This window comes from Lysobacter panacisoli, assembly GCF_009765165.1.
Lineage (GTDB): Bacteria > Pseudomonadota > Gammaproteobacteria > Xanthomonadales > Xanthomonadaceae > Lysobacter_J > Lysobacter_J panacisoli.
In genome coordinates, this window is sequence record NZ_VLNU01000001.1 from 1889648 (window position 1) to 1944972 (window position 55325).

At 67.9% G+C, this 55325-nt stretch carries 54 protein-coding genes, 1 tRNA gene, 1 pseudogene and 1 riboswitch (2 of these 57 running past the window's edge); of the genes and pseudogenes, 28 read left to right on the forward strand and 28 right to left on the reverse strand.

Annotated features, from left to right (window positions below; translation table 11 throughout):
• Positions 1-769, reverse strand: the 5' portion of a protein-coding gene (gene kduI / locus FOF45_RS08910) for a 5-dehydro-4-deoxy-D-glucuronate isomerase (RefSeq protein WP_158984056.1). The gene continues 77 nt to the left of window position 1, outside the view; 769 of the gene's 846 nt are visible here — the first part of the coding sequence; the start codon lies at positions 767-769; its stop codon lies beyond the left edge, outside the window.
• A gap of 249 nt (positions 770-1018) precedes the next feature.
• Between kduI and FOF45_RS08915 the strand changes: the two genes are divergently transcribed.
• The 10 genes from FOF45_RS08915 to FOF45_RS08960 all read left to right on the forward strand — a co-directional run bounded on the left by FOF45_RS08915 (position 1019) and on the right by FOF45_RS08960 (position 15008).
• Positions 1019-2176: a serine hydrolase domain-containing protein gene (locus tag FOF45_RS08915; RefSeq protein ID WP_158984058.1), complete on the forward strand. Its 1158-nt coding sequence runs from the start codon at positions 1019-1021 to the stop codon at positions 2174-2176.
• 242 nt (positions 2177-2418) lie between these two features.
• Positions 2419-4047 carry a TldD/PmbA family protein gene (locus FOF45_RS08920; protein WP_199244461.1) on the forward strand — a complete coding sequence of 543 codons (1629 nt, stop codon included), beginning with the start codon at positions 2419-2421 and terminating at the stop codon, positions 4045-4047.
• 21 nt (positions 4048-4068) lie between these two features.
• Positions 4069-5403, forward strand: coding sequence for a TldD/PmbA family protein (locus tag FOF45_RS08925; protein WP_158984060.1), 1335 nt, complete (start codon positions 4069-4071; stop codon positions 5401-5403).
• A gap of 3 nt (positions 5404-5406) precedes the next feature.
• A complete protein-coding gene (locus FOF45_RS08930) occupies positions 5407-7032 on the forward strand; it encodes a TldD/PmbA family protein (protein WP_199244462.1) in 1626 nt (541 codons plus the stop codon).
• The gene (locus tag FOF45_RS08935) at positions 7029-7739 is read left to right on the forward strand and encodes a DUF4159 domain-containing protein (protein WP_158984062.1); all 711 of its coding nucleotides are present in this window, start codon (positions 7029-7031) and stop codon (positions 7737-7739) included. Before FOF45_RS08930 ends, FOF45_RS08935 begins: the two co-directional genes overlap by 4 nt.
• 155 nt (positions 7740-7894) lie before the next feature.
• Positions 7895-8890, forward strand: a complete 996-nt coding sequence (locus FOF45_RS08940; protein ID WP_158984064.1) for an AAA family ATPase — start codon at positions 7895-7897, stop codon at positions 8888-8890.
• Positions 8891-8900: 10 nt separating this feature from the next.
• Positions 8901-9815, forward strand: coding sequence for a DUF58 domain-containing protein (locus FOF45_RS08945; protein ID WP_233264105.1), 915 nt, complete (start codon positions 8901-8903; stop codon positions 9813-9815).
• Positions 9812-10975 carry a BatA domain-containing protein gene (locus FOF45_RS08950; RefSeq protein WP_158984066.1) on the forward strand — a complete coding sequence of 388 codons (1164 nt, stop codon included), beginning with the start codon at positions 9812-9814 and terminating at the stop codon, positions 10973-10975. Before FOF45_RS08945 ends, FOF45_RS08950 begins: the two co-directional genes overlap by 4 nt.
• Positions 10972-13143, forward strand: a complete 2172-nt coding sequence (locus FOF45_RS08955) for a hypothetical protein (protein WP_199244463.1) — start codon at positions 10972-10974, stop codon at positions 13141-13143. Before FOF45_RS08950 ends, FOF45_RS08955 begins: the two co-directional genes overlap by 4 nt.
• Positions 13140-15008 carry a carboxypeptidase regulatory-like domain-containing protein gene (locus FOF45_RS08960; RefSeq protein ID WP_158984068.1) on the forward strand — a complete coding sequence of 623 codons (1869 nt, stop codon included), beginning with the start codon at positions 13140-13142 and terminating at the stop codon, positions 15006-15008. Before FOF45_RS08955 ends, FOF45_RS08960 begins: the two co-directional genes overlap by 4 nt.
• A gap of 531 nt (positions 15009-15539) precedes the next feature.
• On the opposite strand, the gene btuB is transcribed toward FOF45_RS08960, so the two are convergent.
• The 3 genes from btuB to FOF45_RS08975 all read right to left on the reverse strand — a co-directional run bounded on the left by btuB (position 15540) and on the right by FOF45_RS08975 (position 18674).
• Positions 15540-17411 (reverse strand): TonB-dependent vitamin B12 receptor, encoded by a 1872-nt coding sequence (gene btuB, locus FOF45_RS08965; RefSeq protein ID WP_158984070.1) that lies wholly within the window; start codon positions 17409-17411, stop codon positions 15540-15542.
• 133 nt (positions 17412-17544) lie between these two features.
• Positions 17545-17759, reverse strand: a riboswitch (cobalamin riboswitch).
• Positions 17760-17811: 52 nt separating this feature from the next.
• A complete protein-coding gene (locus FOF45_RS08970; protein ID WP_158984072.1) occupies positions 17812-18192 on the reverse strand; it encodes a TfoX/Sxy family protein in 381 nt (126 codons plus the stop codon).
• On the reverse strand, positions 18189-18674 hold the full coding sequence (locus FOF45_RS08975) for a GAF domain-containing protein (protein WP_158984074.1): 486 nt from the start codon (positions 18672-18674) through the stop codon (positions 18189-18191). Before FOF45_RS08975 ends, FOF45_RS08970 begins: the two co-directional genes overlap by 4 nt.
• A gap of 66 nt (positions 18675-18740) precedes the next feature.
• Between FOF45_RS08975 and bioD the strand changes: the two genes are divergently transcribed.
• The 3 genes from bioD (at position 18741) to FOF45_RS08990 (ending at position 23927) form a co-directional block, all read left to right on the forward strand.
• The gene (gene bioD, locus FOF45_RS08980) at positions 18741-19409 is read left to right on the forward strand and encodes a dethiobiotin synthase (protein WP_158984076.1); all 669 of its coding nucleotides are present in this window, start codon (positions 18741-18743) and stop codon (positions 19407-19409) included.
• A gap of 123 nt (positions 19410-19532) precedes the next feature.
• On the forward strand, positions 19533-20744 hold the full coding sequence (locus tag FOF45_RS08985) for an efflux RND transporter periplasmic adaptor subunit (protein ID WP_158984078.1): 1212 nt from the start codon (positions 19533-19535) through the stop codon (positions 20742-20744).
• 9 nt (positions 20745-20753) lie between these two features.
• Positions 20754-23927 (forward strand): multidrug efflux RND transporter permease subunit, encoded by a 3174-nt coding sequence (locus FOF45_RS08990; protein ID WP_158984079.1) that lies wholly within the window; start codon positions 20754-20756, stop codon positions 23925-23927.
• 76 nt (positions 23928-24003) lie between these two features.
• Here the strand turns inward: FOF45_RS08990 and FOF45_RS08995 are convergent, their stop codons facing one another.
• The 4 genes from FOF45_RS08995 to FOF45_RS09010 form a co-directional block, all read right to left on the reverse strand.
• Positions 24004-24345 carry a J domain-containing protein gene (locus FOF45_RS08995; RefSeq protein WP_158984080.1) on the reverse strand — a complete coding sequence of 114 codons (342 nt, stop codon included), beginning with the start codon at positions 24343-24345 and terminating at the stop codon, positions 24004-24006.
• On the reverse strand, positions 24342-25049 hold the full coding sequence (locus tag FOF45_RS09000) for a hypothetical protein (RefSeq protein WP_158984082.1): 708 nt from the start codon (positions 25047-25049) through the stop codon (positions 24342-24344). The genes FOF45_RS08995 and FOF45_RS09000 overlap by 4 nt, the downstream gene beginning before the upstream one ends.
• Positions 25046-25912 carry a DUF2167 domain-containing protein gene (locus tag FOF45_RS09005; protein WP_158984084.1) on the reverse strand — a complete coding sequence of 289 codons (867 nt, stop codon included), beginning with the start codon at positions 25910-25912 and terminating at the stop codon, positions 25046-25048. The genes FOF45_RS09000 and FOF45_RS09005 overlap by 4 nt, the downstream gene beginning before the upstream one ends.
• 328 nt (positions 25913-26240) lie before the next feature.
• Positions 26241-26642, reverse strand: a complete 402-nt coding sequence (locus FOF45_RS09010) for a phasin family protein (RefSeq protein WP_158984086.1) — start codon at positions 26640-26642, stop codon at positions 26241-26243.
• 153 nt (positions 26643-26795) lie between these two features.
• On the opposite strand from FOF45_RS09010, the gene FOF45_RS09015 reads away from it, so the two are divergent.
• Entirely contained in the window at positions 26796-29126 is a 2331-nt protein-coding gene (locus FOF45_RS09015; protein WP_158984088.1) for a patatin-like phospholipase family protein, read from the forward strand.
• Positions 29127-29150: 24 nt separating this feature from the next.
• Here the strand turns inward: FOF45_RS09015 and queD are convergent, their stop codons facing one another.
• Positions 29151-29504 (reverse strand): 6-carboxytetrahydropterin synthase QueD, encoded by a 354-nt coding sequence (gene queD / locus FOF45_RS09020; RefSeq protein ID WP_158984090.1) that lies wholly within the window; start codon positions 29502-29504, stop codon positions 29151-29153.
• Positions 29505-29593: 89 nt separating this feature from the next.
• On the opposite strand from queD, the gene FOF45_RS09025 reads away from it, so the two are divergent.
• Together FOF45_RS09025 and FOF45_RS09030 are read left to right on the forward strand one after the other, a co-directional pair.
• On the forward strand, positions 29594-30547 hold the full coding sequence (locus FOF45_RS09025; RefSeq protein WP_158984092.1) for a S41 family peptidase: 954 nt from the start codon (positions 29594-29596) through the stop codon (positions 30545-30547).
• 193 nt (positions 30548-30740) lie between these two features.
• The gene (locus FOF45_RS09030; RefSeq protein WP_233264214.1) at positions 30741-31022 is read left to right on the forward strand and encodes a BON domain-containing protein; all 282 of its coding nucleotides are present in this window, start codon (positions 30741-30743) and stop codon (positions 31020-31022) included.
• A 106-nt stretch (positions 31023-31128) separates the two neighbouring features.
• On the opposite strand, the gene FOF45_RS09035 is transcribed toward FOF45_RS09030, so the two are convergent.
• Positions 31129-31320 carry a hypothetical protein gene (locus tag FOF45_RS09035; RefSeq protein WP_158984096.1) on the reverse strand — a complete coding sequence of 64 codons (192 nt, stop codon included), beginning with the start codon at positions 31318-31320 and terminating at the stop codon, positions 31129-31131.
• 178 nt (positions 31321-31498) lie between these two features.
• Here FOF45_RS09035 and FOF45_RS09040 point away from each other — a divergent pair, with 178 nt between their 5' ends.
• A complete protein-coding gene (locus FOF45_RS09040; protein ID WP_158984098.1) occupies positions 31499-31900 on the forward strand; it encodes a low affinity iron permease family protein in 402 nt (133 codons plus the stop codon).
• 3 nt (positions 31901-31903) lie between these two features.
• Here FOF45_RS09040 and FOF45_RS09045 read toward each other — a convergent pair whose 3' ends face one another.
• The 7 genes from FOF45_RS09045 to FOF45_RS09075 form a co-directional block, all read right to left on the reverse strand.
• Complete coding sequence (locus tag FOF45_RS09045; RefSeq protein WP_233264106.1) at positions 31904-33115, reverse strand: BamA/TamA family outer membrane protein; 1212 nt, start codon at positions 33113-33115, stop codon at positions 31904-31906.
• 7 nt (positions 33116-33122) lie between these two features.
• Positions 33123-33944, reverse strand: coding sequence for a transporter (locus FOF45_RS09050; RefSeq protein WP_158984100.1), 822 nt, complete (start codon positions 33942-33944; stop codon positions 33123-33125).
• Positions 33945-33963: 19 nt separating this feature from the next.
• Positions 33964-34914, reverse strand: a complete 951-nt coding sequence (locus FOF45_RS09055) for a SphA family protein (RefSeq protein WP_158984102.1) — start codon at positions 34912-34914, stop codon at positions 33964-33966.
• A gap of 53 nt (positions 34915-34967) precedes the next feature.
• Positions 34968-37568 (reverse strand): hypothetical protein, encoded by a 2601-nt coding sequence (locus tag FOF45_RS09060; protein WP_158984104.1) that lies wholly within the window; start codon positions 37566-37568, stop codon positions 34968-34970.
• A 30-nt stretch (positions 37569-37598) separates the two neighbouring features.
• Positions 37599-38153, reverse strand: coding sequence for a hypothetical protein (locus tag FOF45_RS18280; RefSeq protein ID WP_233264107.1), 555 nt, complete (start codon positions 38151-38153; stop codon positions 37599-37601).
• Positions 38150-38833: a DUF2092 domain-containing protein gene (locus tag FOF45_RS09070; RefSeq protein WP_158984106.1), complete on the reverse strand. Its 684-nt coding sequence runs from the start codon at positions 38831-38833 to the stop codon at positions 38150-38152. Before FOF45_RS09070 ends, FOF45_RS18280 begins: the two co-directional genes overlap by 4 nt.
• A 608-nt stretch (positions 38834-39441) precedes the next feature.
• A tRNA-Met gene (locus FOF45_RS09075) sits at positions 39442-39518 on the reverse strand.
• A 119-nt stretch (positions 39519-39637) separates the two neighbouring features.
• Here FOF45_RS09075 and FOF45_RS09080 point away from each other — a divergent pair.
• From FOF45_RS09080 to bfr, 3 genes are all read left to right on the forward strand, one after another.
• Complete coding sequence (locus FOF45_RS09080) at positions 39638-40213, forward strand: RNA pyrophosphohydrolase (protein WP_158984108.1); 576 nt, start codon at positions 39638-39640, stop codon at positions 40211-40213.
• A gap of 88 nt (positions 40214-40301) precedes the next feature.
• Positions 40302-40505: a (2Fe-2S)-binding protein gene (locus tag FOF45_RS09085; protein ID WP_158984110.1), complete on the forward strand. Its 204-nt coding sequence runs from the start codon at positions 40302-40304 to the stop codon at positions 40503-40505.
• Between the two features lie 113 nt (positions 40506-40618).
• Positions 40619-41089: a bacterioferritin gene (gene bfr / locus FOF45_RS09090; protein ID WP_158984112.1), complete on the forward strand. Its 471-nt coding sequence runs from the start codon at positions 40619-40621 to the stop codon at positions 41087-41089.
• Positions 41090-41149: 60 nt separating this feature from the next.
• Here bfr and FOF45_RS09095 read toward each other — a convergent pair whose 3' ends face one another.
• The gene (locus tag FOF45_RS09095) at positions 41150-41728 is read right to left on the reverse strand and encodes a DUF4126 domain-containing protein (RefSeq protein WP_158984114.1); all 579 of its coding nucleotides are present in this window, start codon (positions 41726-41728) and stop codon (positions 41150-41152) included.
• Between the two features lie 80 nt (positions 41729-41808).
• Between FOF45_RS09095 and FOF45_RS09100 the strand changes: the two genes are divergently transcribed.
• The 6 genes and pseudogenes from FOF45_RS09100 to FOF45_RS09125 all read left to right on the forward strand — a co-directional run bounded on the left by FOF45_RS09100 (position 41809) and on the right by FOF45_RS09125 (position 46357).
• Positions 41809-42540 carry a DUF6776 family protein gene (locus tag FOF45_RS09100; RefSeq protein WP_158984116.1) on the forward strand — a complete coding sequence of 244 codons (732 nt, stop codon included), beginning with the start codon at positions 41809-41811 and terminating at the stop codon, positions 42538-42540.
• 67 nt (positions 42541-42607) lie between these two features.
• Positions 42608-42964: pseudogene (locus FOF45_RS09105) on the forward strand (bactofilin family protein); the annotation flags it as partial.
• Between the two features lie 112 nt (positions 42965-43076).
• The gene (locus tag FOF45_RS09110; protein WP_233264108.1) at positions 43077-43853 is read left to right on the forward strand and encodes a DUF6776 family protein; all 777 of its coding nucleotides are present in this window, start codon (positions 43077-43079) and stop codon (positions 43851-43853) included.
• A gap of 72 nt (positions 43854-43925) precedes the next feature.
• Entirely contained in the window at positions 43926-44303 is a 378-nt protein-coding gene (gene erpA, locus FOF45_RS09115; protein WP_158984120.1) for an iron-sulfur cluster insertion protein ErpA, read from the forward strand.
• Positions 44300-45247, forward strand: a complete 948-nt coding sequence (nudC, locus tag FOF45_RS09120; RefSeq protein WP_158984122.1) for an NAD(+) diphosphatase — start codon at positions 44300-44302, stop codon at positions 45245-45247. Before erpA ends, nudC begins: the two co-directional genes overlap by 4 nt.
• 168 nt (positions 45248-45415) lie before the next feature.
• Positions 45416-46357 (forward strand): hypothetical protein, encoded by a 942-nt coding sequence (locus FOF45_RS09125; RefSeq protein ID WP_158984124.1) that lies wholly within the window; start codon positions 45416-45418, stop codon positions 46355-46357.
• Here FOF45_RS09125 and FOF45_RS09130 read toward each other — a convergent pair whose 3' ends face one another.
• The 3 genes from FOF45_RS09130 to FOF45_RS09140 form a co-directional block, all read right to left on the reverse strand.
• Positions 46358-46810, reverse strand: coding sequence for a DUF2752 domain-containing protein (locus FOF45_RS09130; protein WP_233264109.1), 453 nt, complete (start codon positions 46808-46810; stop codon positions 46358-46360).
• The gene (locus tag FOF45_RS09135; protein ID WP_158984126.1) at positions 46807-47157 is read right to left on the reverse strand and encodes a CD225/dispanin family protein; all 351 of its coding nucleotides are present in this window, start codon (positions 47155-47157) and stop codon (positions 46807-46809) included. Before FOF45_RS09135 ends, FOF45_RS09130 begins: the two co-directional genes overlap by 4 nt.
• Before the next feature lie 76 nt (positions 47158-47233).
• A complete protein-coding gene (locus tag FOF45_RS09140; RefSeq protein ID WP_158984128.1) occupies positions 47234-49138 on the reverse strand; it encodes an MFS transporter in 1905 nt (634 codons plus the stop codon).
• 304 nt (positions 49139-49442) lie between these two features.
• Between FOF45_RS09140 and FOF45_RS09145 the strand changes: the two genes are divergently transcribed.
• Entirely contained in the window at positions 49443-50228 is a 786-nt protein-coding gene (locus tag FOF45_RS09145) for a TSUP family transporter (RefSeq protein WP_199244464.1), read from the forward strand.
• Between the two features lie 16 nt (positions 50229-50244).
• On the opposite strand, the gene FOF45_RS09150 is transcribed toward FOF45_RS09145, so the two are convergent.
• From FOF45_RS09150 to FOF45_RS09165, 4 genes are all read right to left on the reverse strand, one after another.
• Positions 50245-50427, reverse strand: a complete 183-nt coding sequence (locus FOF45_RS09150) for a hypothetical protein (RefSeq protein ID WP_158984130.1) — start codon at positions 50425-50427, stop codon at positions 50245-50247.
• 308 nt (positions 50428-50735) lie between these two features.
• Positions 50736-50972, reverse strand: coding sequence for an XAC0095 family protein (locus tag FOF45_RS09155; RefSeq protein WP_233264110.1), 237 nt, complete (start codon positions 50970-50972; stop codon positions 50736-50738).
• 269 nt (positions 50973-51241) lie between these two features.
• Positions 51242-51835, reverse strand: coding sequence for a hypothetical protein (locus FOF45_RS09160; protein ID WP_233264111.1), 594 nt, complete (start codon positions 51833-51835; stop codon positions 51242-51244).
• 140 nt (positions 51836-51975) lie between these two features.
• Complete coding sequence (locus tag FOF45_RS09165; protein ID WP_158984134.1) at positions 51976-52347, reverse strand: VOC family protein; 372 nt, start codon at positions 52345-52347, stop codon at positions 51976-51978.
• 217 nt (positions 52348-52564) lie between these two features.
• Between FOF45_RS09165 and FOF45_RS09170 the strand changes: the two genes are divergently transcribed.
• Positions 52565-53059 carry an SMI1/KNR4 family protein gene (locus FOF45_RS09170; RefSeq protein WP_158984136.1) on the forward strand — a complete coding sequence of 165 codons (495 nt, stop codon included), beginning with the start codon at positions 52565-52567 and terminating at the stop codon, positions 53057-53059.
• A 30-nt stretch (positions 53060-53089) separates the two neighbouring features.
• Here the strand turns inward: FOF45_RS09170 and FOF45_RS09175 are convergent, their stop codons facing one another.
• The 3 genes from FOF45_RS09175 to FOF45_RS09185 form a co-directional block, all read right to left on the reverse strand.
• Positions 53090-54202 carry an NAD(P)-dependent alcohol dehydrogenase gene (locus FOF45_RS09175; RefSeq protein ID WP_199244465.1) on the reverse strand — a complete coding sequence of 371 codons (1113 nt, stop codon included), beginning with the start codon at positions 54200-54202 and terminating at the stop codon, positions 53090-53092.
• 80 nt (positions 54203-54282) lie between these two features.
• The gene (locus tag FOF45_RS09180; RefSeq protein ID WP_158984138.1) at positions 54283-54702 is read right to left on the reverse strand and encodes a hypothetical protein; all 420 of its coding nucleotides are present in this window, start codon (positions 54700-54702) and stop codon (positions 54283-54285) included.
• Between the two features lie 12 nt (positions 54703-54714).
• Positions 54715-55325, reverse strand: the 3' portion of a protein-coding gene (locus FOF45_RS09185) for a hypothetical protein (protein WP_158984140.1). 49 nt of this gene lie beyond the right edge of the window; 611 of the gene's 660 nt are visible here — the last part of the coding sequence; its start codon lies off the right edge, out of view; the stop codon is at positions 54715-54717.

Here is a 55325-nt window from a genome sequence, read left to right on the forward strand (position 1 = left end):
AGTAGTTCTTCGTGCCCGAGCCCATGTGGATCGACCACGGCGGCGACACCACCGCCTCGTCGTTGGCGATCACGAGATGGCGCATGTCGGCCGGATCGCCCATGAAATGCATGACGCGCTGGTCGCCCAGGTCGAAGTAGAAATAGACCTCGGAGCGGCGGTCGTGCAGGTGCGGCGGCATGGTGTTCCACACGCTGCCGGGCTTGAGGATGGTCAGGCCGAGCAGCAGCTGGCAGGACTTCACCGTGGCCGGGACGATGTACTGGTAGATCGTGCGTTCGTTCGACGTCTCCAGCGCGCCGCGCTCGAGCGGAACCGCCTGCGCGATGGAGATGTGCTTGGCTTCGAAGCGCGCGTGCGCCGGGGTCGAGGCGAGGTAGAACTTCGCCGGGTTGGCGGCGTCGTTCGAGGCGAACTCGACCTGCTCGCTGCCCATCGGCACGTACAGGCCGTCCTTCGGCGCCAGCGTGAACGCGGTGCCGTCCACCGTGACCGTGCCCGTGCCGCCGCCGACATTGACGATGCCCAGCTCGCGGCGCTGCAGGAACGGCTGGCCGGCGGCCGAGGCCGGCTCGGTCTGCTTCGGCAGCGACACCGGCGCGGTGGTCGGGGCGGCGCCGCCGATCACGAAGCGCTCGTTGTGGGAGTAGTTCAGGACCACTTGGCCCGGCGCGAACAGGCCGTCGATGAGGTAGCGCTCGCGCAGCTGGTCGTTGCTGGCGCCGGCCATCATGTCCGGGTGGGTGGCGTGGTAGGTCTTGCGGAACATCGGGCCTCCGGAGTGGTTCTTGCCGGCGCGCGCGGGCTGCGCGGCGGGCGATGGCGGGATGATAACGGGGTTTTGGTAACCGGTGTCAAAAGCGCGGGCCGGGGTCCGGATTGGCCCTCCCGCCACCCCCGGGACAGGCCAAACGGCAGGGGGAACCGACCCGGCGGCGTTGTAGTCTCGCCGGGCCGCTCGTGCCGGCCGCCTTTCCGGGAGGAGGGTCGCAACGCACGACACCGCCGGGGAGATCCGATGAAGAAGGCAAGCCTGCAGTGCCTGCTGTCCACGCTCGTCGCGCTCGTTCCGCTGTGGGCGGGCGCACACGACATCCCCGCCACCGACGCGATCGACGCGAAGGTCCGCGGCGTCATGCAGCGCACCGGCGCGCAGGGACTGGCGATCGCGGTGATCGAGCGCGGCCGGCCGACCTACGTGCAGGCCTACGGTGTGCGTAACGGCAAGGGCGATCCGCTGGCCACGGACACCGTGATGTACGCCGCGTCGCTGACCAAACCGCTGTTCGCCTACACCGTGGTGCGGCTGGCCGAGCAGGGCCGGCTCGACCTCGACACCTCCATCGCCTCGTATCTGCCGCGACCGCTGCCCGAGTACACCGGTGAGGACATCGCCGACCGCTACGCCGACTGGACTGCCCTGGATGAGCGCTGGCGCAGGCTCACCCCGCGCATCTTCCTGACCCACTCGCCGGGCTTCGCCAATTTCGGCTTCCTCGAACCCGACGAGAAGCTGCACTTCCACTTCGATCCCGGCGCGCGCTACGCGTATTCGGGCGATGGCCTCAACACGCTCCAGTTCGTGATGGAGGCCGGCCTGGGCATCGACCTGCGCACGGAAACCGACCGCGTGTTCGCGCAGCTCGGAATGCCGCGTACCAGCATGATCTGGCGCGCGGACTTCGCCACGAACCTCGCCGACGGCTGGGACGCGAACGGCCGCATCGAGCCGCACGACGAGCGGTCCAAGGTGCGCGCGGCCGGCTCGATGGACACCACCATCGCCGACTTCGCGAAGTTCGCCGCCGCGTTCGTGCGCGGCGACGGCCTCTCGCGCAAGGCGCATGCGCAGATGCTGCGCGCGAACCTGCCGATCACCACGCGCTCGCAGTTCCCGTCGCTGCAACCCGAGCTGCCGCCGCAGGAGCGCCGGCGCGACCTCGCCGCGGGCCTGGGCGTGGTGGTGTTCGACGGCCCGCAGGGCGCGGGCTTCTTCAAGGGCGGCCACAACGACACCACCGGCAACACCTGGGTGTGCGTGCAGCGCAGGCAGCGGTGCCTGGTGGTCCTGTCCAACGACGTGCGCGCCGAACGCGGCTTCGCGGAACTGGTCGAGTACGTCCTCGGCGATACCGGCGTGCCGTACGACTGGGAATACGGCCCGGCGAAGGACTGAGCGACGCGACGCCCGGCGCCGTATCGGCCCGATTCGGCACAGTACGCCTGCGACGGTTTCCCGTCCCCGCACGACGCAGTCCACAGTTTTCATGCGTCGGCCGGTGCGTCGGGCGGACGTCTAGCCCGAACGTCACTTGACGCCACACGATCCCCCTGCCCACAGTCCGAACGCTTTGTCTCGTTCGCTTGCCTGCCGCGTCGCCGCGACGTCGTGCGGGCCCATCCGGGGGTAATACAACAGTGGATAGACGCTCCTTCCTGACGATGTCCGGCATCGGCGTGGCCGGCCTCATGCTGCCGTTCGGCCGCTCGATCGCCGCCGACGCCCTGATCACCACCATCGACGTGGGCAAGAAAAAGGCCCTCGCCGATGCCGCGCTCGCCGCCGCCACTTCGGCCGGTGCGAGCTACTGCGACGTGCGCATCGGCCGCTACCTGCGCCAGTTCGTGATCACGCGCGAGGACAAGGTCCAGAACGTGGTCAACACCGAATCCACCGGCGTCGGCGTGCGCGTGCTCGTCCACGGCGCGTGGGGCTTCAGCGCGACCAACGAGCTGAGCACGCAGGGCGTGGTCAAGGCCGCGCAGCAGGCCGCCGCCATCGCCCGCGCCAATGCCAAGACGCAGACCGCGCCGGTGCAGCTGGCCAAGGCGCCGGGCGTGGGCGAGGTCAGCTGGAAGACGCCGATCCGCAAGAATTCGATGGAAGTGCCGCTCAAGGACAAGGTCGACCTGCTGCTGGGCGTGAACGCCGCGGCGATCAACGCCGGCGCCAGCTTCGTCAACTCGATGCTGTTCCTGGTCAACGAGCAGAAGTACTTCGCCTCGACCGACGGCAGCTACATCGACCAGGACGTCCACCGCATCTGGGCGCCGATGACGGTCACCGCCATCGACAAGGCCAGCGGCAAGTTCCGCACCCGCGAAGGCCTGTCCTCGCCGATGGGCATGGGCTTCGAATACCTCGACGGCGCGAAGTCTGGCAAGGTCATCTCGCCCAACGGCGTGGTCAACTACGGCCTGTCGTACGACATGACCGAAGACGCGATCGCCTCGGCCAAGCAGGCCCGCGCCAAGCTCACCGCGCCGTCGGTGAAGCCGGGCAAGTACGACCTGGTGCTCGACCCGTCGCACACCTGGCTGACCATCCACGAGTCGATCGGCCATCCGCTCGAACTCGACCGCGTGCTCGGCTACGAGGCCAACTACGCCGGCACCAGCTTCGCCACGCTCGACAAGCGCGAGCAGAAGTTCCAGTACGGCAGCGCCAACGTCAACGTCTTCGCCGACAAGATCCAGCCGGGCAGCCTCGGCGCGGTCGGTTACGACGACGAAGGCGTGAAGACCAAGAAGTGGGACCTCATCAGCGAAGGCAAACTGGTCGATTACCAGACCATCCGCGACCAGGCCCACATTCTCGGCAAGACCGAATCCGACGGCTGCTGCTATGCCGACTCGTGGTCGAGCGTGCAGTTCCAGCGCATGGCCAACGTCTCGCTGGCGCCGGGCAAGAACAAGCTCAGCGTCGCCGACATGATCAAGGACGTCGAGAACGGCATCTACATCATCGGCGACGGCTCGTTCTCGATCGACCAGCAGCGCTACAACGCGCAGTTCGGCGGCCAGCTGTTCTACGAGATCAAGAACGGCCAGATCACCCGCCAGATCGAGGACGTGGCCTACCAGATCCGCACGCCGGAATTCTGGAACGCCTGCGTCGCGGTCTGCGACGACAGCGACTACCGCCTGGGCGGTTCGTTCTTCGACGGCAAGGGCCAGCCGGGCCAGGTGTCCGCGGTCTCGCACGGTTCGAGCACGGCGCGCTTCAACGGCATCAACGTCATCAACACCGCCCGCAGCCTCGGCTGATCGCGCCTGGAGACCCAACGCATGAGCATTTTCACCGAAGAACAGGCCAAGGCCATCCTGGACAAGGTCATCAAGCTGTCCAAGGCGGACCAGTGCAGCGCGACGCTGGCCGGTTCGGTCGACGGCAACATCCGTTTCGCCCTGAACAACATCTCCACCAGCGGCATCGTCGACAACACCGAGCTGGCCGTGGAAGTCGCGTTCGGCAACCGCGTCGGTACCGCCACCATCAACGAGTTCGACGATGCCGCGCTTGAACGCGTCGTGCGTCGTGCCGAGGACCTGGCGCGCCTGGCGCCGGAGAACCCCGAGTTCATGCCGGCGATCGACAAGCAGGCCTACAAGGCCAGCCCGACTTTCAGCCAGTCCACCGCGGCGATCACGCCCGAGTACCGCGCCAAGGTCGCGGCCGACTCGATCGCGCCGTGCCGTGGCGACAAGCTGATTGCGGCCGGCTTCCTCGAGGACGGCCACAACTTCGTCGCCATCGCCAACAGCAACGGCAACTTCGCCTACCAGCGCGGCAGCAACTTCAACTACACCTGCACGGTGCGCACCGAAGACGGCCGCGGTTCTGGCTGGGTCGGCCGCAACCTCAAGGACGCGTCCGACTTCAAGGCCGATGCCGACATCCGCACCGCCATGCGCAAGGCCACCGAATCGGCCGAAGCCAAGGCGCTGGAGCCGGGCAAGTACACGGTGATCCTGGAACCGGCCGCGGCCGCGGGCCTGATCTCGTTCATGATGAATTTCTTCGACGCGCGCCAGGCCGACGAAGGCCGCAGCTTCCTGTCGAAGAAGGGCGGCGGCAACAAGCTCGGCGAGCAGGTCTACGATCCGCGCGTGAACATCAGCGCCGACCCGTGGGACGAGCGCGCGCCGGTGCTGCCGTGGGACAACGAAGGCCTGCCGCGCGAGAAGATGGCGATCGTCGAGAACGGCAAGGTCGTCGCGCTCAACTATTCGCGCTTCTGGGCGAAGAAGCAGGGCAAGCGCGCGGTCGGCGAGCCGGGCAACCTGCTCGTCGCCGGCGGCGACAAGACCACCGCGCAGCTGGTGGCGAGCACGCAGAAGGGCATCCTGGTCACGCGCACCTGGTACATCCGCATGGTCGATCCGCAGACCGTGCTGCTGACCGGCCTCACGCGCGACGGCACGTTCTACATCGAGAACGGCCAGATCAAGCACCCGGTGAAGAACTTCCGCTTCAACGAATCGCCGGTGATCATGCTCAACAACATCGAGGAACTCGGCAAGCCGGTGCGCGTTGCCGGTGACGAATCCTCGTTCGTGATGATGATCCCGCCGATGAAGCTGCGCGACTTCACCTTCACCTCGCTTTCGGATGCGGTCTGATCAGTGCAACGTCGTGATTTCCTGAACTTCACCGGTCTCGGTCTCGCCGGCCTGCTGCTGCCTTACGGCCGCAGCATCGCCGCCGAGGCGCTGCTGGAACCGGTCGACACCGCGCGCCGTCGGCTCCTCGCCGACGCCGCGCTCACCACCGCCCGCGCCGGCGGCGCGCAGTACTGCGACGTGCGCGTGGGCCGGTACCTGCGCCAGTCGGTGATCACGCGCGAAACCCGCGTGGAGAACGTGGTCAACGCCGAGTCTTCCGGCGTCGGCATCCGCGTGCTCGCCGACGGTGCGTGGGGCTTCGCCGCCACGAACGTGCAGACGCCGGACGCGGTGGCGCAGGCCACGCGCACCGCGCTCGCCATCGCCCGTGCGAACGGACGCAACCAGACGCGCAAGGTCGAACTCGCCCCGGTCAAGGGCGTGGGCGAGGTGCGCTGGGCCACGCCGGTCGCGAAGAACGCGATGGCGGTGCCGCTCAAGGACAAGGTCGACCTCCTGCTCGGCGTCAACGCCGCGGCGATGAAGGCCGGCGCGGACTTCTTCAACTCGACGCTGTTCCTGGTCAACGAGCAGAAGTACTTCGCGTCCACCGACGGCAGCTACATCGACCAGGACGTGCACCGCATCTGGCTGCCGTTCACCGCGACCGCGGTGGACAAGGCCAGCGGCAAATTCCGCACGCGCAACGGCCTGTCCGCGCCGATGGGCATGGGCTACGAATACCTCGACGCCGATCCCGCCGGCCGCTTCGCGCTGCCCGGCGGCGTGGTCGCGTACGGGCGCAGCTACGACGTGATGGAAGACGCGGTCGCCGCCGCGCGCGACGCGCGCGCCAAGCTCAAGGCGCCGTCGGTCAAGCCGGGCAAGTACGACCTGGTGATCGATCCGTCCAACCTGTTCCTGACGATCCACGAGAACGTCGGCCATCCGCTCGAACTCGACCGCGTGCTCGGCTACGAGGCCAACTACGCGGGCACCAGCTTCGCCACGCTCGACAAGCGCGACCAGGGCTATCGCTGGGGCAGTCCGATCGTCAACTTCGTCGCCGACAAGACGCGGCCGGGCAGCCTCGGTGCGGTCGGTTACGACGACGAAGGCGTTAAGACGAAGCAGTGGGACCTGGTGCGCGACGGCATCCTCGTCGACTACCAGGCCACGCGCGACGAGGCGCATATCCTCGGCCACGCTGAATCGCACGGTTGCAGCTACGCCGATTCGTGGTCGAGCGTGCAGTTCCAGCGCATGGCCAACGTGTCGCTGATGCCGGGCAAGACGCCGCTCAGCGTCGCCGACATGGTCAAGGACGTGGAGAACGGCCTGTACATCCACGGCCGCGGCTCGTACTCGATCGACCAGCAGCGCTACAACGCGCAGTTCGGCGGCCAGCTGTTCTACGAGATCAAGAACGGCAAGGTCACCGGCCTGGTCGAGGACGGCGCGTACCAGATCCGCACGCCGGAATTCTGGAACGCCTGCGCCGCGATCTGCGACGAGCGGGATTTCCGCGTGCACGGTTCGTTCTTCGATGGCAAGGGCCAGCCCAGCCAGGTGTCCGCTGTTTCGCACGGTTCCAGCACCACGCGGTTCAACGGCATCAACGTCATCAATACCGCGCGTTCGATATGAACCGCGCGCAGTTCCTCCGCCTGATGCTCGCGGGCGCGGCGGGGGCGCTGCTGCCGCAGCCGTGGACGGGCGCGCGCGCCGCGAGCGTGGAGTACGACTTCTGGCTCACCCGCCTGAAGTACGACTCCGGCGACTGGGACGTCGACCAGCGCATGCCGGCGAACCTGATCACGTCGCTGATCGACTACACGACCCTGCGCGTGGACCCGAAGGAACACGTGCTGGCGCTGGCCGATCCGAAGATGCTGACGGCGCCGTTCTGCTACCTCGCCGGGCACAAGCTCGTCGAGTTCAACCCGGCCGAGCGGCGCAACTTCGAACGCTACGTGCGCAACGGCGGCTTCGTGTTCGTGGACGACTGCAACCACGACATCGACGGCCTGTTCGCCAAGTCGTTCGAAGCGCAGATGCGTTCGATCTTCGGTCCGAAGGCGCTGAAGAAGCTGCCCAACAACCACGCGCTGTACCGCAGCTTCTTCGAGTTCAAGGACGGCCCGCCCGCGACCGGTTTCGAACTCAACGGCTGGGGCGACGACCTGGTGCACGATTACCTGCAGGGCATCGAGATCGACGGACGGCTGGGCGTGCTCTACAGCAACAAGGACTACGGTTGCGAGTGGGACTACGACTGGCGCAACAAGCGTTTCCTGGCCGAGGACAACACGAGGTTCGCGGTCAATATCGTGATGTATGCATTGAGCAGCTGAATTCCCTCTCCCTGGCGCTGCGCGCCTGTCCCTCTCCCGCAAGGGGAGAGGGCAAAGCACGGCGCCTCCTCCCTCTCCCCTTGCGGGAGAGGGACAGGCCACCGAAGGTGGCCAGGGAGAGGGGAAGGGCCGCACCAAACCTCTGGAAATCCGGAATGAACAGCACTCTCACCGAAGCAGACATCCAAACCCAGCTCGCGAAGCTCGGCACGTTGCGCAGCGCCATCGCACAGGCCATCGTCGGCCAGGAAGCCGTTGTCGAGCAGTTGCTGATCGGCCTGCTCGCGGGCGGGCACTGCCTGCTCGAAGGCGTGCCCGGCCTGGGCAAGACGCTGCTGGTGCGTTCGCTCGGGCAGGCGCTGGAACTGCAGTTCCGCCGCGTGCAGTTCACGCCGGACCTGATGCCCAGCGACATTCTCGGCACCGAGCTGCTGGAAGAAGACCACGGCACCGGTCATCGCCACTTCCGTTTCCAGCCGGGCCCGATCTTCACCAACCTGCTGCTCGCGGACGAACTCAACCGCACGCCGCCGAAGACGCAGGCCGCGCTGCTCGAAGCGATGCAGGAACGCACCGTCAGCTACGCCGGCGTGACCCACACGTTGCCCGCGCCGTTCTTCGTGCTTGCCACGCAGAACCCGCTGGAACAGGCCGGCACGTATCCGTTGCCTGAAGCGCAGCTCGACCGCTTCCTGCTGCACATCCGCGTCGATTACCCGAGCGAGAACGAAGAGCGCGACATCCTTGCGCAGACCACGGGCACGCGTCATTCCGACGTGCCCAGCGTGATGCACGGCGAGGAAGTGCTGGCCCTGCAGGCGCGCGTGCGCGAAGTGCATTTCGGCGACGACCTGCTGTCGTGGGTCACGCGCCTGGTGCGCGCCAGCCGCCCGGGCGAGAACGCGCCGGCGGAAGTGCGCCAGTGGGTGAAATGGGGTGCCGGTCCACGCGCGGGCCAGTCGCTGGTCCTGGCCGCGAAGGCGCGCGCGCTGCTGCACGGCCGCCTCGCCGCCACGCGCGAGGACATCGCCGCGCTCGCCGCACCGGTCATGCGCCATCGCCTGCTGCTGTCGTTCGCTGCCGAAGCCGAACAGAAGAGCGCCGACGACGTGATCGCCGCGCTGCTGCGCAGCGTGCCGTTCGCCGCCTGACGGAGCGTCCGTGGCAGAGCCGGGTTCCCGCATCGCCGACTTCATCCCGCCGCAGGTGCGCGCGCGGTTGAAGGACCTGCGCCTGACCTCGCGCCGCGCGGTCGGGCTGCAGGGTCTGGGCCTGCACCACAGCCGCAGTCGTGGCGCGGGCCTCGAATTCGCGCAGTACCGCGCCTACGAACCCGGCGACGAACTGCGCCAGATCGACTGGAAGCTCTATGCGCGTTCCGACCGCTTCTTCGTGCGCGAGGCCGAACGCGAAAGTCCGCTGGCGGTGTGGCTGCTGATCGATGCGAGCGCGTCGATGGCACAGGAAGACGCAGCGCGTCCGGGCTGGTCGCGTCTCGCCGCGGCGAAGGGCCTGGCCGCCTGCATCGCCGAACTCGCGCTGCGCCAGGGCGACCGCTTCGGGCTGGTGGCGTTGCGCGACGACGGCGTGCGCCTGCTCGCACCCGGCGCTGGCGTGCGCCAGCGCGATCGTTTCATGCTCGAACTGCACGGCCTCGCCGCGCGCGGCCGCTGGCCCGCGCCGGAGCAGCTGCGCCCGCTGTGGGAACGCATCGGCCAGGGTGACCTGGTGGTGCTGCTGAGCGATGGCTTCGATGACGGCTCGGTCGAGGTGATGACGCGACTGGCCGCCGCGCGCCGCGAAGTGCTGGCGATCCGCCTGCTCACCGCCGAGGAACGCGATTTCCCGTTCCGGGGTGGCCATCGTTTCCACGACCCGGAAACCGGCGAGGAACTGCTCGGCGACGGCACGGCGATGCGTGGCGAGTTCCTCGAGCGCTTCATGCAGGCGCGGCGCGAACTCGATGCGCGGCTCGACACCGCCGGCATCCGCCACGCCGAGTACGTCCTCGACCAACCGCTGGACCTGCCGTTGCGACGGCTGTTCGGCTCGCGCGACGCCGCGGAGTACGCGTGAGCCTGGTCTTCCTCCTGCCGGCGGGATTGGCCGCCCTCGCCGCGTTGCTGCTGCCGCTGCTGATCCACCTGGCGCGACGCAGCGAGCAGCGACCGACGGAATTCGCGGCCCTGCGCTGGCTGCGGCAGAAGCCGCGTCCGCGTCATCGGATCCGCTTCGACGAGTGGCCGCTCCTGCTGGTGCGCCTGCTGCTGCTCGCGCTCACGGCGCTGCTGCTCGCGCGTCCGGCGCTGCTCGGCGACACGCGCGCGCAGGCACATGTCGCGATTGCGCCCGGCGTCGACCTCGCACAGGCACGCGCGGCGTTCGGAACGACGCCCGCGCAATGGCATTGGCTGGCGGCCGATTTTCCCGCCATCGAAACAAGCGCGCCCGAATCGCAGGCGAGCATCACCAGTCTCGTGCGCGAACTAGATGCACGGCTGCCTATCGACGCACCGCTGACGGTATTCGTTCCCGAACGGATCGACGGCGCCGACGGCCAACGCATGGCGCTCGGACGCAAGGTCGACTGGCGCGTATTGCCTGCGACGAGGGCCGCGTCTGACGCGCCCGCGACGAGCACGCGCGCGCCGTCGCCGAGCGTGCGGTACGCGCCGGGTCGCGAACCGGCGCTGCGTTACCTGCGCGCGGCGCACGCTGCGTGGCAGGGCGACGCGCGGGCGACGCTCGACATCGCACCGTCGTCGCAGCCACTGTCGCCCACGACGCGATCGCTGGTATGGCTCGTGCCGGGCCCGTTGCCGTCGGTAATCGCAGAGTGGATCCGCAATGGCGGTACCGCGCTCGTGGATGCGCAGGCGCAGGTCGAGAGCGCTTCGACGGCGACGCCGCTGTGGCGCGACGACACCGGCGCCGTGCTGGTCGATGGCGCGACGTTCGGACGTGGCCGACTAATGCGTCTGCACCGCGAACTGTCACCGCAGGCGATGCCGCAACTGCTCGATGCCTCGTTCCCGCGCCATCTGCGCGCGCTGTTCGAAGCGGTTCCGCCTCCGCCGTCGCGTGCGCACGCACGTGAACACGCACCGGTGACCGGTGGCCCGACCTTCACCGCACCGCCACGCGAACTCGCGTCGTGGCTGGTGCTTGCGATCGCGCTGGTGTTCCTGCTCGAACGCTGGATGGCGACCGGTCGCCGCCGGACGGTGGCGCCGTGAACGCCGCGACGCTGCTGCGTAACGTCCTGCACGACGCGCGTCGTCGCCGTGCGCTCGATGTCGTCGCAACAGGTCTGCCGTGCCTGATCGCCGCGGCCGTGCTGGCGTGGCGGCTGTCCGGAACGACCGCCGCGATCCTCGTCGTCGCCACGTTCGCGCTCGCCATTGGCGCTGTCGCCTGGCATCGCATGCGCACGCTCGACACGCGCTGGCTCATCCGCCAACTCGACGCGCATCGCCGCGATCTGGAGGACAGCAGCGATCTGCTGTTCGCGCCGGACTCGTCGCTGGCGCCGATGGAGCGCCTGCAACGCACGCGCCTGCAGCAGCGCCTGGAATCGCGCACCGCGCCGGACCTGCGTCCGCGCTGGTCGTCGCGCGCGATCGGTCTCGCCTGCACCGCGGGTCTCGTCGTCTCCGCAGCCGCGCTGCTGTGGCCGGCGCACACCCCGACGCGCTTCGACGACGTGGTGGCAGCGATCACCGGCGAGCCCGTCGCCCCGACGCAAACGCGCGTACTCGAACAGAACCTGCGCGTGACGCCGCCGGCCTACACGCGACAGTCCGCACGCAACGAACCCTCGCTCGATGCGAAGGCGCCGGTGGGAACACGGCTGCAATGGTCGTTCCGTTTCTCGCCGCAACCGCACTCGGCCGCACTGGCGTTCCACGATGGCCGTCGGATCGCGCTGCAACACGATGGCGACGTATGGCGTGCCGATCACGCTCTGGCGAAGTCCGCGTTGTACCGCCTTGAACTCGACGGCGCGCCACCGCTCGAAACAACGCGCCGACACAGGCTCGATGCCATCGCCGACCGACCCCCGCAGCTGCGCGTGCTCGAACCCGACCGTGGCCTGAGCCTCATCGAACCGGGCCAGCGCAGTTGGTCGGTCGCGTTCGAAGCCACCGACGACTACGGCGTCGCCGGCGATGCACGACTGCGCATCACCCTCGCCCAGGGCAGCGGCGAGAACATCACCTTCCGCGAGCAGACCGCGACGCTGCACGGCAGCGGCAGCGCGACGACGAAGCGCTTCGCGCACCGGCTCGACCTCGCGGCACTCGGACTCGCCGCCGGCGACGACCTCATCGTGCAGCTGGAGGTGCGCGACAACCGCGCGCCCACGCCGCAGAGCGCACGCAGCGCGAGCCTGATCCTGCGCTGGCCGTCGGAACTCGGTACCGAGACGAGCGGGCTCGAAGGCATGGTGCGCAAGACGTTGCCGGCGTACTTCCGCAGCCAGCGCCAGATCATCATCGACGCCGAGGCCTTGCTGAAGGAGAAGCGCAAGCTGCCCGCCGAGCGCTACCTCAAGCGCAGCGACGAGATCGGCGTGGACCAGCGCATCCTGCGCCTGCGCTATGGACAGTTCCTCGGCGAGGAAGCCGAGGGCGCGCCCAAGCCGCCGCCGACCAGCGACGCGGAGCCGGCGGCCGATGGCGCGTCGCACGACGATCACGCGGAAGCCACCGCCACCGAAGCGAAAGACGACCACGACCATGCGCCTGCCAGCAACGCCACGTTCGGCCAGGACGGCGACGTGCTCCAGGAATACGGCCACACGCACGACCATGCCGAAGCGGCGACGCTGCTCGATCCGGAAACGCGCACGATCCTGAAGGCCGCGCTGGATGCGATGTGGCAGTCGGAACTGCACCTGCGCCAGGGCCATCCCGACCAGGCGCTGCCGCACGCCTATCGCGCACTGGCGCGCATCAAGGAAGTGCAGCAGGCCAGCCGCATCTATCTCGCGCGCGTGGGGCCCGAACTGCCGCCGATCGACGAGGGCCGGCGCATGGGCGGCGACCGCGCGGGCATCGCGAGCCGCGCCGCCGCGCTGTTGCCGGCGACCGCGCCGGATCCCACGCTGGCGACGCTGTGGCGTTCGCTGGATGCGCCATCGTCTTCGCGCGACGCGATCGATTTCGCTGCACTGGAACGCTGGATGCGCGAGAACGAATCGCGACTTGCCGATCCTCTCTCGTTCATCGCCGCAGTCGAGACGCTGCGCGCCGAGCCCGATTGCATGCGCTGCCGCGACGACCTGCGCGCGCAGTTGTGGCCGCTGTTGCCGCGCCCGGCAGCGGGCGTTCCGCGTCGCGAGGATGCCGACGCCGATGGACGTCGCTATCTCGATGCACTACGCGGGGAGGCGACGCGATGACCGCGCCGCTGTCGCCCGTGCCTGCGTTCATGTCACCGGAGGCGGTGGCGCTCGTGCTGGTCGTTGCCGTCGTCATCGCATGCGCACGACTGTTGCTGAAGCAGTACCGCGCCGAACCCGCCTCACGTTCGCGAGGCTGGCGTATTGCATTGCTTGTGTTCGCGCAGCCGTTGTGCGCGGTGTTGCTGTATTTCGCGCTATGGCCGCCGACGGTGCCGGGCGAAGCGGGCACGCTGATCGTCGCGACGGGCGGCGCCACGCGCGCACAGGCCGACGCTGCGCGCGGCGACACCACGGTGGCTTTGCCGGAAGCCAATGCATGGGACGGCGTGGCGCGCGTGCCCGATCTCGCCACTGCGTTGCGCCAGCATCCGGGTACGCAGCGCGTGCGCGTGATCGGCGCGGGATTGAACGCGCGCGATCGCGACGCGGCGCGCGGCGTGGCGCTGGATTTCGTGCCGGCACCGCTGCCGCGCGGACTGGTCGAACTCGACGGCCCCGATCGCGTCGCCGCCGGTGCCTCGTTCCGGATTGGCGGCCGCGCGAACGAGGCGGGCCCGAATACCGTGGTGGAACTGCTCGATCCCGCGCGCCGTCGCGTCGACCGCGTCGCGGTCGGTGCGGATGGCCGCTTCGTGCTCACGGCGAATGCGCGCACGCCGGGCGCCGCGACCTTCACGGTGCGACTGCGCGACGCCTCGCAGCGCACGATCGAGGACGTGGCGTGGCCGCTCCAGATCGAGGCTTCGCCGCCCCCACGCGTGTTGCTGGTGGCCGGCGCGCCCGGGCCGGAAGTGAAGTACCTGCGGCGCTGGGCGGACGACGCCGGCCTGCCGCTGCGTACGCAGATGTCGGTCGGCGGCGGCGTGCAGCTGGGCGATGCGCCGGTCGCGTTCAATGCGGGTTCGCTCGCGCGCTTCGACATCGTCGTGCTCGACGAGCGCGCGTGGTCCACCCTTGGCGATGCACAGCGCGGTGCGCTTCACGATGCCGTGCGCAACGGGCTCGGACTGCTTGTGCGCGTCACCGCCGCGTTGTCCGATGCGGAACGCCGTCGCCTGCGCGCGCTCGGTTTCGACGTCGATGCCGGTCGCGACAGCGCTGCGTTCCAGCTGGCTGGCAACGCGCCCGACGACGATGCGGTGCGCGCACGTCTCGGCCCCGGCACGCGCGATGCGCCGCGCGCGCACGACGCCGTCGTTGAGGAAGTGCCGCAACTCACGCGCCGCAGTTTGCGCGTGCGTGCCGACGACAGCGTCCAGATCGCCGCTGCGCAGGACGGCGCGGCACTTGGACAGTGGCGTGCGATGGGGCGCGGACGCGTCGGGGTATGGACCGCAACCGATACGTATCGACTCGTTCTCGCCGGGCGCGACGATCTTCATTCGGAGCTGTGGTCGGACGTAGTGGCGACACTGGCGCGCGCCAAGCCCGGTACTGCGTTTAGCATCGAAGGCGCTGCGCGCGCGGGTGAACGCGTCGCGCTGTGCGGCCTTCCCGCCGTGCAGGCAAGCGTGACGACGCCGGCGGGCGTGGATGTGCCGGTGCTGCGCGATCCCACGACCGGATCGCGCGCCTGCGCGGCGTTCTGGCCGCGCGAGGGCGGCTGGCATCGCCTGCGTTCCGGCGAACGCGAGCAGTGGCTGTATGTGCGCGCCGCGAACGAGGCGCCGGGCCTTCGCGCGAACGAACTGCGCACGGCGACGCTGGCGCTGGCCACTTCGGCTCCGGCCGTCGCGACGACGAACACTGTCGTTGCGCCGCGTCATCCGACCTCGCGCTGGCCGTGGTGGTTGTCGTGGCTGCTGGCGAGCGTCGCGCTGTGGTGGTTCGAGCGTTCGCGCCTCGGTCGTCGGGCGGCCTGAGTCGCCTCCACGAAGCGAGGAGGGCCGCGTTGCAGGGCTCCCGGGCCTCATCGACGGAGCAGAACGCCCCGCCATCCGGGCTCCGAGCCTCAGCGACGGGACAAAACGCCTGGCCGTCCGGGCTCCCGAGCCTCATCGACCGGGCAAAACGCCTCGTCGCTCGAGCTCCGGAACCTCATCGGCCGGGCAAAACGCCTCGTCGTCCCGGCTCCCGAACCTCGTCGGCCGGGCAACATGCCTCATCGTCCGAGCTCCGAGCCTCATCGACGGAGCAAAACGCTTCGCCGACCGGGCGCACTCGCCTCATGGGCGGAGCAATGCGCTTCGCCGTTCGAGCTCGCGAGCTTCATGGATGGGGCAAAACGCCTCGCCGTCCGGGCCCCGAGCCCGGCAGGCGGAGCCCGGAGACCCAAGGCGAGGCGTCGAGGCTCGGCGATGAGCCTGCGGATGCGTCGCGCTCGACCTCGAATGCCCGACAGCAAGAAGCCCGGCCAAGAGCCGGGCTTCCTGTCGTCTGCGTAGCGGACTGGGTCAGTTGACGGGCGCGTAGCGCAGCGTCAGGTACCACTCGCGGCCGGGCTGGTTGTAGAACGACACGGTCTCGTATTCGCGATCGAACACGTTGGCGACGCGGGCCTGCAGCGTCAGCGCGTCGCTCAGCGCGTACTCGGCGCGCAGGTCGAGCGTGCCGTAGCCGGCGAGACGGCGCGTGTTGGCGACGTCGTCGTAGCGCGAGCCTTCACCGGCCGCGGTGACGCCGACGCGGAACGCGCCGAAGGCACGGTCGATCTCGATGCGTGCGCTGTTCTTCGCGCGGCGGGCGAGGTCGTTGCCTTCGAAGAAGCCGGAGCGGTTCTCGGTGTCGAGCCAGCTGATCGCGCCGTTGACGGTCCAGTCGGCGAGCGTGGCGTTGGCGGTGAGTTCGGCGCCGCGCATGCGCGCACTGTCGACGTTGTTCGGGCGGTTCTGGCTGGCGTCGAAGGCGATCAGGTCGTCGACGTCGGTGCTGAAGGCGTCGAGGTTCACGCCCACGCCGTCGCCCTGCCAGCCCACGCCGAGTTCCCACGTCTCCGACTCTTCCGGATCGAGGTCCGGATTGCTGAAGAACGGGAAGTACAGCTCGTTGAAGGTCGGCGCCTTGAAGGCGGTGCCGTAGCCCGCGCGGACGCGCCAGTTCTCGGCGAAACTCATGCCCCACGCCGCGCTGCCGGTGGTGTGCCCGCCGAACTGTTCGTTGTCGTCGCGACGCACGCTCGCCTCGAGCGACTGCGCACCGAAGCGGCCCTGGTACTGCACGAACGCGGCCTTGTTGTCGCGCTCGGTCTCGTCGTAGGTGGTGGTCGCATCGACGCGGTCGCGCAGCCAGTCCAGGCCCAGCGTCAGCAGCTGGCCGCTGGCGATGCCGAAGTCGCCCTGCAGCGTCGCGCTGTCGCGATCGGTGCTGAAGAAATCGACGAAGTCCTCGCCGAGGAAGTTGTCGGAGGCATCGACGTTGCGGCCGGCGGTGAGGTGCAGGTCGACGCGCTCGGACGGGCGCCAGCGCAGCTTGCCGCCGATCACCTGCTGGATCGTCTCGGAACGATCGGTGAAATCGCCGTCGAATTCGTTGTCGCCCTCGTTGCGCAGCGCATGGCCTTCCAGGCTCCACTGCTCGCCGAACTGCACGCCGCCGCGCAGCGACAGCGCATCCTTGTCGTAGCCGTCGCGATCTGGCTGCGAGTCGGTGGCGATGAAGCAGCCCGCGCCGTCGAAGGTCAACGGATCGAAGAAACCGTTGCAGGCGTTGATGCCGGTGGTGCGCGTGTGCTGGTAGTCGGCGCCGAACCAGGCGCGCTCGCTGGCGCCGCCGAAGCCCATGCCGTATCCGAGCGAGTCGTTGCTGCCGGCATCGAACCGCACGCGCGGCACGAATGCGCCGCGGTCGCGACGGGTGAACACCTGGATCACGCCACCGATGGCGTCGCTGCCGTACAGGCTCGCGCGCGGACCGCGCACGATTTCCACGCGCTCGATCATTTCGATCGGCAGGTCCTGGAACGACACCAGCCCCGAGGTCGATGAACCGATGCGGATGCCGTCGACCAGCACCAGCACGTGGTCGGATTCCGCGCCGCGCAGGAACAGCGTGGTCAGCTTGCCCTGGCCGCCCTGGTTGGACAGCGAGATGCCGGCGCGGCCCTGCAGCAGTTCGGGCAGCGAGCGCGCCTGGCTGTGGCGGATCTGTTCGGCGTCGATCACTTCCACCGGTGTGAGCGCATCGTTGACGCTGATCGCGGTGCGGTTGGCGGTGACGACGACTTCGTCGAGATCGGTGGCGGCCTGCGCGCGGGCGAGGGCGGGCAACGCGAGGGCGCAGGCGAGCGCGAGTGCGGCGTGGATCGGGGTGGCATTACGCGGGGACATCGTTTTCTCCAGCGCGCGGACGGGCCGCGTCGGACAGCGGGAAGTCGCGTGGAGAAAGCGGGCTGCGTGGCGGGCGCGCATCGCGCCGGCATCGCCGCCGCGACGCCCTCCGCATCGCAACCAGTGGCGGGTCGAATGACCCTGCGTCCAGGCCGGTCTCCGGACTCGCGAGTGGAGGCATGCCTCCGGGCGCGGCGCCTTCCCGTGCGATCGCACAGTGGCGGTTGCCGTGCCTTGCTCGCTTACCGTTGCGGGGGCAGTGCCGGAATGGCCGCGGGCGGCGTCACCGGCTTCCCGTTTCAACCCGTTGGCGGACGCCGTCGGGTCACCTGAAAGCGCGCGCAGTCTACGCGATACCGGCCTCGTGGGCCAAAGCGCCGGGGGCTTGGGAGCCGCAGGGTTACTCGCGTTCGCCGGGTTCGTCGAACAGCGACGGCATGGCCATGCTGCTCTCTTCGCCCATCTGCGTGGTCGTGACCGGCGCGGCGGCCGGCCGGTAGCGTGGCGGCGGCAGCAGGGCGATGGCGGCTTCGGCGGCGACGACCAGCTCGCTGCGGCGTTCGTCGGAGATCTCCTGCCAATGGCAGTCCTGCAGCGCACCCTCGATGGCGTACAGCAGGTTGAGGGTGGGCTTGAAGCCCGCGCGCTTGACGCGCATGAAAGCATCCACCGTACCCGCCGCGGCCAGGTCCTCGCGGGTGCGAAGGCCGACCTGGCGCAGCCAGGCGGCGGACTTGGGTCCGATGTTGCGCAGCTTGTCCGTACTCGTACCCGTCGTCATTCCAGCGACTCCACGAATGCCTGCGCGATCGACTCCAGGCCGTGCTGGTCTTCAACGTCAAAACGGGCGTGTTCAGGACTGTCGAGATCGAACACGCCGATCAGGGAGCCGTCGGCGGCCACCAGCGGCACCACCAACTCCGAGTTGGAGGCCGAATCGCAGGCGATATGACCCGGGAACGCATGGACGTCCTCGATGCGCTGGGTCTGGCGGGTGCTGGCCGCGGCACCGCACACGCCCTTGTCGAGCGGGATGCGCACGCAGGCCGGCAGGCCCTGGAACGGGCCGACGACCAGTTCGCGACCGTCGAAGAAATAGAATCCCACCCAGTTGAGCGCCGGCAGCGAGTGGTAGACCAGTGCCGAGAGGTTGGCCGCGTTGGCGATGCGGTCGCGCTCACCGTGCAGCAGCGCGCGCGCCTGCGCGAGCAGCTGTGCGTACTGTTCCGGCTTGGGGCCGCTTAGACTTTCGCTGGTGAACATGAGCGCCTCTTTCCTGAAGTCTAACAGTGTGGGCGGAACCGGCGCGGGCAAGGGCGCGCGGCGTCAATGAGCCGCGGCTGGTTCGTCACGGGCACCGACACGGGCATCGGCAAATCGCTGGCCAGTGCGACGCTGCTGCACGCATTGCGCACGCGTGGCTTGCGTGCGGTGGGCATGAAGCCGCTCGCGAGCGGTTGCGAATACACGCCGGAAGGATGGCGCAACGAGGATGCACTCGCGTTGCAGGCGGCGAGCGATCCGCGCCCCGCGTACGAGGACGTGAATCCGTACGCATTGCCGCAGCCGCTGGCGCCGGAGCTGGCCGCCGCCGACGCAGGCGTCGAGATCGCGCTGGCGCCGATGCTCGACGCCTTCGAGCGCCTGTCGGCGCATGCAGACACGGTCGTCGTGGAGGGTGTGGGAGGATGGGCCGCACCGCTGTCGGCCACGCTGGACCAGCGCGATCTGGTCCGTGCGCTGGACTTGCCGGTGGTGCTGGTGGTCGGGCTGCGCCTGGGCTGCATCAACCATGCGCGGCTGACCGCGCGCGCGATCGAGGCCGACGGGCTGCACCTGGCGGGCTGGATCGCCAACGACATCGACCCGCACATGGCGCGCGCGGACGACAACTTCGAATTGCTCCTGCAACGCCTGCCGGTTCGGTGCTGGGGCCGACTTCCGTTCCGTGATACACCCGAACCGGCAAAGTTGGCGCATTTGCTCGAAACGGCGTGATTGCCCATCCCCGTGACCAATGGGGGATGGGGCCTCCCATCGGAATGTTAGACTGGTCGGTATAGGAATTAGAGCCAATCTGAGCTGCAACGCTCGTACATGACGGAATCGGAGTCTTCCCCCATGCTCAAGAACCCGCGCACGGTGGCTGTCGCCGCCGCGTTGGCACTCGCACTGTCCGCCTGCGGCGGCAAGGATCAGGCCCAGCAGGGCGGCATGCCCCCGCCGGAAGTCGGCGTGGTCAAGGTGCAGCCCAGCGACGTTCCGCTGCAGAAGGACCTGGTGGGCCGGCTGGCCGCATTCCGCAGCGCCGACGTCCGTGCCCGCGTGCCGGGCGTGCTGCAGCGCCGCGTCTATGAAGAAGGCAGCGACGTGAAGGCCGGCCAGGTGCTGTTCCTGATCGATCCGGCGCCGCTGCAGGCCGAAGTCGGCCAGTCGCAGGCCTCGCTGGCTTCGGCGCAGGCCAATTACGCCAACGCCAAGGCCGCGGCCGATCGTGCCCGCCGCCTGGCGCCGGAGAAGTTCGTCTCGCAGTCCGACCTCGACAACGCCCTCGCCGCCGAGCGCAGCGCCGCCGCGGCGGTGAAGCAGGCCGAAGCCGCGCTGGCCAATTCGCGCATCAACCTCGGCTACGCCACGGTGACCGCGCCGATCAGCGGTCGCGCCAACCAGCAGCAGGTCACCGAAGGCGCGCTGGTCGGGCAGGGCACGCCGACGCTGCTGACCACGATCGACCAGATCGACCAGCTGTACGTGAACTTCTCGCTGAGCGTGACCGAGCTGGAGCAGATCCGCCGTGCGCAGCTGACGTCGCGCGACTCGCACGTGCAGGTGATCCTGCCGGACGGCACGCCGTACGAACGCCAGGGCGCGCTGGACTTCTCCGGCGACGTGGTCGATCCGGCCACGGGTGCGATCGCGCTGCGCGCGCGCATCCCGAATCCGGACAAGACCCTGCTGCCGGGTACTTTCGTGACCCTGAAGGCGACGCTGGGCGTGCAGCCCAACGCTTATGTCGTGCCGCAGATCGGCGTGCTGCGCGATGCCAAGAGCGCGTACGTGCTGGTCGTCGGCGCCGACGGCAACGTCGCGCGCAAGGACGTGACCACCGACCGCCAGCAGGGTTCCAACTGGATCGTCACCAAGGGCCTGGCCCCGGGCGACCAGGTCGTCGTCTCCGGTGTCCAGCGTGCGCAGCCGGGCCAGCCGGCCAAGGCCACGCCGGCGCCGCCGGCCGGCCAGCCTGCCGATGCCGGCAAGGCCGCGGCCGCCGGTCCCGACGCGAAGAGTGAAGCGAAGGCCGAGCCCGCCAAGGCACCGGCCACGAAGGACTAATCCCCCGCCATGTCCAGATTCTTCATCAACCACCCGGTCTTCGCCTGGGTCATCGCGATCCTGATCTCGCTTTGCGGCGTGCTCGCGATCCTGAACCTCGGCGTCGAGTCGTACCCCAGCATCGCACCGCCGCAGGTGACGGTGTCCGCGTCCTATCCGGGCGCGAGCGCCGAAACCGCGGAAGGCGCGGTCACGCAGGTGATCGAGCAGCAGCTGACGGGCATCGACAACCTCGTCTACTTCAACTCGTCGTCCAGCTCCAGTGGCGGCACCAACATCACCTTGACGTTCGAGCCGGGCACCGATCCGGACATCGCGCAGGTGCAGGTGCAGAACAAGGTCGCGCTGGCGACCCCGCGCCTGCCGACGGAAGTCACGCAGCAGGGCGTCGTCGTGGCCAAGGCCAACGCCGGCTTCCTGAAGGTCGTGGCGCTGCGCTCGGAAGACGAGTCGATGGACCGCGACGCGCTGAGCGACATCATCGCCTCGCGCGTGCTCGACCAGATCGCGCGCGTGCCGGGCGTGGGCAGCACCCAGCTGTTCGGCAGCGAATACGCGATGAACATCTGGTTGAACCCCGACCAGCTGCGCGGCTACGGGCTGTCTGCCTCGCAGGCGCTGCAGGCGGTGCGTGGCCAGAACGTACAGTTCGCGGCCGGCAAGGTCGGCGCCGATCCGGCGCCGGAGGGCCAGGGCTTCACCGCGACGGTGTCGGCCGAGGGCCGCTACAGCACGCCCGAACAGTTCGGCAACATCATCCTGCGCACCAACGCCGACGGCACCACGGTCAAGCTGCGCGACGTCGCACGCATCGGCCTGGGCGCGGCGTCCTACGGCTTCGACAGTCGCTGGGACGGCAAGCCGGCGGCCGGTTTCGCGATCCAGCTGGCGCCGGGCGCCAACGCGCTGGGCGTGGCCGAGGACGTCACCAAGCGCATGAACGAGCTGCAGTCCACGTTCCCGAACGGGGTCACGTGGTTCTCGCCGTACGACAGCTCGACCTTCGTCGCGGTCTCGATCAAGGAAGTGGTCAAGACGCTGTTCGAAGCGATCGTGCTCGTGTTCCTGGTGATGCTGATCTTCCTGCAGAACTTCCGGGCCACGCTGATCCCGACGCTGGTCATTCCGATCGCGCTGCTCGGCACGTTCCTGGGCATGTACTTCATCGGGTTCACGATCAACCAGCTGAGCCTGTTCGGCATGGTGCTCGCGATCGGCATCGTGGTGGACGACGCGATCGTGGTGATCGAGAACGTCGAACGCATCATGACCGAGGAGGGGCTGTCGCCGAAGGCGGCCACCCGCAAGTCGATGGGCCAGATCAGCGGCGCGGTCGTGGCGATCACCGTCGTGCTGGCGGCGGTGTTCATCCCGTCCGCGTTCCAGGGCGGTTCGGCGGGCGAGATCTACAAGCAGTTCGCCATCACCATCGCGATGGCGATGGGCTTCTCGGCGTTCCTCGCGCTGGGCTTCACCCCGGCGCTGTGTGCGACGCTGCTCAAGCCCACCGCCGATCACCACCGCGACAACTTCGTCTTCCGTACCTTCAACAAGTACTACGACAAGGTCGCCAAGACCTACGTCGGCCACATCGGTGCGGCGATCAAGCACACGCCGCGCTGGATGGCGGTGTTCGGTCTGCTGGTCGTGCTGTGCGGCTTCCTGTACACGCGCATGCCGGGCAGCTTCCTGCCCGAGGAAGACCAGGGCTATGCCATCGCCCTGATCAACCTGCCGCCGGGCGCGTCGATCACGCGTACCAACGCCGTGCTCGACCAGGTGCGCGAGACGATGATGAAGGAAGACGGTTTCGACGGCATCTTCACCGTCGCCGGCTTCAGCTTCGTCGGTCAGGGTGAGAACGTCGGCATCGCCTTCGTCCGCCTCAAGCCGTGGGACGAACGCAAGGTCACCGCCACGGATTTCATCCAGAAGGCGAACATGGCGTTGTTCGGGATCCGCGACGCGCAGATCTTCGTGATCAACCTGCCGACGGTGAGCGGACTGGGCCAGTTCGGCGGCTTCGACATGTACCTGCAGGACCGCCAGGGCCAGGGCCGTGCGGCGTTGACCGAGGCGCGCAACACGCTGCTCGGCAAGGCCGGCCAGAACACCGCGCTGACCGCGGTGCGTCCGAACGCACTGGAAGAAGCACCGCAGCTCAAGCTCGACGTCGACCGCGTGCAGGCGACGTCGATGGGCCTGTCGGTGGGCGACATCTACAGCGCGATCCAGCTGATGCTGGCGCCGGTCTACGTCAACGACTTCGTCGACGCCGGCCGCGTGAAGCGCGTGACCATGCAGGCCGACGCGCCGTACCGCACCGGACCGGAGTCGCTGGCGCGCATCTACACGCCAAGCCCGCTGACCACCGCCGAAGGCGCATCGACGCCGTCGATGGTGCCGCTGTCGAACGTCGTGCACAGCCACTGGATCACCGCGTCGCCGTCGCTGACCCGCTACAACGGCTACGCGGCGGTGGAGATCGTGGGTTCGCAGGCGCCGGGCCACAGCTCGGGTGAAGCGATGACGGCGATGCAGAACATCGTCGACAACGACCTGCCCGAGGGCTTCGGCTACGACTGGACTGGCCAGTCGTACCAGGAAATCCTGTCGGGCAACCAGGCGCCGGCGCTGCTCGCGCTGTCGATCCTGGTGGTGTTCCTGTGCCTGGCGGCGTTGTACGAGAGCTGGTCGGTGCCGGTCGCGGTGCTGCTGGTGGTGCCGCTGGGTGCGCTCGGTGCGGTGCTGTTCTCGCTGCTGCGCGACCTGCCCAACGACATCTACTTCAAGATCGGCCTCATCACCGTGATTGGCCTGGCGGCCAAGAACGCGATCCTGATCGTGGAGTTCGCCATCGAGCAGCGCCAGCACGGCAAGACGCTGCGCGCTGCGACGATCGAAGCGGCGCACCTGCGTTTCCGCCCGATCCTGATGACCTCGTTCGCTTTCATCATGGGCGTGTTCCCGCTGGCCATTTCCAGCGGTGCGGGCGCCAACGCGCGTCACGCCATCGGCACGGGCGTGATCGGCGGCATGGTCTTCGCGACGTTCCTCGGCCTGCTGCTGATCCCGCTGTTCTACGTCGCGGTGCGTCGCCTGCTTGGCGACAAGCTCGACGAGAAGCCGGTCATCATCCGAGACGATGAGGACGAGGAACCCGCACCGCGACCGGCGACCTGATCGCCATCGCGTCGGCAGGAAAAAGGAAAAGCCCGCCGAAAGGCGGGCTTTTCGTTGGTGCGGTGTGCGCGACGAGTCAGCGCGGACGCAACCACTCCAGGTCGCGCAATGCGGCGTCGTAGGCCAGTTCCAGTTCTTGCGTGCGCGCACGAGCGAGCGCCTGGACGTCGGGCGGCAGGTGCGCGACGCGGTCGGGAAGATACTCGTCCAGTCGGGCGCGGTAGGCGGCCTCGATCGTCGTGCGATCCGCATCGCGCGCGACGCCGAGCACCTGGTGCCACATCGCCGGCGGTTCGCCGGGCATCGGCGGCGGTTGCACGACCGGGCGCGCGTCGCGAAGGTTCGGCCACATCACCGCGACCAGCCAGTAGCCGAGCGCGCCGCCGCCGATGATGACGGTCCATTCGGTCAGGGTCATGCCAGTTCCTCGATTCGTTCGCGTGCGCGCAGCAGCGCGGCGTCATCGCCGCGGAACGCCATCGCGTAGGAGAGCCGTTCGCGCATTGCGTCGCCGGTGCGGCGCGCCTCGTCGCGATCGAGCCAATGTGCGATCGTGGCGACCGCATCGCCGTGCAGGCCGTGGCGCAGGGAGAGGCGCCGCACGACGTTGATCGCGTGCGGTGGACAACACAGCAGTTCGAAGCCCATCGAAAGCGCTTGCCGCGAATCCAGCCCGTACACGCGGCGATGACGCCACACCTGCAACGCGACCCATGCCGTCGTCGCGTACACGAGCACCAGCAGCGCCAGCAGCGCGAGCGGATGCGCGTACGCCCACAGCAACAGCGGAAGGCCTACGAGCAGTAGCACCCAAAGGACGCGACAACCGCCATTCACCGCGCCGAGCGACACGATGAAATGACGCGTGCCCGGACGCTGCGCAGTACCGTCGCAGTCATCTTCGGAAAGCCAGCTGCAACGGAACAGCGGTCCGGCCGGGCGCAGCGGATCGGGCAGGAACACGCGCCGTCCGCGGAACTCGACCGGCCCGCCGGCCGATGCGCGCCAACGCGGGCCGGCCCGCGTCAGCGCGATCTCGTCGTAATGCAGCAGCAACGCGGAGTCCTGCAGGTACAGCGCGTATACGCCGAGCACCAGCAGCAGCTCCATCGGCAGGTTCATTCCGACGATTCGTCCTTGCCGCCGAACAGCTTGCGGATCGCCGCGCCGATGCCGACCAGGCCAATCAGCACCAGCTTCCACGCCTTCGCCAGGAACACCGCGATCGCCGCGAAGAAGCCCTTCTTCGACGCCACTGCCGCCGCGCCACCGGTGATCAGCGCCGCCAGACCGTACTCGGCGACGTGGTCGCCCGCCTTGTACTCGGCGTACTTCTCGCCGCTGTTGAACGCGTAGCCGGGCACGAGTTCCTTGAACTCCGAAACCGCACCGTCCAGGCCTTCCGGATCGGCGACGAGGATCACTTCCATCACGCCGCGACGGCCGAGCAGACGCGTGTTGTAGTTCACGACCTTGTGGTGGTTCTGCTCGCCCTCGGCGAGGATCGCCCATTCGAGCAGGTTGAGCTGGTTGTCGTACTGCGGCTTGAAGCCCCAGCCCTCGATGCGCAGCGTTTCCCAGCCGCGCTTGCGGCGTTCCTCGTTCGACTGCTCGGCGCCTTCGCGGACCGAGGCGAGGATCTCGTTGGCGTCGAGGGACTCGTTGTCCTTGACGTAACCGACCTCGTCGAAGCTGAAGAAGGCGAACCAGTTCATCGCCTCCGGCGCGAGCGTGTACTCGTCCGCATCGCCCGACGGGTTCTGCATCAGCTCATTGAGCTTGCGCGTGCCTGCGGCGCCGAGGAACTGATAGCCCTCCGGTACGTCGATCGTCGCGCGATCGCCGATCCGGCCCTTGGTCGGCCCGACCTGCCACGGCAACTGTGTCACGGCGTCGTCGCCGTCTTCTTCCTGTGCCGCCACGGGCAATGCGGTCGCCAGCGCCAAGACGAACGCGACCATCAGGAACCACCAACGCTTTCCCATGCTCTTCCCCTGATTGTGATGAAGCTTCCCCTGGAGTTTCGAACGATCCCCATCGTCCACCCGCGCGCCTGTCGTTGGACGGGGCGGGCAGCGGAAGCCTAGGTGCGGCGGGGTCGCCGTGCAACCGAGCGTTGGGGAATTCCAGGACGAGGGGTATTGGAAGCCGGCATAGTCCGACGCGGCAATGCGGATATTTCCGAGCGCGTTGCGTCACGGCCGCACAAAAGAAAAAACCCGACAGCTTTCGCTGCCGGGCTTTCCAGACCGCCGGGAGGGGTGGCGGAGAGAGTCGGAAAGTAAAAGGAGAGAGAAGAGGTTGCTTGCGCGGTTACTTGGCGGCCTTCGGGGCGGCGGCGCTGACGGTCTTCGCGACGTCGGCCTGCACGCCGCGTGCAGCGGCTTCGAACTGCGACTTAGCCAGCTCGGTGATCGCGCCCTGGGTCTTCAGGGAGCGGCCGAAGACTTCCTGGCCGGTGGCGACGCCGCGCTCGAAGTTCTCGCGCGCAACCTGCGCGCCCTTCGGCCAAAGCGTCTTGAGGGAGTCGAAATCGCGCGCTTCGGCGGCTTCGCCAAGGAAGGCGAAGGTCGCGTTGACGCGGTCCTCGATCGCCGACAGCTGCAGGCCGAAGACGGCCTCGGCGTTGTCGAGGGCCAGGCGGTTGACCTGCGCGGCCGTCTCCGCGAACTGGCGCGTCGCGGCGGCGAACTGTTCGTTGAACGGCTGGTACATGTGCGGTCTCCTGGATCAATCCGCGGGAAGGGTCGGATTGTGCGGTGCAGCATAACCCGGTCTTTGTTGCAATGCAACATGGCCGGCGGGCGGGTTCAGGCCGCGTTGGGCCCTCACACGCGGGGTGGCAGAATCGGCCGGCCGGCGCTCGGCATGGACACCATCGCCCAGAAGGATGACCAGACGATGATCGCCTCTCCCCCAGGCCGTACTGGTGTCCGCTGTCCGCGAGGCCTGCTGGCCACGCTGGTGCTGGCCGCCATCCTTTCCGTCCTCTGCCCGGCCCGCGCGGCGCAGACGCCTGCCACGGTTCCGCCAGCGGTCGCCCCGGCGGCGCCGGAGGGTGAACCCTGCGTCGGCCTCGTGCTCGGCGGCGGCGGCGCGCGCGGTTCGGCGCACATCGGCGTGCTCAAGGTGCTCGAGCGCGAACGCATCCCCGTCTGCCGCGTTGCCGGCACCAGCATGGGCGCGATCGTCGGCGGCCTGTACTCGGCCGGCTATACGCCCGCCGAGATGGAAGACCTGATCCGCACCATCGACTGGGCCGACATGTTCGTCGACGATCCGCCGCGCGCGGGCCAGCCGATGCGGCGCAAGGACGCCGATTTCCGATACCTGCTCGACCTCGAGATCGGCTACGCGAACGGCCGCGTCGTGTTGCCGGTGGGCATCGTGCAGGGCCAGAAGCTGCTGATGCTGCTGCGCCGCCTCACCGTGTCGACCTGGGACGTGCACGACTTCGACCAGTTGCCGATCCCGTTCCGCGCTGTCGCGGCCGACATCATCACCGGCGACAAGGTGGTGTGGGACGAAGGCGACCTCGCGTTGGCCATCCGTTCGAGCATGTCGGTGCCGGGCGCGTTCGCACCCGTGCGCGTGGACGATCACCTGCTGGTCGATGGCGGCATGGCCGACAACGTGCCGGTCGATGTCGTGCGCGACATGGGCGCGCACCGGATGATCGTGGTGGACGTGGGCTCGCCGCTGCACAAGGAAGCGTCGCTGACCAATCCGGTCGTGATCATGGACCAGATGATCACGGCGCTGATGACCGAGAAGACGCGTGCGCAGCTCGCCACGCTCGGTGACGGCGACGTGCTGATCACGCCGGAACTGGGCGACATCACCGCGGCGGAGTTCAACCGTGGCGCCGAGGCCATCGAGATCGGCGAACGTGCCGCCGAGGCGGCGTTGCCGAAACTGCGCGCGCTGTCGGTCGACGAAGCCACCTACGCTGCCTATCGCGCGCGCCAGCAACGGCGCGAGTTCGATCCGAAGCTGGTGTCGTTCCTCGAAGTGCTGCACGGGCGTTCGCCGTCGGCGACGCGCCAGGTCGAGCGCGCGGTCGCGGACAATCTCGACAAGCCGTATGAGTCGGAGCGCGTCGAGAAGACCATCGGCACCGCCTACGGAGACGGACGCTTCCAGCAGATCGATTACCGCCTGGTCGAACGCGACGGCGAGTACGGGCTGCAGATCCTCCCGGCCGAGAAGCCGTGGTCGGCGTTCGGCAAGCTGGGCTTCCAGCTGGACGACAACTTCAACGGCCGCAACAGCTACATGGTCTCGGCGGAACTGACCTTCAACGACGTGAACCGCCTTGGCGCGGAATGGCGCAACGTGCTGCGGCTGGGCCGCATCACCGGATTGCGCTCGGAGTTCTACCAGCCGTTCGGCGAAAGCGGCGCGTTCTACCTGCAACCGTCGCTGGAGTTGCGCAACGAATCGCTGCCGCTGTGGAACGACGGCAACCAGCTCGCGGAATTCCGCATCAATCGGCGCAGCGTCGCGTTGCAGGCCGGATTCACGCCCCAGCCGGAATGGCGGATCAGTGCCGAACTGGTGCGCGGGCGCGATCGCGGCGATCTGCTGATCGGCAATCCCAGCGACTTCAGTGGCGATGAAGAGGAATACGCGGGCGTCATCTACAACGCGACCTGGGACACGCTGGACAGCATCAACTTCCCCACCAAGGGCGTGCGCCTCAGCGCAGACCTGGAAACCTACTACGACGCCCTCGGCGCGAATGTCGAAGGCGATGTCGCGCGCGTCACCGGCGACTGGGCGCAGGCGTGGGGTCGCTACCACCTGCTGCTGGGCGCGCGCCTGACCAGCGCGCTGGAAGACGACGACTTCTTCCAGACGCAGGGCTTCCTCGGCGGATTCCTCAATCTTTCCGGCTTCGACGAGCGCGCGCTGTTCGGCAACCAGACCGCGCTCGCGCGTGCGGTGATGTACCGCCGCACCGGCAACACCAGTCGTCTGTTCTCGCTACCGATGTACGTCGGCGCCAGCCTGGAAACCGGCAACGCGTGGCGGAGCAAGGACGACGTCGACGCCGACGACCTGATCCTCGCCGGCAGCCTGTTCATCGGATTCAGCACACCGCTGGGCCCGATGTTCCTGGCCTATGGCGGCAACGACGAAGGCGAGAGCTCGTGGTACCTCACGTTCGGATCGCTACTGCGGCCCGAGGTGAAGTGAACGGAGTGGGCGGTCCGGATCCGCTTACGCGCGGTAGTGGCACCCGGACGTGCAGGTCTCGTGCACGACCACTTCCGACAGCAGCGGCAACGCGGGCTTGAGGCGATCCCAGATCCACACCGCAAGGCGCTCGCTGGTGGGGTTCTCGAGGCCTTCGATGTCGTTGAGATAGTGGTGGTCGAGCCGGTCGTACAGCGGCTGGAACGCCGCCTTGAGGTCGGCGAAATCCATCACCCAGCCCAGCTGCGGGTCCAGCTCGCCCTCGACGTGGATCTCGATGCGGAAGCTGTGGCCGTGCAGGCGCGCGCACTTGTGCCCCGGCGGCACGTTGGGGAGCCGGTGCGCGGCTTCCAGGGTGAATGCCTTGAAGATCTTCATGCGCGCAGTTTACCCCGTCGCGGCCCGGTGCCTGCGACGCGGGGGGCGCGGGCGGCATCCAGAAGGAAGAACCCTCCGGAGTCCTGTCCATGCCGAACACCCTCCGCCGTGCCGCCGCGCTCCTGATCGGCGCCGTCCTCGCCGCCGCCGTCCATGCGGCCGATACCGGCCCTCGCGGGCATGTCGATGCCGTCGCGGACGCCATCGCCGACCACTACTTCGATGCCGCGCGCGGCCAGCGCATCGCCGACGACCTGCGCCGCGACGCCGATGCCGGCCGCTTCGACGCGCTGCAGGATCCCGTCGCGCTCGCCGACGATCTCACCGCGCGACTGCGTCCGCTCGATCGCCACTTCCGCGTGCGCTGGTCCGCGGACGGCGATGCGCCGATTGCGGGTGCGCCGGGTCCGCGTCGCCCGATGGAGCCGTCGACGTCGGGCGGGATCGTCAAGGTCGAGGTGCTGCCGGGCAACATCGGCTACCTGCAGCTGGACCAGTTCGCGCATTTCGACTTCGACGATGCGCAGGCGCCCGCGCGCAAGGCGATCGATGCGGCCTTGGCCCAGCTCTCCGCCACCGATTCCATGATCGTCGACGTGCGCAACAACCGTGGCGGCTCGCCGCACATGGTCGGTTACCTGGTGAGCGCGTTCGTCGCTGCGAGCGCCGATCCGTACAACCGCTTCCACACGCGCACGCGCACCTTCAGCGAAGCGCCGGCCAAGCGTTACGCGCATCCGCGCACCGACGTGCCGTTGTACGTACTCATCAACGCGAAGACCGGATCTGCGGCGGAGTCGTTCGCCTACACGCTCAAGAGCGCCGGACGCGCCACCGTGATCGGCCAGCCGAGTGCGGGCGCGGCGAATCCCGGCGGCATCATCGACATCGGCGACGGCTTCAGCGTGTTCGTCTCCAATGGCACGCCGATCAATCCGAACACCGGCGGAAACTGGGAAGCGACCGGCGTCGCGCCCGATGTCGCGGTCGCGCCGGAAACCGCGCTCGACGTCGCGCTGCTTCGCGCACGCAAGAACGGATGACCTGCACGTGCGCTGCGCATCGGTGAACGCGACCTGTGCGAAAACAGGCCGATAGCGCCCCTTTCACGCGGCGATACGAAACGCGTCGGGAGACTGGGGCCACCTCGGGAAGGAGAACACCATGAGCAAACGTGCGAATGCGAACTGGCTGGTCGCCCTGATGGGCATGGCAGTACTGGTTGCGTCGGTGCCGATGACCGTGTCCGCGCAGACGGCGGTCGAAGCGGAAGAAGAAGGCTCCGCGCAACCCGTCAACGACACCTGGATCACCACCAAGGTGAAGGCCGACCTGATGGCCACCTCCGACGTGCCGGGTACCACCATCGACGTCGATACGGTCAACGGTTCGGTGAAGCTGTCGGGCACCGTCGCCAGCAAGAGCGAGGCCGACAAGGCCGTCGCCGTGGCCAAGAAGATCAAGGGCGTGAAGGCGGTCGACGCCAGCGCCCTCACCGTTGCCAAGAGCGGCAAGTAACCAGCAACACCGCTCTGGCCCAGGCGCCCGGGAACACCACCCGGGCGCCTGCGTATTCGCGACGAGAACGTCGGATGCGACGCAGCATTTCACTCATCGCGCGTGATCAGTCCGGTGCCTTGGCGGGAACGAACGGCGAGACCGGATCGCTGGCGGGGAAGGTCTCCTCCAGTGCCTGGTCCTGGTTGTCGCTTTCGTGGCGTTTGCGCTTCTCGCGATCGGCCGGATTCTCGTCCTTGTCGTGCTTCTCGTGCGGCTTGCCCGGATCCAGCGGCGGATCCTTTCGGTCTTGGCCCATGTCGGCGCTCCATCGGTCGTGTGGCGATGGCCCGACGATACGACCGTCGCCGGGTAACGCCGTGTGACGGGAACAGCGCACCGGTTCACGCACGTTCAACCCCGTGTGCGCCGCGTTCACGTGGCTTTTGCATGCATCGGCGGATGTTCGCTGCGCATCCCACCGGCAGGCATGATCGATGGACTGGCACAGCAATCTCGCCAAGCGCGCGTCGCGCTGGACCGGCCGCGCGTCCTGCTTCGCGCTGGCGGTACTCATCGTGCTGGCCTGGCTCGTCACCGGACCGCTGTTCGGATTCAGCGACACGTGGCAACTGGTCATCAATACCGGCACCACCATCGTCACGTTCCTGATGGTGTTCCTGATCCAGAACACGCAGAACCGCGACACCGAGGCGATCCAGATCAAGCTCGATGAACTGATCCGCACCACGCATCGCGCACAGAACGCTCTGCTCGACCTGGAAGAGCTGGATCAGGCCGAACTCGACCGCTTGCGCGACGAATACGAGGCGCTGGCGCGGCGCGCGCGCGAACACGGCGAGCAGCGTCGCAAGCACGGGAGGCCGTCGCGGCCGTGAAGTTCAGCGCCAGGCGCTGCCGACCTGGATGTACAGCGTCTCGTCTTCGGGACCCCAGGCGTAGTCGGCGCCCACGTACAGGCGCAGCATGCGCGCGATCAGGTAGCGCACGCCGGCGCCTTTCGCGACCTGGCTTTGCGCCTCACCGAAGTCGTTGCGCTCGCCCCAGGTGCGGCCCGCACCGAGGAAGCCGATCAGGGCCCAGCGCGGTGTCATGTTCCAGCGCAATTCGGTTTCCATCGTGGCCGCGCGCGTGTCGACGTAGCGCGCCGACCCGATGCCGCGCAGGTCGATGAAGGGCAGGCGGTAGAACGGGATGTCGCCGTTGGCCCAGCGCGCGTCCACGCGTCCGCCGAGCACGAACCGGTCGTCGGCAAGCGGAAGATAGGCGTAGACATGGCTGCGATAGCTCTGGAAATCCACATCGCTGCCGATCGCACCGTCGTAGAAGTTGCCTTCGATCATGCCCAGCCAGCCGCTGTTGGGCGTGAACGAGTTGTCGCGCTGGTCGTACTGCAGCGACAGGCCCAGTCCCGAAGTGCGCTCCGACAACTCCTCGTCGCTGAAGAGTTCGCGATCGGAGTCGACGTCGAAGCCGAGATCCAGGTCCATGTACGTCCACGACAGTCCCAGGAACAGGTCCTGGTCGCCGAGCCGTCGCGCCATCTTCTGAAACGACACCACGCCATCGGCGTTGTAGCCGATCGCCACCGGTTCGATGAGTTCGCCGGGTGTGTAGAAGTCGAGGTTGAACGAGGACTTGGCGATGCCGCCGGTATAGCGCCACAGGTCGTCCTTGAAGTGCAGCATCGCGCCGCCACCGTACGCGTAGCTGCCGTTCTCGGTCTTCAGCGCCATCGCACCGAAGATGTTGGGTGCGATCTGCTGCTCGCGTCCGTCGGCGGTCTTGCGGGAGATCGCCGCGCCCGCGGGGCGATGGAAGAACACCGCCGCGAGTCCGCCGCCGTAGCCTACGGCCGGATCGCTGATGATGATCGGCACGGGCAGGAAGCCCTTGTGGTCGAGCAGCCAGCGCGACATGTCGAGGTCGCCGTCCTTCGCGTCGTGCAGGAGGTCGCCCTTGTTCGCAGTGTCGTTCGTCTCCTGCACCGTTGAGGATCCGGTTGCGTCCTGCGCGGAGGCATCAAGGGCGAACATGCCGGACAGGCATGCCGCGCACAGCATGCCGGCGACGGTCAGCCTGCGGCGCCGCACGGTGAGCTCACTTCGGCGGAACCAGGAACGTGACGACGAAGCGGAGGCCCCAGTCCGGCCCACCCGTGGGCGCATCGGCATAACCGCGCACGCCGCCTGCGAAGCTCATCATCTGGCTGCCCACGCGCGTGACCTTCGAGTACGTCACGTTGATCGGCACCGTCCATTGCTGGTTCTCCCAGTCGTAGGTCGACTCGGCGTTGAAGGTGAGCGTGCGTCCGCCGGGCAGGTGCTTGGCGAAGAAGGGCTGCAGGAAGGTGTTGCTGATGTCCGGATCGTTGCTGGAACCCGCCACCGACCAGATGTGGTTGGCGAGCACGCCGATCGTCCATCCGTGGGTTTCGGTCAGCACCAGCACGCTGGGGCCGGCGCCCCATTGATCGGGCCCGAGCAGGTCGTCGCTCGCGGTGGGCAGCAGGAACACCGGGCCCACGCCCCACGTGATGCCGCCCTTGGTGGGCTGCTTGGGCGAGAAGAAGAACGTCGGGTTGATATCGCCCAGTCCGAACTGGCTTCCTGATTTGCCCGCGATGTCGTCCTGGTAGATGACGGGAACGATGATGCGCGAGATCAGGTTCCAGTCTTCCGATATAGATGCGGGGATCACCGGCTGTATGTTCAACGTGTGGCGCGTGCCGTCCTCGCTCCCGTAGCCGAAGTCGGCGTTGTACTGCAGCGGGATGCTGATCAGCGACGCGACGGGGTTGGAGAGCTTCTTCGCCAGTTCGTCGGCGCTGTCCTGGGCCGATGCGGGGCCTGTCGTGATCGCAAGTCCGATCAGCGCTACGAGGGTCAGCCCGGCGCGGGCCTGCTTCACGGATGGATTCATGCCATTCCCCGGCAGCGGATCAGAACGTGACCGTAGCGGTGACCATCAACGGATCGCCTTCGATGCGGCGCTTCACGTCGAATTCCGCCATCCAGCGTGCGGCGAACTCGACGCTGCCGCCGTCCCACTTCCTGCTGTAGGTGACGATCGGGCCGAGCGCGAGCGCGTGGCCCTTGAAGCCGTCGAGGCGATCGGCGGTGGGACCTTCATCCTTCTCCAGCTGCTGGATCCAGCCACCCGCGCCGCCGACGCCCCAGCCGCTCGGGAAACGCTTGATCAGCAACGTGTCGAGACGGAACACCGCGCCGTTCTGGTAATCGGTGGCGTCGTTCTCGGTGTAGAAATCCACGGCGGCGAGCGTGCTGAATTCCAGCGTGCCCTTCTGCATCAACTGGGTGTAGCCGATGGTCGGCGAGTAGGTCCAGGTGTTGAGGCTGAGGTTGGCCAGGCTGTTGGGGTCGTAGCTGCCCCAGTCGCTGTAGATGTACAGCGCCAGCGTCATGTGGCGCGTCTGGTCGAAGTGGTAGCCGGCGATGATCGGCGCGAAGAACGGATCGAACAGGTCCCAGTCGGCCTTGTCGGTGCGCGTGCCCGTGAGGTTGCCGATCGAGACGTTGGCGTCCACTTCGACCTGCGCGACGGGCAGGGTGAACATCGAGGCGAAGTTCCAGTGGCCCGGACCGGTGTCCCACACGTACACACCGGCGAACGACACGAGGTCGAAGGTCGCGTCCAGGCCGAGCGTGACCTGGTTGCCGATCGGCACCTGCCGTTCGGCGCCGATGTCGCCGGAGTAGTGCACGTAACCGACCAGCAGATTGAAGCCGGGTTCGGGAGGCACGACACCGGCGAACTGAGTGATGTTGGTGCCGGTGATGGTGCGTCCCAGCGCACCTTCGGTCGCCAGTGCGGGCGCGAGCGGCAATGCCGCGAGGACAAGCGTGCTGGCGAGGAGCGTGCGTTGTTTCATCAGCGGTTCTCCGCGATCGAGTGTGTTCGTCCTGCGTTGCCGTCTTCGCGCGATCAGCGCCGGCGGCCGCCGCCGCCACGGAAGCCGCCGCCCATGCTCGGACGGAAGCCGCCTGCGGGTCGGCTGTATCCGCCAGCAGGTCTGCTGTAGCCACCGGCAGGTCGCTGGGGACGGTTCGTGTTCATGGAGCGCTGGAAGCCGCCGTCGATACGCTCGTTGCCGCGCTCGCGCGCGAAGCGTTCATTCTCCAGTCCCGGCGGCGGATTGTCGCGACGCGCGCCTTGTCCTTCGGGACGATCCACCTTGGTCCAACCACCGTCGTCGTCGTGGCGATACACGTTGCCATCGCGACCGGCGTAGACGTTGTCGTTGACCTCGACCACGCCGCCCTTGTGGAAGGTTCCGGTGTCGGCGTTGTAGTGGAAGCCGCCCGCGCCGCGCGCATCGACGCGCCTGCCTTCGCTGTCGAACGCGCCCGCACCCGCCGCGCCTCCCTGGCCGGCGACCGCGCCACCCGCGCTTTGGGTCACGCGGCCGGTATTGGTGTTGATCGTGGTGCGCTGCCCGCCCGCGGCGGCCTGTCCGGTGTACGGATTGACCGCGACGCCACCGCCGCCGGCGACGACGCGTCCGGTCTGCGGGTTGTAGCGGATGCCCTGCGCACCGGCGCGCGTGGTGCCGGTGTAGACGTTGGTGTTGACGCCGGCGCGTCCGATGCCGCGACCACCGGTGGCCTCGTTGTAGAAGCCGCCGCGTGCGGCGCGTCCGACATTGCCTGTCCACGGATTCGCCCACGCGGCCGCGGTGCCACGCACGGCGGCGTTGCCCCAGCTGCCATAGACATTCCACGCCGCGGCGCCGCCGCCCCACCAGCCCCACGGATACGCCGGGCCGTACCACGGCCCCCACCACGGGTTGTACGGACCGTACCAGCCGCCGTACCAGCCCCAGCCCCAGCCGAAGGTCCATCCGACCCACGCGTTCCAGCCGAAGTACACGCCCATGCCGTAGGTCGCCGGGCAGCCGTACCAGTACGCGCCGACCCACGGATCGCAGACGTAGCCGGTGCCGTAGACCACGACGTCGTCGCTCACCACCGTGCCGTAGTAGCCGGGTGTGTAGCCGACGTACACGTCGTCGCCGCTCTGTCCGTACACGCGAACATATGTCACGTAGTGCAGCGGCGAACTGGTCGGGATCGCATAGATCTCCGCGGGCACGCTGGTCGCGACCGTCCACGGACCGGTCGGCGAAGTCGACGTGAACCAGATGCCCTTGTCGACTGCGTAGTAGCTGTCCATCGCGACGCGGATCACCGGCACCGCGGTGTTGTGCGCGTATTGCAGCTGCGTGCCGCCGATCGGCTGCCATTGCGGCGCGCCGTCGTACTGCACGGTCAGCTTCGCCTGTCCCTTGTTGACGGTGGCGGTCTGCGGAATGTCGTTGGCGATCAGCGATTCCTTCGATTCCGGCGTCCCCGGGATCGACGCGAGCACGCCGCTCTTGGGGCTGTCGGGCGGGATCTTCGCGAACTCCGCCGGCAGCTTCGACGGCGATACGTAGGTCCACGGACCTTTCGCACCCGGCGCGGTGAACCAGCGTCCCGACACCAGCACGTACCACGCATTCCCGCTCGCGCCATCGACGAACACGTCCGCCCCGGTGTTGTCGATGTAGCTGAGCTTCGTGCCCGGCACGTCGACGAACTGCGGTTCGCCCTGCACGGAGATGAGCTCGGCCGGTCCCGTGCGCACGTAGATATCCGGCACGCGGCCGGCAGCGAAATCCTGCTTGAGCGCATCGGGCGCCTGGTCGAGCGCATCGACCTGCTTGCTCGCCACCGCCTCGTCCTTCGCCTTCACCAGCGAGGCGTCGACATTCGCGACCGGCGACCACGGGCCGTTGACGGTCGGCGCACTGGCCCAGTGGCCCGCAACGACGGTGTAGAACGTCGCGCCCTTCTGCAACAGCAGCGAACGCGAGTTGATCACGCGCTGCACGCCGGACGATCCGGTCGGCTTCAGGATGGGCTTGCCATCGACCAGCATCAGCACGGCCGGCGTGGTGCTGAAGATGATGTCAGGCGGATCGTTGCGCACCGGCAGCGAGTCGGGCTTCTTCGCGTCGACGTTGGCGATCGCCATCGCCGATTCGAGCTGGTCGAGCGAGATCGTCAGCGTCGATCGCTGCTTGAGCTGTTCGCGCGCCAGTTCGAGGTACTGCGTCTGCTTGGCCGTCGCGGTGGGGAAGCTGGCACTCGGCAGCTGTATGTCGCTCAGCACCACGGCGCGCGCGCCCTTGTCCACCTGCGTGCGCGCCTGGAACGACACCACGCCGTAATCGGTGGTGTCCTGCGCCTTGCCATCGGGACCGGTGTGCGTGCCGGTCTTTACCGACATCGCGAAGCGGCCCTTGAGCTGGTTGCCTTCCCAGCTGTCGAACTGCGGCTGGTGCACGCTGAACTGCGTGCCGCGCAGGGTGAAGTCGCGCGGGAACGGACGTGCGTCGATGTTCTTTCCGCTGTCGTCGGCTGCCGCCGCGGATTGCATCGACAGCGTCGCGTTCGTTGCGGCGCCGGACGTTCCCGGAACGAAGGGCGCGCCGAGGAGCGCGAGGGAGAGTGCAGTGACGGCCAGCGTCGCGAACGTGCGCATGGAAGCCTCTTCGGCGAAAGGAGCGGGATGTCAGTTCGGCGGATTCACCACGACGTACTGCACGTTCGTGCCTGCGTATTGCGGCTGGTACCAGGTGCTGCCGCATTGCTGGTAGGCGACGCCGTTGACGACGGTGGTCACGCAGCTGGGCGGCACCGAGTAGACGATCGAGCCGATCACGGCGGACGTGATCGCGGCCGTGGCGGTGACTGCGGCCGCTGTCGCGACGGGATGGTCGTACCAGCCGTCGTGCCAGTCGTTGTCCACGTCGATGTCTATATCGTTGTGGATGTTGACGTCGCGATTGATGTTGGTGTTCCGGTTGACGTTGGTGTTGCGGTTCACGTTCCGGTTGGACGCGGCGCTGCGGTCGATGTTGCCGCCCCGGTTCGCGGCGGCAGCGTGGGCGCCGCCACCGGAACGCGCCGCGGCATGTCCGCCGCCGCCGGCGTGGTTGACGCTGGTGCGCGCGCCGCCGCGCGCGCGCGGCCCGGCGTCGGTATCGAAGGTGACGGCCAGCAGCGCGGTGGTGCCAGCGGAAAGGCACAGCAGGGCGACGATCGTTGCGGGACGAAGCGCGTTCATGGCGAAGCCTCCTGTGCAGCGGCGACATCCACTTCGACCAGCTTGATGCGTTGCGCGTCCTTTGGTGGCATGAACGTGAAGGCGGCGTCCTTCAGCGCGGCGCTGGTGTTCCAGGTGAGCGTGCTGGCGTACTGCGGGTGCGCGGGATCGTCGGTGGTCGTGATCACCAGGCGGCGCGGCAGCGGCTTCTCGCCGGCCTCGATCCACACCTGCCAGTCCACGCCTTCCTGGCGGAATGCGTACTGCTCGGTGACGCTGCCTCCGATGCGTGCGGGTCCGACGAACACCGCCGACGTCAATGCCGAGGACGGCGCACGATCGGTGCCCCACAGGAACAGGTCTGCCAGCGGCAATTCGATGCCGTACTTGTCGTCGATCGCAGCAAGCAGCGCGCTGATGGTGGGCGGGGCGTCGGTGCTCGCGTAGAGCTTGTTCTTCGGACCGTAGACGGTGAGCGTCTTGCCGTCGTAGAAGATCTCGCGCTGCTTGCGATCGGTCTTCATCTCGAGATGCAGGCCGTTGGGCGCGCGCACCTTGTAGTCGATCGTTCCCGGGAACTCCAGCTTCTGCCCGTCTTCCGTCACCACGTCGATGGTGGAATCGCCATGCACGGTGAAATTCTTCAGTGTGCGCAGGTAGCGTCCCATCTTCTCCAGCGCGGCGACTGCTTCGGGCTGCACCGTGGCCGCTGCTGTCGCTGCGGCTGCCGACGGTGGCGATGAGGTCTGGTCGGACGCCGCGGCCGTCGCCGACAGCGACAAGCTCAAGGCCAAGCACAACACGGAATGACGCATCTCGCACCTCCTCGATGACCCGGTGTCTGCCGGGTGCGGAATCCGCGCGTCGTCCGCGCGGCGCTGGCGGTCAACGTTCGAAGCGGGGCGTCACGGTGATGACGTCCGTGGATGCGGCGATGCCGCGTCCGGTGCGATGGGCGGGGGAATGCGTGCGAGTCGATCTCTTCCCACGGTCCTGCTCCCTGCTGGCGGCACCTGACGTGTGCGATGCGGGTGCATCCGCTGCTTGCAGCGGTCCTCCGATTGCATGACGTCGGCACGCATCCACGGTGCCGGATTCATCGCCGATACATCCTGCGCGGAAGCCGTGAAAGAGCCGTGATGGGTGTTCAGGAAGACGCCGTTCCCGCGAAACGGCAGTGAAACGGAAACGCCGATCGTTCATGACCGGGCGAATCGCCACGCGACACCGGTATTAGGACGCGAAACAAAAAACCCCGCGCATGGCGGGGTTTTCCTGCGAACCGGCGGCGCCGTTCGCGATGTCCGAATGGTGGCTATGGGTGGACTCGAACCACCGACCCCAGCATTATGAGTGCTGTGCTCTAACCGGCTGAGCTACATAGCCACGCGGAGAACCGCGAATTATTCATGCCGAAGGGGTGGTCGTCAATCGTCCGCCGCCGGCTTGTCCTTGCGACCGGGGGCGTGGCAGAGTCGGGGACAGTGAATTCAGGAGTCCGCATCGTGATCGATCCGGACGGCTACCGGCCCAATGTCGGCATCGTTCTGATGCACCCCGACGGTCGCGTTTTCTGGGCGCGACGCGTCCATCGCGACGGCTGGCAATTCCCGCAGGGCGGGATGAACAGCGACGAGACGCCGCTGGAGGCCATGTACCGCGAGTTGCGCGAGGAAACCGGCCTGCTCCCGGAGCATGTCGAAGTGCTCGGCGCGACCCCCGGCTGGCTGCGCTACCGCCTGCCGCAGCGTGCGATCCGCCGCAACGACCGGCTCGTCTGCATCGGCCAGAAGCAGGTGTGGTTCCTGCTGCGCCTGACCGGGCAGGAGTCCGACCTGCGCCTGGACCTGACCGACAAGCCGGAATTCGACAACTGGCGCTGGGTGGATTTCTGGTACCCGGTCGAGCACGTGGTGATGTTCAAGCGCGGGGTCTACGCCCGGGCGCTGCTCCACCTGGCGCCGGCCGCGCGCCAGGTTGCCGGCCCGCAGGCCGTGCCGACGCCGTCCCCGGAGTTTCAGGGCCAGGACCGTCAGGGCCGCAATCGCCGGCCCATCGCGGGGCGGGCCGGCTCGCGCTGAGAGTCGGCTCCCGTTAATTGACAATCATTCTCATTCATGGCGAAATGACTCCGCAGCCGATCCGGCTGCCCAGTCCGATGACGCCAACGTGTACGTCTGCATCTGCAACGGGGTTACCGATCACGACATCCGCCAGGCCGCCGACGCGGGCTGCAGCAGCGTGACGGAACTGACCATGCGGACCGGCGCCGGCGCCAACTGCGGCAGCTGCCTCGACATGGCCGCCTCGCTGCTCGACGCCGCCCATTCCGTGCGCGAGCTGCCGTTCCCGGTGATGCAACAGGCTGCCTGAGCGGCCTTCCCAATCGTCACTGATTCGCGTCCGCGGATGCACTCGATTCGCGTTCCGTCAAGCTTTGCCTGAACGGGCTAGAGTGTGTGCCTTGCAGGCATTGGAACACCGCCATGAAGGGCGACGCGAAAGTCATCGAATTCCTCAACAAGGCGCTCTACAACGAGCTGACCGCGATCAACCAGTACTTCCTGCACGCCAAGATGCTGAAGAACTGGGGCCTGAAGGAACTCGCCGAGCACGAGTACCACGAGTCGATCGACGAGATGAAGCACGCCGACAAACTGTCGGAGCGCATCCTGTTCCTCGACGGACTGCCGAACTTCCAGGCGCTGGGCAAGCTGCGCATCGGCGAAAACCCGCGCGAGCTGCTGACCTGCGACCTCGCGCTGGAGATGGAAGGCCTTCCGCTGCTGCGCGAGGCCATCAAGTACTGCGAATCCGTCGGCGACTACGTCAGCCGCAAGCTGTTCGCGGACATCCTCGATTCCGAGGAGGAACACATCGACTGGATCGAGACGCAGCTGTCGCTGATCGAACGCGTCGGCGAGCAGAACTACCTGCTGACCAAGATCGAAGACTGAGCCGCCTTCGCGGTTCGAACACGAACGCCGCCGGACTCCGGCGGCGTTTTCGTTTGCAGGTCAGACGACCGGTCGCGGGGCGCGACGGAACAGCATTCGCCACACCCACCACAGCAGCAGCGCCAGCGTCAGGCTGATCAGCACGACGATGGACAGTGCGATCCACGGATGCGCGAACACCAGCGCCAGCCCGCCGACGGTAGCGACGTCTTCGGTGATGGAGGCGGTCCAGTTGCTGACCGGCTCGGGCGAGGTGTTGAGCAGGGCGCGCGATCCGGACTTGAGCAGGTGACTGGTCAGGGCCACGCCCGCGCCCGCGGCGAGCGCGCCGGCGCCGAGCTGCCCGTCAGACGACAGTGTCGCCGCTGCCAGGAACGCACCGGCGGGGATTCGCAGCAGGGTGTGCAGCAGGTCCCAGCCGGAATCGACGCCCGGGATCTTATCCGCGAAAAATTCAGCCGCCGCGAGCACGCCCGAGACGCCCAGCACCCACGGCGAGGCGGTAACCTCCAGCGCCTGCGGCAGGTCCAACCAGCCGAAGAAACCGGCCAGGCCGACGCCGAACACCGTGAGGTAGACGCGGATGCCAGCCAGCCAGGCCAGCACTACGCCAATTGCGAACAGGTGCGCATCCGTCATGCCGATGCCCCGCTAGACTGTCGGTCGAGTATAGGGGTAGGGGAAGCCGGCGCGCGCAGGCCCGTCGGATACAAAAACGCATGAACAAGCCGCGCAAGGCGCCTCCGCCGCGCTTCACGATCGTCCAGCAGCGACCGGACCGCCGGCCGCTGGTCGCGACCGTGCTCGCCGTGGCGTGGGCGGTTTCGCTGGTGGGCGCCTGGCTCGGCTCGGAGCGACACGCCGCCCCGGCACTGCCGACCGTGCGGGCCGAGCTCGACTCGGCCAATGCGGAACTCCAGCGCTGGCGTTCGCAGGCCGAATCGCTGGCCCAGCGCGAAGCGACGCTGTCGCGCTCGGATCAGGTGAGTCGCGCGGCCAACAAGGAAATCCAGAGCGTGCTGGCCGAGCGGGAGGAGGAGATCTCCGACCTGCGCGCCAACATCGCGTTCTACGAGCGCCTGGTCGGCGCCACCGGGCAGCCAAAGGGCCTGGGCGTGCATTCGGCGCGCTTCGCCGCCGAAGCCGGCGGCACCTGGCGCTACCAGATCGTGCTGACCCAGAGCCTCAACAAGGGCGCGATCAGCAGTGGCCGCCTGCGCTTCACCGTGGAAGGCGTGCGCGACGGCAAGCTGGCGAGCATCGGCTGGGACGAACTCCACCAGCGCCACGGCGTGCCGCCGCAGGATTACTCGTTCCGCTATTTCCAGCAGCTCGACGGCAGCGTGATGCTGCCGGCGGATTTCACCCCGCAGCGCGTGCGCGTTTCGCTCGACGGCGGTGGCGTGGCGGTGGAACAGACGCTGGGCTGGGAAAGCGGCGTCACCACCTGATTCGCCTTCGTCCCCCGATCCATCCACCCTGCCGGCCCCCGCCGGTGCAAGAAGCGGAAGTACCCCGATGTTCAAGAACAAACCGACCCCCCACCACGACGGCCAGGTCGACACCCTCGTCGGCCACCAGGTGGTCATCCGCGGCGACCTGTATTTCAGCGGCGGCCTGTACATCGAGGGTCGGATCGTCGGCAAGGTGATCGCCGAGGAGGGCCAGCGCGCCACGATCACGCTGGCCGAGAACGGCAGCATCGAAGGCGAAGTCCGCGCGCCGATCGTGATCATCAACGGCCGCCTGGACGGCGATGTCTACGCCAGCGAGCGCGTCGAGCTGGCCGCCAAGGCTCGCGTGCAGGGCAACGTGCACTACCAGGTCGTCGAGATGCTGGCCGGCTCGGTCCTGACGGGTCGCCTGATCCACGCCGAAGCGCAGGCCCACGCGCTGTCTGAAGCGCATCTGGACGCCAGCCCCGTTCTGGGCTGACCGTCACACCCGCTCGCGGTAGGCTGGGCGCCGGCATTCACCGGCGTCCGGCATGAACACCCCCGCTCCGCCTCCGACCTCGCAGGACGAATCCACCCAGGCCGAGCCGGCGACGCCGCTCGGACAGCGCCTGGCCGCGCGGCGCGGGCCGATCCTCGCCGGCGTGGTCGCCGTGGCGGTGGCGTTCGGGCTGTGGGGCGTGTGGCGGGTGGTCTCGCCCGATCCCGGCGACCCGCGCGCGCAGCTCGAAGACAGCCGTCGTGACTCACGCGGCCAGCAGCGCGAGATCGAGCACCTCCAGCAGCGCGTGGCGACGCTGGGCCGCTCCGACCAGATCAGCCGTGACGCCAACCGCGACCTGCAGAGCACGCTGGCCGAGCGCGACGAGGAAATCGCCGGCCTGCGCGCCGACGTCGCCTTCTACGAGCGCCTCGTCGGCAGCACCGCGCAACGGCGCGGCCTCAGCGTGCACGCGCTCCGGCTGCAGCCGCTGAACAACACGGCCTGGCACTTCACCGGCACGCTCACCCAGAACCTCAACCGCGGCGCGGTCAGCACCGGCCAGCTGACGATGACCCTGGAAGGCACCCGCAACGGCAAGCTCGAGAAGCTCGCCTGGGCCGACCTGCGCCAGCAGCCCAGCGCCCCCGGCGTGGGCTATTCGTTCAAGTACTTCCAGCAGGTCGAAGGCGACATCTTCCTGCCCGAGGGCTTCACGCCCGTGCGCGTCGCCGTGCGCCTGGTCCCACGCTCGGGCGCGGCGATCGAGCAGTCCTTCAGCTGGGCCGACGCCACCCGCGACGTCGCCCCGGCCACCGCTACGCCGTAGCGCAGCCCCCGCAGGACACAGCGGCGCACGAAGCAGCTTGAACCCAACCGCTTCGCCCCCCATCCTTTTCGCATGGAATCGCTCACTCCCTCCGCCGCGGCGCCGGATTATCAGTCGCTCGAACGTCCCCTCCAGTTCTCCTCCGCGGCCGCGACCAAGGTCCGCGAGCTGATCGCGGAAGAGGGCAACGACGCGCTCAAGCTGCGCGTCTACATCCAGGGCGGCGGCTGCTCGGGCTTCCAGTACGGGTTCGAATTCGACGAACAGCAGGGCGAGGACGACCTCGCCGTGCAGACCGACGGCGTCACCCTGCTGGTCGATCCGCTGAGCCTGCAGTACCTGATGGGCGCCGAGGTCGATTACACCGAGAGCCTGCATGGCGCGCAGTTCGTGATCCGCAATCCGAACGCGAAGACCACCTGCGGCTGCGGTTCGTCCTTCGCGGTGTGAGCGAGGTCGCGGCTCCCTTCGCCTTCGTCGAAGCCGGCGCGGACGGCGCCTGCCGGGGCGCGCTCGATCGCGCCGACCGCCTGCGCGACGATGCGGATGCCCTCAAGGCGCTGTGGTCGCAATCGCGCGTGATCCTGCTCGACGAGAACGGCCTCGCCAGCGCCGATGACGACGGCAACCTGCGCGCGCCATACGGTCGCGAGATCAGCGATGGTCCGGGTGGCGTCGGCGCGGCGGTGTTCCTCGGACTGGATCCACACGGCACGGCGTGGTTCGCACTCGATGCCCGGCTCACCGCCTTCACTGCGCCGCGTCGCGTCGACCTGCGCAGCGCCGCCGCGCTGTGGTCTGCGTTCGACGCCAGCGTGTTCGCCCAAGCGCGCGCGCTGCAGCACTGGCGCAGCCGCCATCGCTTCTGCGGCGTGTGCGGCGGCGAAGTCGCGCTCACGCGTGCGGGCTGGCAGGGCACGTGCGCGCAATGCGGCGTCGAACACTACCCGCGCACCGATCCCGCGGTCATCGTGGCTGTCAGCGACGGATCGCGCCTGCTGCTCGGGCGCCAGAGCGCGTGGCCGGCGCGTCGCTACTCGGTCATCGCCGGGTTCGTCGAACCGGGCGAATCGCTGGAGCAGACCGTCGCGCGCGAAGTGCTGGAGGAAACCGGCGTTCGCGTGCATCGCTGCCGCTACCTCGCGTCGCAGCCGTGGCCGTTCCCGGGTGCGCTGATGCTCGGCTTCGCCGCGGATGCCGACGCGGACGAACCGCAGGTCGGCGATGAACTCGAGGACGCGCGCTGGTTCACCGTCGACGACGTGCGCGCCGCACGCATGCGCGGCGAATGGGGCAGCGCGCACGACGACGGCGAAGGTCCCGTGTTGTCGCCGTCCATCTCGATCTCGCGCTGGCTGATCGAGCAGTGGCTCGCGGCGCAGCCCGCGCCGTGAAGCCGGGCGGGCGCTTGCCTGCCTCACCATCGCGAACTCTGCCCGACGTCCAGCGATGCCCGTGACCGGCTGCCCGTCATGAGCGCCACGCCGCCTGCGATGGCCGGTCCGGCACGCGTGCCGCGCTAGAATCCAGGAAGACCAACGCTAGCCGGGGCCTTCCGCGCAATGTCCGCCACCCTGATCGCCGTCGTCGTCGCGCTCGTGCTCGGACACATGGCCCAGTCGCTGGCGGTGTCGTTGCGGCACTACGGCTGGTATCGCGATTGGCTGCGTTGGCTCGACACGCGTTTTCCCGAAGGCGGCTTCTGGCGCGGACGCTGGGGCCTGCTGATCGCCCTGGTGCCGCCGCTGCTCGCGGTCGGCCTGTTCCAGCTTGCATTGCACGACACGCTGTTCGGCCTGGCGAGCCTGGTGTTCGGCGTCGCCGTGCTGTTCTATGCGTGGGGTCCGCGCGACCTCGACCTCGACGTCGATGCCGTCGCCGATGCGCCCGATGCCGCGTCGCGTCGCACAGCCGCTTCGCGCCTTTGGCCCGAGGGCGCGATGCCGGCGACGCTAGACGGTGGCAGCCTGATCGAAGCCGTCTTCCGCAATGCGCAGCACCGCTGGTTCGGCGTGCTGCTCTGGTTCCTGCTGCTCGGCCCGGTGGGCGCGCTGCTGTATCGGCTGACGGCGCTGGCGGCGGAAGGTGAGGCCGGTTCGATCCTGCCGCACGAAACGCGCGAAGGCGCGCGAACGCTGATGGCGTGGCTCGACTGGCCGGTCGCGCAGCTGATGACGCTGGCGCTGGCGCTGGTCGGCAACTTCGACACCGTGCTCGGTGCGTGGCGCGAAGCCGGCGGCGCGTCGTTCGATCCACGCCGTCGGTTCCTCGGCACGGTCGCGCGCGCGAGCGTGAAGTGCGAACTGGCCGACGAAGCCGCGGACTACGTCGAAGCCGGTGGCGGGATCGACGCGGGCGAAGGCGGGCTGGTCGCGCCACCACCGGTGCCGCAGTTCACCGGCGAAGTGCCGGAACTGCGCGATGCCATGAGCCTGGTCTGGCGCAGCCTGCTGGTGTGGCTGGCGGTGCTGGCGCTGTTCGTGATCGCCGGCTGGGTCGCCTGATCAGCCCGGCGCCATCCACGCGAACGCCGGCCACGGCAGGTTGCGCAGCACGCCGAATGCCAGCAGCACGACGATCCACCACACGCCATCGTGCAGGCGGCGATTGATCGCCGCAGGCAACAGCGTGCGTTGCGTGCCCCACTGCCACAGCACCAGCGCGAGCGCCGGCAGCGCGAACAACAGCAGCGGATTCATCGACCACGCGCGCGCGATGTCGCCGTGCACGAACGCGTGCAGCGCACGTGTGATCCCGCAGCCCGGGCAATACAGCCCGGTAGCGAGATGGAACAGGCAGGGCGGGAAGAGGCTCGACGCCGAATCCGGATCGAAGCGGTGCAGCACCCACGCGCCGGCGGTCCCCACCGCCAGCACGCCCGACAGCACCAGCGCACGCGATGCAGGCGCGTTGCGCGCCTGCATCGTCGAAGCCGTCTGCGGCCCGGTGGTGCTCACTGCTGCAGGCGCTGCGCCTGTTCCAGCTGTTCCAGCATCATCTGGTACTGCGCCATGCCGCCGCTGCTGAAGAAGTAGATCGTCCACAGCAGGCCGGCGATGCACAGGCCGGTGGAGATCCAGCACCACAGCTTGGCGTTGCTGGAGGCGCGGAGCGCGCCGGATTCGTCGCCGCGGTCCAGCTTGCTGTTGACCTGCGCGGCGAACACGATCGCCACGATGCCCGGAATGGTGCCGACGACACAGCAGAAGAACAGCGACGCGATGGTGATGAGGATCGCCCAGACCAGGTAGGTCGGGATCGATCGGGGTGGCGACTGCGACGGCAACGGCGGCGGTACGTTCATGGCGTTCCCCTGGAGAATGGTCCGGCCGCCGGGTCCGGCGGCTCGCCTTGATGCTAGCAGCGGTCCGTGGCGGACGTCAGGGTGCGTCGCCGCGCAGGTGTCGCACGCGGACCTCGAGCACCTGCGCATCGACCTGCGGATCGAGGACCGGCGTGTCGGCGATCACTTCCACCGGCGCACGGAAACGCCGCGGTACGCGCATGCGCGCCATCCGGCCGTCGCGCCGGCTCCACATGCTGCTCCACATGTTGCGCAACGCCATCGGCACCACCGGCACCGGTCGACCGGCCTCGCGCGCGCGTTCGAGGATGCGCTCCACGCCCGACTTGAACGGCGCGATCTCGCCGTCCTTGGTCAGTGCGCCCTCGGGGAAGATGCCGACCAGCTCGCCTTCGGCCAACGCGGCGTCGATCTCGTCGAACGCGCGCTGCATCAGCGCCGGGTCTTCCTTGGCGCCGGCGATCGGGATGGCCTTGGCGGTGCGGAAGATCCAGCTCATCACCGGGATGTTGAAGATCTTGTAGTACATGACGAAGCGCACCGGGCGCGGAATGCTCGCCGCCAGCACCAGCGCATCCATGTAGCTCACGTGGTTGCACACGATCAGCGCTGCACCTTCGTCCGGCACGTGCTTCTCGATGCCGTGCAGGCGCAGCCGGTACAGCGTGCGCACCAGCAGCCAGCTCAGGAAGCGCATCAGGAATTCGGGCACGATCGTGAAGATGTAGATCGCGACCACGGCGTTCGCGATCGCCAGTGCCAGGAACAGCTGCGGGATCGACCAGCCAAGGAAACGCTGCAGCACGATGCCCAGCGCCGCCGCGAGCACGATGAAGGCGGCGTTCTGGATGTTCATGCCGGCGATCACGCGCGACAGCTCGCCCTTGGGCGTGCGGCTCTGGATCAGCGCGAACAGCGGCACCACGAAGAAGCCCGCGAACAGGCCGATCGCGGTCAGGTCCATGACGATGCGCCAGCTGCCCGGAAGCTGCAGGAAGGCCGCGATCGTCGACACCTGCGCCGGCGCCGCACCGCTGCGCGCGAAGTACAGGTCGATCATGAACGCACTGATGCCGAACGCGCCCAGCGGCACCAGTCCGATCTCGACCGTGCGCGCCGACAGCTTCTCGCACAGGATCGAACCCACGCCCGTACCGACGGAGAACAGTGCGAGCGCGAAGATGTACAGGCGGCCATCGGGGTTGCCGAGGTTCGCATCCGCATAGCCCGGCAGGTTCGAGGTCAGCACCGTGCCGACGAACCAGAACCACGACACGCCCAGCACCGAATTGCGTACCGCCAGCTGGCGCCGCGTGAGGCGCCAGATCGCCAGCGATTCGGGAATCGGATTCCAGTTGATGCGCAGGTCCGGCGCGCCCGCGTCCACGCGCGGGATCGCGCGGCTGACCAGGTTACCCAGCACCGCCAGCGCGATCACCGCGATCGCCGCGACCACCGGCCCGGCGGTGCCGGCGACGGCGAAGATCAGGCCGCCGAAGATCATGCCGACCAGGATCGACAGGGACGTGCCCATCTCGACCAGACCGTTGCCGCCGGTGAGCTCCTCCGGCTTCAGCACGGACGGCAGGATCGAATACTTCACCGGCCCGAACAGCGTCGACTGCACGCCGGTGGCGAACAGTGCGATGAGCAGCACGACCATGTTCTGGGTGAGGAAGCCCACCGCCGCCAGCGACATGATGGCGATTTCCATCGTCGTGGTGATGCGGATCAGCCGCGACTTCTCCAGCTTCTCCGCGATCTGTCCCGCCGTCGCCGAGAACAGGAAGTAGGGCAGGATGAAGATCGCCGGCGCGAGGTTGGTGTACAGCGTGCGGTCCTGCGGATCGACGGCCATGTACGCCAGCAGGCCGATGATCGCCTGCCGGAACACGTTGTCGTTGAACGCGCCCAGCGACTGCACGAAGAAATACGGCAGGAAGCGCCGCTGCCGCAGCAGATCGAATTGACTGTACGCCATGCGCCCGCATCGTCCCGTTCGGATCGGGCGAGCCTAGCAAACGGTCGTGGAAAGAAAAGCCGCACCCTCTCCCTGGCCGCTGCGCGGCCTGTCCCTCTCAGCCCTGCACTCCCTGCGGTCGCCGCAAGGGGAGAGGGAGAAGCCGGTGTGCCCGATCGCTTTGGCTTTTCCTTCTCCCCTTGCGGCGACCGCAGGGAGTGCAGAGCTGAGAAGGTGCCCGAAGGGCGGAAGAGGGGCGCGTCTTGCGCGCCATGAAATAATCCCGCCCCCGCCGGCCCATCCTTCGCCGGGGCCAAGGAAACGCATGGAGTTCGGTGGTGATGTGATCGCGCTGCTCATGGGGGTGGCGTTCGTGGCGGGCCTCATCGATGCACTTGCCGGCGGTGGCGGCCTGCTGACCATCCCCGCGCTGATGGCCGCCGGCATTCCGCCGGTCAACGCCATCGCGACCAACAAACTGCAGAGCAGCTTCGGCACCGCCAGTGCCGTGGTCGCATTCGCACGCGCGGGGCGCATCGATTTCCGCCGCTTCCGCTGGCCCGCGCTCGGTGCCTTCGTCGGGTCCGTGTTCGGTGCGTGGACGTTGCAGCGCCTCGATCCGGCGTTCCTGTCGGGCCTGATCCCCGTGCTGCTCATCCTGATGGCGGTCTATTTCCTGCTCGCCCCGCGCGCGAGCGAGGAAGACCGCCACAGCCGTCTGGGCACGACCGCGCTGCTGCTCATCGTGTCCGCGATCGGTTTCTACGACGGCTTCTTCGGCCCCGGCACCGGCTCGTTCCTCGCCACCGCGCTGGTCGCGTTGTTCGGCATGGGCCTGGTGTCGGCGACCGCGCACACCAAGCTGCTCAACCTCGCCAGCAACGTCGCCGCGCTGCTCGCGCTGATCGTCGGCGGCAAGGTCCTGTGGACCCTGGGCCTGCTGATGGCGTTGTCGAGCGTGCTCGGCGGCCAGATCGGCGCGCACCTGGCGATGCGCGTGGGTGGCAAGGTGATCCGCCCGTTGCTGGTCGTGATGTCGCTGCTGCTCACAGCCAAACTGCTGTCCGATCCGGCCAACCCGGTGACGGCGTTCGTGCTGCGGATGTTTTGATTCCGCGCCCGCGGAATCAGCTGGGTGTCAGGCCATCTGCTTCATCGTCCGTGAGGTCCTCGATCGCCGGAATCCCGTCGGCGTCCTCTTCCACCAGCGACATGATGGGCTGCAGCAGCGCCTGCACGCGGTTGATGGCCTCTTCCAGTTCTGCCCACTGTGCGTCGGTCACGCGTTCCGTCCCCGTGTTCTGATTCATCGAACTCGTCTCCTCGCCTCTGATCCGTGATGCCGGCGAGCCGGCGGCGCAAGAAAACTAGGCAGTTCGCGCTGCCACGGCAGGCGAACGTTTCTCACGGCCACGGCGCGGCATGCTCCGGCCGCCCGACCGTTCCTTCACTGGCTCCCCTGAAGCCAGACGCGCTTTTACACCAGATCGTGAAAATTTGGCGCGAAGACCTTCTTACAACGGATCGGGCGGATGCGCATGAATACGCAGCGGACGGGTCGCTTGGCCGAAGCAGGAGCCTGTTAAGTCGGATCGACCCACGGTGTGGGTGGCATCGATCACTGCCGCTCGATCCGCTCCAGCGCCTCGTCCAGCGCGCCGGCGAGCCGGTCGAAGCACTGTGCCAATGCGTCGGTGGTGACGACGATCCGGTCGCGGTCGTCGTCGTTGCGGGGTTCGGCGAGTTCGCTGAGCAGGCGCAGGTGGTCGCGGGTGTTGGTGAGGGCGAGGTACGCGTCGAGCGGCAGCACGTAGCTGGGCATCGGAGCGGTGGTGTTGCGGGGTCCGTTTCGCATCGGAATCTCCAGGCAGTCCAGCCGGCTCGCGTCGACGCGAGGTGTCGGGAGGCTCGAATGCCGTGAACATCGGCTGGGCGTATTCCCCTTGCGGGTCTTGTATTAGCCGCCCTCCCGACGCAAAGCGCTGCGTCGGATGTGCCCAGATAGGGCACAAAAAAAGCCACCGTGTTGCGGAGGCGGCTTCCGCTGTTCAAGGAGATTCGAGTCTCCTTGCCCGCGAGTCTGCGCACGCGTTGCACATGCAGCAACGCGAAGTTGTCGCAACTTCAACCGTGCGTGGCGATCGTTAGGATCAGCGTTCGTGTCCTCGATCGCCGGAACGTCTTTCGCAACAACACCAGCCCCGCGATGCCCAGCACCACGGCATACACCGGCCAGAGCCAGAACCACACCAGCCAGTCGTAACCTTCGGCGACCCGCTTGAAACCCAGCGGCGGTTCGGCCTGGAGGATGACGTTCTCGCCCGCAATCGCAGACCCGGTCTCGATGACGGTGACCTTCAGCGTCGAACGGCCCACGGGAATCGATCGAGGCGAAAGCACGGGCGGCCACGCGAAACGGTGATCGTCGCCATCGTCGATGAAGCGCACCGCGTTGCGCGAAATGCTGTCGCGGCTGTAGCCGCCTGCGGGAAGCACTTCGTAGACACTCGTGCCTCCCGGCTCCTCGACGCGCAACAGGATGCGTTCGCCCGGGTTCGCGAATCGCAATTCGTTGTTCGTCTTGCGTGCGGAGAAGTCGCCGAGTTCAGGACGCTGCGCCGCCCGCGTCGGTCGAGCGAAGTCCAAAGAAAGGCGGACACGATCGCGCACAGGGCGATCCAGCAGCAGCGTGGCGCTGGCGCCGGGCGTCAGGCGCAATGGTGCTTCGACCGATCGCGACGCGATGTGCTGCGCGATCGCGCCAAAGGCCACGACCGCGGCGAGCACCGCAAGGATCGCCCACGAAATCCGCATCCATCGAGTCAATGTCGCCTCCTTGCGTCGTCCATTCGAGTCCCCTAGATCTGCGCGAGCATCAGCACGTAGCCGTCGGGATCCTCGAGCCGGCATTCGCCACCGGGCATGTAGAAGGGGTACTTGATGTCGCCGGGACGATGGCCAAGCTCCATCAGCGTGGCGCGTGTCTGCTTGATGTCGTCGTAGTACAGGTAGAACAGCACGGCCTGTTGCGAGGCATCGACCGGGTCCGATGCCTGGCCGACCATCAAGTCGGCGTTCTCGCTGGCGAGCCACGCCCATACCGGCGCGTTGCCGCCTTCCGGCACCACGGTGTTGGCGGCGCGGAAGCCGAGGTCCGCATAGAAGCGGATGCTGCGTTCGACATCGGCCACATGGGCGAAGGCCACGAGTCGTCGGGTACGGGCGGGCATGGAGACTCCTGTCGATCCACGTGCGTCCGGGGAGTATGCGCTAGCCGCAGCCGACGCTGGCGCCACCGTCCCCGTCGGCCTCCAGACAGGTCTTCCTTGCACGTGACCTGGCGCGCCCGTGCCTCTAGTATCGCCACAGGGGTACTTCAGGATGAGGGCACGCGATGCGGCTTCGCCGGCGCGTGGGAAGGCCATCGCTTACAGGGAGGTCGTCACGATGTCGTCGTTGCAGGCTGCGATTACGGTTGCGTTGGGGCTCGTCGTCATCGCCGGGCCGATGCTGTGGTGGGCGTTCTATCGCGACGGTTACGACGGTGCGGCGTCCGCGCAGCTGACCGAGGATCCGGTGTTGCGCATGTCGGTGCAGGAGGTCGACCGCGTCGAGGCCGAGCTACAGCTGACGCTGCCCGCCGCCTACGCGGATTTTCTGCGCACGCGCGGCGACTATCCGGACAACACCACCGTGCTGGACACCGCTGATCTCATCATTGGATGCACCACCGAATACCGGCACGGCATCTACGGCGCGCCGCCGTGGCCCTGGCACCTGGTGTGCATCGGCGACGAAGCCGACGCGTGCCCGTACGCGCTCGACTGCCTGAGCGGCGAGATCGTGCAGACGCACAAGGGCGACGCGACCGCACGGCCGATCGCGCGCTTCGCGGACTTCACCGCATTCCTCGAAGCCAAGGGCGCCGGGGTCGGGGCGTGACGCGCTTCGGGTTTCGCCGGGGATCGCGCCTCACTCCACCACGATGACCACCTTCCCGCGTGCGCGGCCGCTTTCGACGTAGCGGATCGCGGCGGGAACCTCGCCCAGCGGATAGCGCCGGTCGATCACCGGCGTCACCTTGCCCGATTGCATGAGTCCGGCCAGCACGTCCAGGTCCTTCTGGTTCAAGTCGGCCATGAACAGGCCCATGTCCTGCGAAACGAACGGCGAGACGAACAGCGCTTTCAGCGGTCCGGCGAAGGGACCGATCCAGTTGCCCGCGTCGGGGCCGCCGCCGCCGATCAGCACGTAACGGCCGTCGGGCTGCATGACGCGCCGGTTGTCGGACAGGTCGCGGTTGGTCACGTTGTCGAGGATCACGTCGTAGCGTGCGTCGCCGCTCGTGTAGTCTTCGCGCTTGTAATCGATCACGTGATCCGCGCCGAGCGAACGAACCATCGCAACGTTGCGCGTGCTGCATACGCCGGTTACCTCCGCGCCCATCGCCTTGGCGATCTGCACGGCGAACGTGCCCACGCCACCCGACGCACCGTTGATCAGCACCTTCTGCCCGGATTGCAGCTTTCCGGCGTCGCGCAATCCCTGCAGCGCGGTGATCGCGGCGACGCCGATCGACGCGGCCTGCTCGAACGACAGGTTCGCCGGCTTGTGCGCCACCGCCTTGTCCTCGTGCACGGTCACGTACTGCGCGAAGGCACCGGTGCGCCCGCCGAATACTTCGTCGCCGGGTTTGAACTTCGTGACGCCGCGGCCCACCGCTTCGACCGTGCCCGCGAAATCCACGCCCAGCCGCGCGCCTTTCGGCTTGCGCAGGCCGTTGCCCATGCGCATCACGTAAGGCGTGCCGCGCATGTAGTGCCAGTCCAGCGGATTGACCGCGGCGGCCCGCACCCTCACCAGAACGTCGTGTTCGCCTGGCACCGGCTTTTCGATGTCCTCCAGCGCCAGCACGTCGGCCTGCCCGTACTCGCAGTACGTGATCGCCTTCATCGGATGCGCCGGCGCCGATGCGCGCCGTTCGGCGCAGTCGTTGTCGGAACGGACGTAGGCGATGGCGAAGGCGACGAGCAGGGCGACCGGGACCGCCACCGCGGTCCATCCGACGATGCGCTTGAGCTTCATGGTTCCCCGCCTATGAACCGGGCCTGCGCCATTGCGGCAGGCGGGGTGTTAGGTCGGCGTCAAGAAGGCCGGGGCCGTCGTCATGGCGGGGTGGTGCCGCACGTCAACGGAAGCTTCGGCGTGCCTGCCAGCACGAATGGTTCGTTGCACGGCTGGATGTCGAAATGCGGTTCGAACGCGGACTGTCCGAAGCGGTTGCTTGAGTAGAAGACGATGAAGCGCTCTGCTGCATTGTTCCTCACGGCCACGTGCCAGACAGCAGCATCGGTTGGACGCGCCTGCATGGCCATCCAGAATGAGCGACCTTCGCGCTCGGCGCGCTGCACACAGTCCCACCCGTCGCCGTGATCCATTCCGTGCCGAATCACTCCGCATTGCTCCGCCTGCGGGCCAGCGAGCCGAAGCATGCGGGTTTCGATGGCCGTCTCGTTCTCATCGCGTCGGGAGCAAGCCGAAAGGGCCATGCAGGGCAACAGGCATGCGATGGTGAGCGCCGTCATCCGTTCCATTCGTTACCACCGTCCTTTGCGTTCGAGAACATCGCCTTCGGATACCGTCCAGTTCGCGCCCTCGCGCAGGAAGCTGGCGACGAAGAATCGGCTGCTCCCGTCGCAGAACCTCAGCTGCACCATCGCCATGCCCCGTTGACTCGCCTCGTCCACAGCGGCGCGACTGATCCGGATCAGTATCGGTCGATCGGGAGGTGTCGCGTTATCGCAGGCACGCTCGAACGCGCCCTGTTCGGCGTTTGCCAGCGTGGGCACGGCAGGCATTCGCGGGTCCGGGTTGTACGTCCTCGCCAGCGCGATGCGATCCAGCTGCAACTGGAGTTCGATCGGAACAGCGGCGTAGGACCGATCGACCAATGCTCCCTCGCGTCCGGCCGAAATAAATTCGTAACGGTCGCAGGGCTCGGGCTTGTCGAGCGAGCACAGCGCAGCGCTCTTCGTGTCGAAGTACAGCGTGCTCACCCGGTCGGTGCGCTGGCGTTCGTGTTCCAGATAGGTGCGGATGATGTCCCATTGCGTCGAGTCGTCCGCCGCGACGATGGAGCGTTGTCGCTTCCACTGATCGAGCCGGTGCGCCAGTACCGGCCACGCGACGGCGGTCGCGCCTACCACCA

What these genes read in the sequence shown, in the direction of transcription:
- FOF45_RS09000 (WP_158984082.1), bottom strand. Translation starts at nt 25,049, where the DNA reads ATGAACCTGCCGATGGAGCTGCTGCTGGTGCTCGGCGTATACGCGCTG.
- bioD (WP_158984076.1), top strand. Translation starts at nt 18,741, where the DNA reads ATGAGCCGCGGCTGGTTCGTCACGGGCACCGACACGGGCATCGGCAAA.
- erpA (WP_158984120.1), top strand. Translation starts at nt 43,926, where the DNA reads ATGGAATCGCTCACTCCCTCCGCCGCGGCGCCGGATTATCAGTCGCTC.
- FOF45_RS09010 (WP_158984086.1), bottom strand. Translation starts at nt 26,642, where the DNA reads ATGTACCAGCCGTTCAACGAACAGTTCGCCGCCGCGACGCGCCAGTTC.
- FOF45_RS09060 (WP_158984104.1), bottom strand. Translation starts at nt 37,568, where the DNA reads ATGCGCACGTTCGCGACGCTGGCCGTCACTGCACTCTCCCTCGCGCTC.
- FOF45_RS09050 (WP_158984100.1), bottom strand. Translation starts at nt 33,944, where the DNA reads ATGAATCCATCCGTGAAGCAGGCCCGCGCCGGGCTGACCCTCGTAGCG.
- FOF45_RS09140 (WP_158984128.1), bottom strand. Translation starts at nt 49,138, where the DNA reads ATGGCGTACAGTCAATTCGATCTGCTGCGGCAGCGGCGCTTCCTGCCG.
- queD (WP_158984090.1), bottom strand. Translation starts at nt 29,504, where the DNA reads ATGAAGATCTTCAAGGCATTCACCCTGGAAGCCGCGCACCGGCTCCCC.
- FOF45_RS08935 (WP_158984062.1), top strand. Translation starts at nt 7,029, where the DNA reads ATGAACCGCGCGCAGTTCCTCCGCCTGATGCTCGCGGGCGCGGCGGGG.
- FOF45_RS09055 (WP_158984102.1), bottom strand. Translation starts at nt 34,914, where the DNA reads ATGAAACAACGCACGCTCCTCGCCAGCACGCTTGTCCTCGCGGCATTG.
- FOF45_RS09030 (WP_233264214.1), top strand. Translation starts at nt 30,741, where the DNA reads ATGACCGTGTCCGCGCAGACGGCGGTCGAAGCGGAAGAAGAAGGCTCC.
- FOF45_RS09005 (WP_158984084.1), bottom strand. Translation starts at nt 25,912, where the DNA reads ATGGGAAAGCGTTGGTGGTTCCTGATGGTCGCGTTCGTCTTGGCGCTG.
- FOF45_RS09175 (WP_199244465.1), bottom strand. Translation starts at nt 54,202, where the DNA reads ATGAAGCTCAAGCGCATCGTCGGATGGACCGCGGTGGCGGTCCCGGTC.
- FOF45_RS09125 (WP_158984124.1), top strand. Translation starts at nt 45,416, where the DNA reads ATGTCCGCCACCCTGATCGCCGTCGTCGTCGCGCTCGTGCTCGGACAC.
- FOF45_RS09040 (WP_158984098.1), top strand. Translation starts at nt 31,499, where the DNA reads ATGGACTGGCACAGCAATCTCGCCAAGCGCGCGTCGCGCTGGACCGGC.
- FOF45_RS08975 (WP_158984074.1), bottom strand. Translation starts at nt 18,674, where the DNA reads ATGTTCACCAGCGAAAGTCTAAGCGGCCCCAAGCCGGAACAGTACGCA.
- FOF45_RS09015 (WP_158984088.1), top strand. Translation starts at nt 26,796, where the DNA reads ATGGACACCATCGCCCAGAAGGATGACCAGACGATGATCGCCTCTCCC.
- FOF45_RS09025 (WP_158984092.1), top strand. Translation starts at nt 29,594, where the DNA reads ATGCCGAACACCCTCCGCCGTGCCGCCGCGCTCCTGATCGGCGCCGTC.
- FOF45_RS08915 (WP_158984058.1), top strand. Translation starts at nt 1,019, where the DNA reads ATGAAGAAGGCAAGCCTGCAGTGCCTGCTGTCCACGCTCGTCGCGCTC.
- FOF45_RS08970 (WP_158984072.1), bottom strand. Translation starts at nt 18,192, where the DNA reads ATGACGACGGGTACGAGTACGGACAAGCTGCGCAACATCGGACCCAAG.
- FOF45_RS09150 (WP_158984130.1), bottom strand. Translation starts at nt 50,427, where the DNA reads ATGAATCAGAACACGGGGACGGAACGCGTGACCGACGCACAGTGGGCA.
- FOF45_RS09165 (WP_158984134.1), bottom strand. Translation starts at nt 52,347, where the DNA reads ATGCCCGCCCGTACCCGACGACTCGTGGCCTTCGCCCATGTGGCCGAT.
- FOF45_RS08990 (WP_158984079.1), top strand. Translation starts at nt 20,754, where the DNA reads ATGTCCAGATTCTTCATCAACCACCCGGTCTTCGCCTGGGTCATCGCG.
- FOF45_RS08960 (WP_158984068.1), top strand. Translation starts at nt 13,140, where the DNA reads ATGACCGCGCCGCTGTCGCCCGTGCCTGCGTTCATGTCACCGGAGGCG.
- bfr (WP_158984112.1), top strand. Translation starts at nt 40,619, where the DNA reads ATGAAGGGCGACGCGAAAGTCATCGAATTCCTCAACAAGGCGCTCTAC.
- FOF45_RS09145 (WP_199244464.1), top strand. Translation starts at nt 49,443, where the DNA reads ATGGAGTTCGGTGGTGATGTGATCGCGCTGCTCATGGGGGTGGCGTTC.
- btuB (WP_158984070.1), bottom strand. Translation starts at nt 17,411, where the DNA reads ATGTCCCCGCGTAATGCCACCCCGATCCACGCCGCACTCGCGCTCGCC.
- FOF45_RS08995 (WP_158984080.1), bottom strand. Translation starts at nt 24,345, where the DNA reads ATGACCCTGACCGAATGGACCGTCATCATCGGCGGCGGCGCGCTCGGC.
- FOF45_RS09180 (WP_158984138.1), bottom strand. Translation starts at nt 54,702, where the DNA reads ATGACGGCGCTCACCATCGCATGCCTGTTGCCCTGCATGGCCCTTTCG.
- FOF45_RS09135 (WP_158984126.1), bottom strand. Translation starts at nt 47,157, where the DNA reads ATGAACGTACCGCCGCCGTTGCCGTCGCAGTCGCCACCCCGATCGATC.
- FOF45_RS08940 (WP_158984064.1), top strand. Translation starts at nt 7,895, where the DNA reads ATGAACAGCACTCTCACCGAAGCAGACATCCAAACCCAGCTCGCGAAG.
- FOF45_RS08925 (WP_158984060.1), top strand. Translation starts at nt 4,069, where the DNA reads ATGAGCATTTTCACCGAAGAACAGGCCAAGGCCATCCTGGACAAGGTC.
- FOF45_RS09110 (WP_233264108.1), top strand. Translation starts at nt 43,077, where the DNA reads ATGAACACCCCCGCTCCGCCTCCGACCTCGCAGGACGAATCCACCCAG.
- FOF45_RS09155 (WP_233264110.1), bottom strand. Translation starts at nt 50,972, where the DNA reads ATGCGAAACGGACCCCGCAACACCACCGCTCCGATGCCCAGCTACGTG.
- FOF45_RS09095 (WP_158984114.1), bottom strand. Translation starts at nt 41,728, where the DNA reads ATGACGGATGCGCACCTGTTCGCAATTGGCGTAGTGCTGGCCTGGCTG.
- FOF45_RS09100 (WP_158984116.1), top strand. Translation starts at nt 41,809, where the DNA reads ATGAACAAGCCGCGCAAGGCGCCTCCGCCGCGCTTCACGATCGTCCAG.
- FOF45_RS09170 (WP_158984136.1), top strand. Translation starts at nt 52,565, where the DNA reads ATGTCGTCGTTGCAGGCTGCGATTACGGTTGCGTTGGGGCTCGTCGTC.
- FOF45_RS18280 (WP_233264107.1), bottom strand. Translation starts at nt 38,153, where the DNA reads ATGAACGCGCTTCGTCCCGCAACGATCGTCGCCCTGCTGTGCCTTTCC.
- FOF45_RS08985 (WP_158984078.1), top strand. Translation starts at nt 19,533, where the DNA reads ATGCTCAAGAACCCGCGCACGGTGGCTGTCGCCGCCGCGTTGGCACTC.
- FOF45_RS09035 (WP_158984096.1), bottom strand. Translation starts at nt 31,320, where the DNA reads ATGGGCCAAGACCGAAAGGATCCGCCGCTGGATCCGGGCAAGCCGCAC.